Below are 57517 nucleotides of genomic sequence, written 5' to 3'. Positions count from 1 at the left end.
CGGTGGCGCCGACGTGGAACGCCGTGCCCATGAGGCAGGTCTGGCCGAAGGTGTGCGACAGCGGAAGGGCGCAGAGCAGCACGTCGTCGGGCCGCACGTCGAACGGGGCCGCGGCCGTCACCTCGATGTTGGTGACGATGTTGCGGTGGGTGAGCACGGCCCCCTTGGGGCGGCCGGTGGTGCCCGACGTGTACAGGATCGCCGCGACGTCGTCGGGGGAGCCGGCGAAGTGGCTGGGGACGGGCGGGGCCGGATCACGCGGGTCGAGCCGTACGGCGTCGCGGTGACCGGCCCCGACCGTGAACAGCGTGACGCCCGCGGCGGCCGCCGCCGTCGCCCCCTCGTCCGCCGTCGCCTCCGCGCAGACCAGTGCCCGGGCGCCACTGTCGGCGAGCACGAACTCGATCTCGCCGGACCGCAGTTGCGTGTTGAGCGGGACCACGGTGGCGCCCAGGGCGAGCGCGCCGTAGTAGACGACGGGGAACTGCGGCGTGTTGGGGAGCAGTAGCGCGACCCGGTCGCCGGGCCCGATCCCGTGCCGCCGCAGCTCGGCCGCGCAGGTGCGGGCCCGCTCCCACAGCAGCCCGTAGGTGACGGAGGAGGAGTCCCAGATCAGCGCCGGCTCGTCCGGCCGCCGTGCCGCGGTGTCCGCGAGCACGGCGGCCAGTGGCCGTGTCACCGTGTGCCCCCGGCGACCGGGGGCGATCCCTTCCGCTCGGAGGCGCCCGGGATGCCGAGGTCCAGCCAGATCCCCGCGAGCGCCTCCGCGAACTTCCGCACGTCGGCCGTGCTGTGGGTCGCCGACGGCGCGATCCGCAGCAGCTCCTCACCCGCGCGCACGCTGGGGGCGTTGATCGCCTGCACGTAGATGCGGTGCTGGTCGAGCAGCCGCGCCGACGCCTGCTTGCACAGGGCGTCGTCGCCGACGACCGCGGAGACGATGTGCGAGTCGGAGGACCTGAAGGGGATGTCGGCGTCGTCCAGCAGGCTGTGCAGCAGCTGGGCGTTCTCGGCGAGCCGCAGACGTTCCGTCTCGTCCACCCGCAGGTGCCGCACCGCGGCCAGCGCGCCCGCCGCGACGGCCGGCGGCAACGAGGTGGTGAAGACGAACGCGCGGGAGACGGCTCTCACGTGACCGATGAGGTCGCTCGGGCCCGCGATGTAGCCGCCCACCGTGCCGAGCCCCTTGGCGAGGGTGCCCATGACGACGTCGAACCGGTCCGCGATGCCTTCGCGCGCCGCGATGCCGGCGCCCTGCGGCCCGTACATGCCGATCGCGTGCACCTCGTCGAGGAAGGTGGTCGCACCGAAGCGCTCCGCCAGCTCGGCGATCTCGGCGAGCGGCGCGACGTCGCCCGACATCGAGTAGACCGACTCCAGCACGATCAGCTTCGGCAGCTCCGGGTCGGTCTCGGCGAGCAGCCGCGCCAGGTGCTCGACGTCGTTGTGCCGGAAGATCCGCTTGGTGGCGCCGCTGTGCCGCAGCCCGTCGATGATCGAGGCGTGGTTCAGCTCGTCCGAGAACACCACCGTGTCGGCCGGGGTGCCCGCGAGCACCGTCAGCGCGCCGTCGTTGGCGGTGTACCCGGAGGTGAACAGCAGCGCCGCGTCCTTGCCGTGCCAGTCGGCGAGCTCCCGCTCCAGCTCGACGTGCAGGTGGTTCGTGCCGCCGATGTTGCGCGAACCACCGGAACCCGCACCGAACCTGGCCACCGCCTCGTGGACGGCTTCCAGCACCCGCGGATGCTGGCCCATGCCGAGGTAGTCGTTGCTGCACCACACGCTGACCTCGGTGTCACCGGTGGGGATGCGTGCCACGGCGCTGGGGAAGTCCCCGGCGCGCCTGCCGATTTCGAGGAACTCACGGGAAGGTGTCCGGGTGGGCGTCAGGTCGGTCGTGAAGTGCTCCAGATGCGTGGGCATGCTCTCCGCTCCATGGTGGGTTGGGCTTGCTGTCAGACGTGCGACGTGTGCTCCAGCCGCAGGCGTGGCTTGTCGGGCTTCCCCGCCCCGTTCAGGGGGATCTCGTCGAGGACGTGCATCCGCTCGGGGGCGTGCGCCGGCGACAGGATGTTGCCGAGGTGTCCGCGCACCTCGTAGAGGCTCACCGAAGCGCCCCGGCGCAGGGTGAGCGCCGCGTGCAGGTGCTCCAGACCGTCCCGGCCCAGGAAGCCGTAGACGACCGCCTGCGAGATGCCCGGGATCGTGAGCATCGCGCGCTCGACGACCGTGGGGTACACCTTGACCCCGTCGATCTTGACCATGTCGGCGACCCGGTCGAGCAGGTGCAGGTAGCCGTGCTCGTCGAGGTGGCCGATGTCACCGGTGTGGTACCAGCCGTCGCGCAGCACCCTGGCGGTCAGCACCTCGTCGAGGTAGCCGTCCATGAGGTGCGGGGACCGGACCCGCACCTCGCCGACCAGGCCGTCGCCGAGCGGGGCGCCGGTCTCCTGGTCGCTGATCCCGATCTCGACACCGGGGAACGGCCGCCCCACCGTCGTCACCAGCTTCGGGTCGGCGTGGTCCTCGGGCGTCAGACAGCTGATCCTGGCGCTCTCGGAGGTGCCGTACTGCTGGAAGAGGTGCGGACCGATCAGCTTCACGGCCTCGGCGAGGCGGGACGGCGCCGCCGGGCTCCCGGCGTAGTCGACGCGGCGCAGTCCGGCCAGCGCGGCGACCGCCGGATCGTCCGGGCCGAGGTCCGCGAGCCGGTCGAGGACCCGGTACAGGTGACTCGTGGCCATGAAGGTACGGGTCACCGCGTGCTCGCCCACCGCACGGATCCAGGGGTCGGGCGCGAACTCCTCCAGCAGGACCAGCCGGCCTCCGTCGATCAGCGCGGCATCGGCGAGCTGGGCGACCGTCTGGCTCAGCGGGGTGCCGACCAGCGCCGTGATCAGCTCGGCCTCCCGGCCCTGGGCGATGGTCCCGTGGACCACGCTGTCCCAGGACCGCCGGGACTTCCTGATCCCCTTGGGCCGCCCGGTGCTGCCGCTGGTGAACGCGATGGCCGCCAGGTCCTCCGGCGACCAGGGGACGGGCCGGGCCGGGCCCGGGTCGTCGCCGGGCACGACCCGCCCCGGGCCGGGCACACCGGGGCCGATCAGTGGCAGGCCGGCCGCCCGGGCGAGCCCGGCCGCCCGGTCGCCACTGTCCGGATCGGCGTAGAGCACGGCGGCCCCGGTGGTCCGGAGGATCTCCAGCTGGTCGTCGACCGCCAGCATCGCCGCGCTGGATCCCGGGTTGGTGGAGCGCAGGTGCCCGACCGCCGCCCCGAGCAGGTGGGCCGCGTGCCGGACCGCGAGGATGTCCGGGCTGTTCGACGCGGTCAGCACGCCGACGACCGTGCCGCGGGCCACCCCGGACGCGTGCAGCGTCCGGTGGATGCCGGTCACCGAGCGCAGGTGCTCGCCCCCGGTGATCCAGGAACCGCGGTAGTGCAGCACCGGTTTCCCGGGGTCCCGCGCGAGAACGGTCAGCAGTTCGGCGGTGTATCCGCCCGCTGCCGTCCACCACTGTCGACTGTCGGTTGCCATGCTGATCTCTCCCACCGGCCCAAGGGGTTCAGGCGGTCAGGACCCCCGGATGAGGTCGCCGCTCTCAGTTGCCGACGTACTCGGCGCGTACCAGCCAGCTCCGCGAGGGCCCCTTGCGGTCGCGGGGCTGCACCTGGAACGGCCAGTCGTCGTGCGCGGTGCTCGGCTCGCCGGGTTCCTTGACGTCCCGGGCCTTCCAGCCGATCGAGGCCAGGTACTCCTCGGGCTCGTCGGTGCCGAACAGCCAGGGCGTGCCGTCCTCCTCCAGGCTGCGGCGGAACTCCTGGGAGAACGGGCTGCGCAGCAGCGCCTGGCTGACGAAGTCCACGCCCAGCCAGCTGCCCGGTGCCGAAGCCGATCCGAGGACCCGGAGCAGGCCGGTCGCCTGCTCGGGGGTGAGGAAGAACAGCAGGCCCTCGGTGATCCACAGGGTGGGGCGGGTGCGGTCGAAGCCGGCCCGTTCGAGCTCGGGCAGCCACTCCAGGCGCAGGTCGACGGCCACCTCGTGGCGGGTCACCCGCGGCTGTGCGCCGAGCCCGTCCAGCCGGCGGCGCTTCTCCTCCAGCAGCCCCGGGAAGTCGACCTCGTACACCGTCGCGCCGTCCGGCCAGTCGAGCCGGAACGGGCGGGTGTCCATGCCGGCGGCGATGAACACGATCTGCCGGATGCCGTCGTCCGAGAGGATCTCCCTGATGCTCTCGTCGAGGTACCGGGTGCGGATCGCGATGAACGGGGCGAGCCCGCTGCCCCGGTTCTTCTCCAGCAGTTCGAATCCGCGCGGCGCGGCCAGCGCGCGGGCGTAGGGGTCCTGAAAGGTCGAGCTGTCGCCGCGTTCGGTCTCCAACGCCCTTGCCGCGGCTGTCCACTGGGCCGTGTAAGAGACGGCTTCCATGAGTTCCTCCTTGGTCCGGTACGGATCAGGCCGCGACGAAGAACGCCTTCTCGATGGCGGCCAGGGTCTGGAAGTCGCTGATGACGATGTTGTCGAAGTCGATCTCCACGCCGGTGGCGTTCTCGATCACGTAGACCAGCTCGACGAAGGTCAGCGAGTCGACCAGGCGGGTCTCGATGAGGTTTTCCTCGGGGTCGATGGTCTGCCGCTCCGGATGCCGCTTCAGGATCCAGCTGCGGACTTCGTCGATGCTGCCCGTCGTTGCCATGGGTGCTCCTGTTGTCTGGGTTGCGGGCCGTGCACGAAGGGGGGTCGTGGGTGGGGCTCACCGCGAGGCGGCCGGTGCCGGCGGGCCAGGCGGGTTCAGCGGTTCAGGTGGGTCCGGCGTCACGGGATGCGCGGGGCGGCCTCCCGGACCGCCTCCAGCGCCCGCGTCGCGCTGCCGTGCGCGTCGGTCAGCACGGCCAGCCAGCGCTCCAGGCCGAAGGCCACACAGCTGGTGAAGGCGTGGCCGGGTGCGTCGGTGAGCCGGATGCGGCAGCGTTCGCCGAAGAAGTTGCGGTGTGTGTTGACCGACGCGATGGCCAGGTCACCGGCCTGGAACTCGTACTTGACCGGGCTGAGCCTGGACATCAGCGCCCGCGCGCCGTCGTTCTCGAAGAACGGGTCCGCGGCGGCTTCCCGGTCCAGGCCGAGTCCCAGGGCCGCGCCGAACGCGGTGATCCGCCCGGTGAAGTCGGCCAGCACCCGCTGGGTGTGCTCGTAGGACCCCAGGGCCACGATCTCGCGCATCTGGAAGCTGGTCAGCCGGCGCAGCGGGACGTAGTGGTCCTCGTTGCGGAAGCACCGGTTCACCAGGGTCACCAGGGTGTCCTCGCCGAGTTCGGCGCCCTCGAAGAACAGGTAGGCGCCGAAGCAGGTGGCGTGCGGCAGGCCGAGCCGGGGCTCCTGGAGATCGGCCGCGGTGAACCGGCCGTCGGCCGGCTTCGGCGGACCGTCCGTCAGGTCCAGCGGGGCCGCGACCAGGGCGAGGTGCGGGAAGTTCGTGTAGACGTCGAACTTCTCCAGGTCGGACACCGGGTACATCGGCGGCGGCAGGATCTCCCGGGCGCCGGCCGCCCGGCCCCAGCCCGTGAAGACGCGGTCCAGTTCGCGCAGCAGATCGGTCTGGTCGGGGTCGAGGATGGCGAGCGCGCCGGTGTGGGCGGCCCGCGCGGAGCCCGCGGCCATCAGATGATCCCGATCTTCTCGAGGAACCTGGAGGTCTTGCGGAAGACGCTGTGCTCGAACTCCGCCCGGGTGGGCGCGGCCAGCAGCTCCTCGCGCACGGCCAGCGGGTCGGCGAGGCCGGCGTCCCGGTAGACGTGCGGGTTGTACAGCGACTCGAAGCTGTACGTCAGGTACCGGCGCAGGTAGCCGGCGATGTCGGCCAGCTCCTGTTCGGTCGCGTTGCGCTTCACGTCGCCGAACAGCGCGGTGACCAGCTCGCGGCCGAACGCGATGTGCCTGGACTCGTCCTGGTGGTGGATCCGGTTGATGCCCCGGATCGTCTCGTGCAGCCGGTCGTCCAGCGCCATCCGGGAGTTGAAGTGGTCGACCAGCTCCTCGAAGATCAGGATCCGGGCGAAGACCAGCAGGCTCTCCACGTCCGACCTCGGGATCTCGGCGGCCGCCCCGGCCGGCTGCCGGTAGATCTTCCCGCCGTAGCGCAGGCAGAACTCGGCGAAGAACCACATGTGCTCGTTCTCCTCACCGATGAAGTGGTGGAAGAACTTCGACGGCGTCTCGAATCCCCTGGTGTGGATGCGGCGGGTGACCTCGATGAGGAGCTCCCGGATGCCGTGCACGTTCAGGCTGTAGAAGTTGATGCTCTCGGCCTTGGAGAGCGCGTGCAGCTGCTGCTCGGTCAGGCGCCCGGCGAGGGAGGTCCCGTGCGTGGTGGTCAGCTCGGGGCTCATCCACCACATGTCCTCCGGCAGGCTGTCGGGCCACTCGAAGAGCCGGTAGGGGTTGTAGTAGTCGTCGATCGACTTGTTGGTCAGCCGGTCGAGGATGTCCAGGAATCGCTGGTCGGAATTGATCAGGTCGCTGACCATGGTGTGCCGCTCCATTCGGGACGTTTCATGCGGGGACGCCGCCGGCCGCCGATCCGGCGGTGGCCGGTGACCGGTCGGGAACCGGCTTCCCGGCCGCCCGGTCGCGGTCCGCGTCGACCAGGCGCGGGGGGTACAGGATCCGGAGCGCCGGTCCGGTCATCACGGTGGTCAGCACCGCCATGAGCACCATCAGTGAGTACAGCCGCTGGTCCACCAGGCCGAGTTGGAGTCCGGTGGTGAGAATGATCAGTTCGGTGAGCCCCCTGGTGTTGACCAGCGCGGCCAGTACCGCGGAGCGGCGCCAGTCGAGCCCGGACCACCGGGCGCCGGCCGTCGCGCCGAGGTACTTCCCGCCGACCGCGACCAGCATGATCGCGCCGAACTCGGCCAGGCCGGACACCCCGAGCCGGGACAGGTCGACCTGCGCGCCGGCCACCACGAAGTAGACCGGCAGCAACAGGTACTCGGCGAGCAGGCCCAGCCGGTGGCCGGCCGGCTCGTCCAGCCCGCCCGGGCCCGAGGGCATCACCAGGCCGAACAGGAACGCGCCGAAGATGAAGTGCAGGCCCAGCCACTCCGTCGCCGCGCCGCAGCCGAACAGCCCGATCAGGGCCACCACGAACGGCTCGCGGAGCCGCCCCTGCCGCGTCCGCCGGCCGGCCCACCGGGCCAGCAGCGGCCGCAGCACGCCGAACACCAGGGCCAGCATCGGAATCATCAGCAGCAGCCGCCACTGGGTCTGGCCGGAGGCCACCATGACCGTCACGGCCAGCGCGGACCAGGCGATCAGGTCCCCGATCGCGGCGCTGGCCAGGGCGATGCCGGCCACCGGGGTGGCCAGCATCCCGCGGTCCTGGACGATGCGGGCCAGCACCGGGAACGCCGTCACCGACATCGCGGTGCCCATGAACAGCACGTACCCCGGCGATCCTCCGCCGGACGGCACGACCACGAACGCGGCCAGCAGGCAGGCGAGGGCGAACGGCACCACGATCGAGCCGGCCGTGGTGGCGAGGACGACCCCGGTCCGCCGGCGCGGCGGATGCCGGGTGAGCTCCTGGCCGATCAGGAACAGGAAGAGGGCGATCCCGAGGTTGCCGAGCGCGCGCAGCACCAGGTGGATGTCGGCCGGGAAGAGGGCGCGTTCCACCGCGTCGGGCATCAGGGTCGGGCCGAGCAGGATGCCGGCCAGGATCTCCCCGATCACCGAGGGCTGGCCGAGCCTCGTGGCCAGTGAGCCGAGCGTCTTGGCCACCACCAACACCACGGCGAGCACCAGCAGGAGCGTGATGCTCTGGCTGGAGGTCACTCCGCCCCGACGGCGGGTTCGACCAGCCGCCGGATGCGGAGCTTCGGCTTCAGTTCGAGGTACAGCCCGCCCACGGCCTTGTCCGGCGACGAGGGCATCGAGTTCATCGCCTCGTTGTGGCCCGCGAGGATGCCGCCCTCCGTGTCGAGGTCGCCCTGGGAGCGGATGCGGTCGGCCACCTTGTCCAGCGCCGCGGTGCCGTCCTGGCTGTCGTCCAGGTCCTCGACGCCGGTCACGATGTGCAGGAACGACTCGTACAGGTTGAGCATGTGCCGTTCGCGCCGGGTCAGCTTGTCCGCCTCGAAGAACTGCGACTGGCGGTTGTAGCTCTTGTAGAAGAAGGACACCACCACCAGCAGCCGTTCGTACGCCTGCCGGTACGCCTTGGAGAAGAACGCCTCGGCCTCGTCCTCCGACAGCTCGCCCGCCACGACGGCGGAGATGGACGCGGCGGCCAGCAGCGCGCTGAAGGTGGCGAGGTGCACGCCCGTCGACAGCAACGGGTCCAGGAAGCAGGCCGCGTCGCCGATCATCATGTACCCCGGGCCGGTGAAGCGGTCCGAGATGTACGAGTAGTCCTGCTCGACCTTGAACTCCGGCAGCCGCTCGGCGCCCTCCACCATCTCGGCGACGCGCGGACACTGCGAGAGGGCGTCGAAGTAGAGCTCCTCGATGCCGCCCAGCCGCTCCCGTTCGGCGGCGAACGCCGTGCGCTTGGCCACCAGGCCGATCGAGTGGGTGCCGTCGTGCAGCGGGATCGCCCAGAACCAGCCGTAGGGCACCGAGCAGACCGCGATCGCGCCGGCCGGACCCTTGTCCAGCGGCTTGACCCCCCGCCAGTAGGACCACACCGCGACGTTCTTGAAGGCTTCCTGGTAGCGGCGGTTCTTCAGGTACTTGGTGGCCATCACACCGGACCGGCCGGACGCGTCGACCAGGAAGTCGAACGCGATCTCGCCGGTGACCGACCGGTCGTCGGTGGAGGCCCAGTGGGCCTTCACGGGCCGTCCCTGGTCGAATTCTATCTCGGTGACCCGCACGCCCTGCCGAACGTTCACGCCGAGTTCCTCGGCGTTGTTCAGCAGAATGTGGTCGAATTCGGACCGGATCACCTGGTAGCTGTACCGGCCGGCGCCGCTGAGGTGGTCGAAGTTGAGGTCCCAGTTCTCCGGGCCCCATTCGAAGTACGCGCCGTCCTTGCGGACGAAACCGTGGTTGTCGACCTTCTCCCGGACGCCGAGCAGATCGAGCACGGGAAGCACCGAAGGCAAGATCGACTCACCGATGTGGTACCGCGGGAATGTCGAACTCTCCAGCAGGGTCACCTGGATTCCCTGGCGCGCCAGGAGTCCGGCGGCGGTACTCCCGGCCGGCCCGCCGCCGATGACCAGAACCTGAGTTTGCTCCCCCATTATCCGCTTCCTCGTCTCGAATTCGACGTCAAACTTCGGACGTGGCTGACGCTAGGCTTCGGCCCTCGCCGATCGCAACAGCCGGAAGCGGGTGGCCGGAGGTGGCCACCCTCCGCTTTTCCGGGCGATCGGCAAAAGCCCTGACCGGGGGGATATGGTGAGCGGCGGCGACCGGTATAGCGATGGGTTGCCCCGCGCCGGCCGAATGCGGTCGGCCACTTGCGGCCACCGCCGGCGAAGGCCCTCCCCCCGGTGCGCGGAAGACGGCGGACCAGCGCCGGGAAACGAATCCAGAAAGGACCGTCATTGAGCACGCACGAGAATGCGGCGAAACCGGCTCTGGTCACCACGACCTCGGGCGTCGTCGCGGGAAGCGTCCATGCGGGAGTCGTGTCGTTCAAGGGGATCCCGTACGCGGCGGATCCCTACGGTGCCAATCGTTTCGAGCCGCCGCAGCCGCCGCAGCCGTGGGACGGAGTGCGTGAAGCATTCGAATACAGTGCCTGCGCGCCGCAGCCCAACACCTATTCGCTCGTGGACGCCACACCGCTCTACCCGTGGGACACCGACTGCCTGACCCTCAACGTCTACACCCCCGACCCGGGGGCGGCCCGGCTGCCGGTCATGGTCTGGATACACGCGGGCGGTTACGTCTCCGGCAGCGCCGCCACCTCCCGCGCGGACGGTTCGGTCTTCGCCCGCGAAGGTGTCGTCGTGGTCGCCATGAACTACCGGCTCGGCGTGGACGGATTCCTCTCCGTTCCGGGCGGCACCACGAACGCGGGAATGCAGGACGTGGTCGCCTCGTTGCGCTGGGTGCGCGACAACATCGCGGCCTTCGGCGGTGACCCGGACGCCGTGACGGTGTTCGGCAACTCCTCGGGCAGCGCCATCATCGCGGCGATCGCCGGGACGGCGGCCGCCGAGGGGCTCGTCCACCGGGCCATCCTGCAGAGCCCCTGCCCGTCGCTGGTGGTCGGGGCGGAGGAGGGGGCCGCCGTCGCCGAGCGCGTCCTCGCCGACCTGAACGTCGACGGCGACGTGCGCGACATCCCGCTCAAGGAACTGCTGGGCCGGCGCCACCGCGCCCTGGACGTCCGCTTCCGCGACGCGAACCGCTGGCACCCGTACACCTACTGGTTCAGTCCCTTCATCCCGGTCGTGGACGGCACGCTGTTCCCCGACGCCGACCTCGGTGCGCGCATCCCGTCCTCCGTCGACCTGCTGATCGGCACCAATCGGGACGAGTCGCGCTACTTCCTCATGCGCAACGGGCAGTTCACCTCCGCCACCGAGCAGGACCTGCTCGACGCCCAGCGCGCGTACGACGTCCCGGAGGAGTGCCGCGCCGCCGCCCGCTCCCTCTACGGGCACCTGCCGCTGGGAGAACAGCTCGCCGAGACGGTGACCAACTGGATCTGGCGCGGCCCCACCATCGAACTCACCCGGCTGCACGCCGAGTCCGGCGGCAACACCTTCGCCTACGAGTTCGCCTGGCAGGGGTCGCCGGCCTTCGACGGCCACTACGGCGCGGCGCACTTCCTGGAGGTGCCCTTCCTCTTCGACCAGTTCGACGACCCCGCCTTCGCCCCCCAGGTCGGCCCCGACGCCCCCGTCGAGCTCGGGCGCGCCCTGCGCGACAGCTGGATCGAGTTCGCCAGGAGCGGCAGCCCGGGATGGGCCCGCTACGACGCCGCGGAGCGCTCGGTCATGACGTTCGACACCACCTGCCGCGTGGAGACCGATCCGCGCGAACAGCACCGTGCCGCCTGGGACTCCCGACTCGCCGTCCCCGCCTCGTAGATGACCATGCCGACGCCGAGGCCCGGCGTCCCGTCCGGAAGTGTCCTGATGCGCAGCCTGATCATCGACAACTACGACTCGTACACGTTCAACCTCTTCCAGCTGATCGCCGAGGTGAACGGGCACGAGCCCGCCGTCCTGAAGAACGACGACCCCGTGCTGACCACACTCGACCTGGCGGAGTTCGACAACATCGTGATCTCGCCCGGGCCGGGAAGCCCGCGGACCGCCCGCGACCTGGGGCACGTCAGGGAGGTCCTGGAGCGGGCCGAACTGCCGGTGCTCGGAGTGTGTCTGGGCCACCAGGCGATCGCCCACGGAGCCGGGGCGACGGTCGACCGCGCGCCGCAGCCGCGGCACGGGCACCTCACGAAGGTCCGGCACGCGGGAGACGGACTGTTCAGCGGCGTCCCGCAGGACTTCACCGCCGTGCGCTACCACTCGCTGCGGGTCGAGGAGCCGCTGCCCGAAGCGATCGAGGCCACGGCCTGGGCGGAGGACGGCGTCGTGATGGCGATCCGGCACCGCACCCGCCCCCAGTGGGGAGTCCAGTTCCACCCCGAGTCGATCGCCTCGGAGTACGGCCGCGAGATCATGGCCAACTTCAGGGACCTCACGCTCGCCCGGGCCGGGGCGTCCGGCGGCCCGGCCCGCCGGCCGGTGCGGGAGTCGACGGTGTCCGCCGCGCCGGCCTCCCCGGCGGGCCCGGACGAGGACGCCTACCAGCTCCTCGCACTCACGCTGCCGGGCGCCGTGGACACCGAGGCGGCGTACACGGAGCTGTTCGGGCTGTCGGAGTACGCCTTCTGGCTCGACAGCAGCCGGGTCGAGCCGGGGCTGTCCCGGTTCTCCTTCCTCGGTGACGCCTCGGGCCCGCTGAGCGAGGTGCTGACCTACCGGCTCGCCGACCGCGCGGTGCTGGTGCGGAACGCGGCCGGCAGCCACCGGGAGAGCGGCACCGTCTTCGACGTCCTGGAGAGCCGCCTCGCCGAGCGCAGGCTGACCGACCCGGGGCTCCCGTTCGGCCTCACCGGCGGGTACGTCGGCTACTTCGGCTACGAGCTGAAGGGCGACCTCGGCTCCGTCAACCGGCACAGTGCCGAAACCCCCGACGCGGCCTGGATGTTCGCCGACCGCCTGATCGCCGTCGACCACGAGCACGGGGCCACCCACGTGGTCGCGCTGCACCGCGGCGACCCGGAGACCAGGCGGTCCGCGCGGAAGTGGCTCGACAGCACCGCCGCCACCCTGGCCTCGCTGCTCGACGGGCCCGACGCGGCGGCGGAGACCCCCGACGCGGCCGGCGACGGCACCGATCCGGCCCCGTGGCTGTCCCGGGAGCCGGACGGCTACCTCCGCGACATCGAGGCGTGCCGCGACGAGCTGGTCGCCGGTGAGAGCTACGAGATATGCCTGACCAACAAGGTCAGGATCCCGTTCGCCGGCGACAACCTGACGTACTACCGCAGGCTGCGGGCCGCCAACCCGGTGCCCTACGGGGCACTGCTGCGGCTCGGCGAGGTCACCGTCCTCAGCGCCTCGCCCGAGCGCTTCCTCAGGATCGACGCGGATCGCGTGGTGGAGACGAAGCCCATCAAGGGAACGGCGCCCCGCGGCACCGATCCCGCCGATGACGCGCGACTGGCCGCCGAACTCGCGAACAGCGCCAAGACGCGGGCCGAGAACCTCATGATCGTCGACCTGCTGCGCAACGACCTGGGCCGGGTCTGCGAGGTCGGCGGGGTCGAGGTCCCGAGGTTCATGGCCGTGGAGTCCTACGCCACCGTGCACCAACTGGTCTCCACCGTCAGGGGGGTTCTGCGCCCCGGGGTCGGCGCGGTGGAGTGCGTGCGGCACTGCTTCCCGGGCGGCTCGATGACCGGTGCGCCGAAGCTGCGCAGCATGGAGATCATCGACGGTCTCGAAACGGAGGCGCGGGGGATCTACTCCGGTGCGCTCGGGTACCTCGGGCTGACGGGTACGGCCGATCTCAGCATCGTGATCCGCACCGCGGTACGTCACCGCGACGAGCTGAGCATCGGCGCCGGCGGGGCCATCGTCCTGGACTCCAGCCCGGCCGACGAACTCGACGAGATGCTCCTCAAGGCCCGGGCCTCGTTGCGGGTGCTGCCGCCGCAGCCCTCGGACAGCGGACGGCGCCGACCGTGACCGACCCGCTGACCCGGCGCTGGCGGTGGTCCGAGCCGGACGGCGTCCTCCTCGCCGAGCCGGCCGGCGGGGGAGTGGACGTCATCGACTCCTGGCTGGTCACCGACGGCAGGGTGGTGGCGCTGGACGCCCACCTCGACCGGTTCACCTCCGCCTGCGCCGCCCTGTTCTCCGTACCGGAGCGACGCACCGCGGCCTTCCTGCACGCCGCCGTCCGGCGCGTTCCGGCCGTCGGCCGGTGGTTCCCCCGGGTGGAACTCACCCTCCTCGACGGCGAGCCGGGGTTCCACCTGTGGCTGCGGCCCGCACCGGTCCGGGGCGAGGCCGTCCGGCTCTGGGCGTACGACGGCCCCGATCGGCGGCGGCGGCCGGCCGTGAAGGGGCCCGACCTGGACTGGCTCGCGGACGTCCGGGCGGCGGCTCGGCGCCGGGGCGCCGACGAGGCGCTCATCCTCTCCGCGGACGGCAGGCTGGTCGAGGGGACCACGACCAGCCTGCTCTGGTGGGACGGTGACACCCTGTACGCCCCCGACGCGGCCCGTCCGGACCTGCTGCCGAGCGTCACCCGGAGGACCCTGCTGGGGCTCGCGGCCGCCTCCAGGACCCGGGTCGCCCACGCGTGTCCCCGCCCCCGGGAGCTCGCCGGGCTCGAAACGTGGGTGGTCAACGCGCTGCACGGCATCCGGCCGGTGCGGGAGTGGGTCGGATCCACCGCGGTGGCCGGGCCGGCACGACGGGCTCCGCTCTGGCAGGCGCGGCTGGACGCGCTGGCGTCCGCCGTGGGCCAGAGCCCGGCGGTCGACTGAGAACCGTCCGCCGATCGGACCCAGGACCCTTGCTGCGCAAGGCGGAGGAGGCAATTGTTCGAAAGTCCCGAACTATCGAATTATGTGCTACGTTCATCCACATGAGACCGCTGCCCGAGCCGGCATCCGAGAAACTGACCCTCGCGTCGGTGCTGTACGCGCTCGGTGATCCGGTCCGTCTGGAGCTGGTGGCGTGCGTCTCCACCAGCCCCGGGATGGCCTGTTCGGGCGCCGGCCTGGAAGTGCCGAAGTCGACGCTGACCAACCACTGGCGCATCCTGCGCGAGGCGGGCGTGGTCAGGATGGCGGTCGACGGCCGATGCCGTCGCGTCTGGCTGCGCACCGACGTCCTCGGCACCCAGTTCCCCGGCCTGCTCGACATGGTCCTGCGTCTCACCGAGAACGAATCCACACCCACCGCCGTTCACTGACGGCGACGCGCAACGCACTTGCCTACCCACAAGGCTTGACGGGGGTCTTGCCATGGATTTCGCAGTGATCGCAGCCACACCGGAACGAGACCACCAGCCGGACTGGCCCGACGGGGCGGCGGTCCGCCGGGCCCGGGACGCGCTGGCCGGGGCAGCCCCGCTGGTCACCGCCCCGGACATCGACCGCTTACGCTCCCGGCTCGCGCAACCGGCGTTCGTCCTCCAGGCCGGCGACTGTGCCGAGACCTTCCGTGACAACACACCGGCGTCGGTGGCGGACCGGGTCGCGCTGCTGCGCGCCATGGCCGGGGAGATCGCGGGAGGATCCGGCCGGCCGGTGGTGACGGTCGGCCGGATCGCCGGCCAGTACGCGAAGCCCCGTTCGGCGCCGACGGAAGGCCGCTCGGGGATCACCCTGCCGTCCTACCTCGGCGACGCCGTCAACGGCGAGCACTTCTCGGCGGCACGACGGACCCCCGATCCCCGGAACCTGGTCCACGCCCACGAACACTCCAGGAAGACCCTCTCCTACCTGGCGGGCTCGGGGGTCTTCACCTCCCACGAGGCGCTCCTGCTCGACTACGAGCGGCCGCAGACCCGCCCCGCCACGGCCGAGGGCCGCTTCTACGACCACTCGGCCCACCTGCTCTGGATCGGCGAGCGCACCCGGTCGCTGACCGGACCCCACATCGACTTCGCCGCCGGCATCGCCAATCCGATCGCGGTGAAGATCGGGCCGACCGCCACCCCGACGGTCCTGACGGGCCTGCACGCCGTGCTCAATCCGGACAACGTTCCCGGCCGGCTGGCCTTCATCTTCCGGATGGGCCACCGCCGGGCGTACGACCTCCTCTACGCCATGCTGAGCCGGATCACGGCGGAGGGCTGGACGGACCGGGTCATCTGCGACCCGATGCACGGCAACACGGTCGTCAGCCCGGCAGGGGTGAAGACACGTGTGGTCACCACCGTCGAGGCGGAGACCCGCGCCTTCTTCGGTGCCTGCAACGACACGGGAGTCACCCCGGGTGGGATCCACCTGGAGGTGAGCGGCGAGGACGTCAGTGAGTGCGTCGCGACGGACATCGACGACGCCTACCTCGCCACCGACTACCGCAGTGCCTGCGACCCCCGGCTGAACCCGGGGCAGGCTTCCCGTCTGGCCCGGCTGGTGGGCGAACTGCTGTCGCCGCACCGGGAGTCCACTCCGCTCAGGGAAATGGCGATGTCCGGCACGTAGGCGTCCGCGGCGGGCTCAGGAACCGCCTCCCCGATTTCCACGCTCACGGCGAGGCGGACACCGCCTCGGCACGGGTCTCGTCGGGCTGCCCGCTTCCCGCGGGCGTCCGGCGGGAACCGCACGCCTGCCGTGCAGCTGGAACCTCAGCTCCCGCTCACCGCGGGATCCACCGAACTCGGAAGTGCCCGAAGGGGTTTGCTGTGTCCGTAGAAGCTCGATCAAACCGATCGGTCGTGCTCGCCATGGCCTGCGTGGGGCAGTTCATGGTGCTGCTCGACAGTACTATCGTGGGTGCGGCGCTCCCCGACATGCAGAATCGACTGCACACCGACCTGTCCGGACTGCAGTGGATCGTGGACGCGTACGTCCTGCTGGTCGCGATGCTGTTGCTGTCCGGCGGCGTCTTCGCCGACCGTTTCGGCCGCAAGCGGATCTACCTGTCCGGCGTGGTCGTGTTCACCCTCGCGTCCGTGGTGTGCGCCCTCGCCCCCTCGCTCGACTGGCTGATCGCCGGGCGTGTGCTGCAGGGCATCGGAGCCGCGGCCCTGAGCCCGGGTTCGCTGGCCCTGATCGCCGCCGCCTATCCCGTTCCGCAGGAGCGGGTCAAGGCGATCGGCCTGTGGGCCGGCATCAGCGGAATCGGCCTGGCGGCCGGACCGCTGGCCGGCGGCATCCTGGTGAACGCCTTCGACTGGCGTTCCATCTTCCTGGTCAACGTGCCCATCGGCGTGGTGCTGCTGCTGGTGGCCCTGCCCCGCCTGCGCGAGTCCCGCAACGACAACGCCGCGGCCATCGACGTCCCCGGAACGGTCCTCTCCATCCTGGGCGTCGGGGCGCTGACCTACGGGCTGATCGAGGGCGGCTCCCAGGGCTGGACCTCGGGGACCATCCTGGGCAGCTTCGTCGCCGCGGTCGTGCTCATCGTCGCGTTCCTCGTGGTCGAAGGACGCAAGTCGGCGCCGATGATGCCGCTGCGGCTGTTCCGGAACCCGTTGTTCACGGTGTCCAACTCGGCCATGGTCATGGTCGGTTTCGCGCTCATGGGCTCGGTCTTCTTCTTCTCGCAGTTCTTCGTCACCGTGCAGGGCGCCTCCGTCCTGGTGGCCGGCCTGGAGACCCTGCCCACCTCGCTCGGCATGGCGATCGTCAGCCCGTACGCGGGCCGGCTGGCGGCCAAGTACGGCTTCCGGGTCGTGGTCACCAGCGGTCTGGTGCTGGCCGGGCTGGGGCTGCTGACCCTGGGCTTCGTCCACGCGGACACCGGGTATGTCAACGTCTGGTGGCGCCTGGCGATCATCGGCGCGGGCTTCGCCCTGACGATGTCGCCGCTGACCGGTGCGGCCATCCAGTCGGTCAACCCGCAGGAGGGTGGTCTCGCATCGGGCATCAGCAGCACCTCACGGCAGATCGGTGCCGTGCTCGGCGTGGCGGTGCTCGGTGCCATCGTCACCGGCAGGCAGTCCGGCGGCGCGTCCTTCGAGGCGGGCCTGGACAGCGCCTTCCTCACCGCCGGGGCCGTCTGTCTGCTCACCGCCGTCGGCACCGGCCTGTGGCTGGTGAAGTCCAAGCCCGCGGACGTGGTCGCCCCGCAGCCGGAACGGCAGACGCAGAGCGTCGACTGACCCCTGTCCCGACGCCGTCCCCCCGCCCGTGGCCGCCCGCCCGGCGGGGGGACGGCGACCCGCTGTACCGAAGGCCCGGCGGCCGCACCGGCCGGGCCTGCCATCGCACTGATCTCCGGAAGTGCCGTTCGCAGGAGGGCACTGTCCGGGAGCCGGGCCGGCCTCCACCCTCAGGTGGCCGAAGGCACCCGCCGTCGCCCGTCCCTGGGTATCTCCACAGAAAGGCGTCACACCTCTGATGAGCAACGTCGAGGCAAACCCGATCCACCCGCACGGTGTGTGCTCCCCCGGGTGTACCGCGCCGAGCGGTCCCGCCGGCACGTCCCTACGGCGTCGGACATGAGGCAGGAAGCCGCCGCCATCGACGCCTTCGCGGGGGCGGCGTCGGACATGAGACAGGAAACCTCCGCCATCGACGCCTTCGCGGGGGAGGCGCCGGACACCGCCGCACGGCTCCGGCACCGGCTGGAGAGCATCCAGCCGGATGTGGACGACGAACTCATCGTCCACGTCTACGAGTTCACCCTGGCCCAGCAGTCGGCCACGCTCGCCCGGATATCGGCCGCGCTGCACGTCCCGATGGCCGACGTCAGGCGGGCCGTCGACCTGCTGTGCGAGCTGAAACTCCTGTGGTACTCCCCGACGTTCGAGAGCTTCAGGGCGATCTGCCCGGAGGCCGCGCAGAACGAACTGGTCATCCCCCTACAGCAGGCGGTCAACGAGAAGCGCCAGGAGCTCGCCGGCATCCACGAACGCCTGCACACGATCTCGGGCATCTTCAGCACCCTGAAGACCTCGCGCCAGCGCAACGACAAGGTCGTGACGCTGCTCGATCCGCAGCAGGTGCGGATCCACCTGACGGACTCCCTCCAGCACTGCACGTCGGAAGTCCTGGCCATGCAGCTGTTCGACGCCGAACCGCGGCTCGCCTTCCAGCCGTGCGAGCTGGCGAGGATGGCGCACCGGGTGCCGTTCCGGCTGGTCACCCCGCACTCGGCCCGGGCCAAGGCGCTGTCGAGGACCCGGCTCCGCCAGGTGCTCGATTCCGGCGCCCAGGTCCGTACCACCAACCAGATCTTCGACGACCTCGTCCTCGTGGGCGACGACGTGGCCTACGTGACGCACCAGGCGGAGGACGGGGAGATCCCCAGCACCATCGTCGTCTACGAGCCGATGGTCATCGGCCTGCTGCACCGCATGTACGAGTTCGCCTGGCAGTCCGGCATGGACTTCGACGCCGACGTCGTGTCCTACGGGGAGACGCTGCCCGACCTCAGCGCGGGGATCATGAGCCTGCTCGCGCAGGGCCTGAAGGACGACGTCGTGGCCCGCCGGGTCGGCATCGGGTCACGGACCTTCCGCCGCCACGTCGCCGGAATCATGGACAGCCTGGGCGTCTCCAGCCGGTTCCAGGCCGGGGTCGTCGCGGCCCGGGCCGGACTCATCGACGGTGAGGCGGCCGGAGGTCCCGCGCAGCTGACCTGACGGCCGCGGCAGAGAACACGGACAGGGCCCCCGGCCGCGACAGCGTGCCGGGGGCCCGGCGCGGCGTACTCCGCGTCCGCCTTCCCGGGCGCCCCGGAGGCGCCCGGGCCCCGGCGGACGGGCCGGCCCTTCCGCCCCTTCCTCCCCGCTGCCCGGCGCGCGGCCCCGTCAGGCGGGGCGCGCGCCGACGGCGTCGCGGATCTGGTCGCCGAGGCCGCCGTTGACGCGGGCGCAGTTGGCGCAGCAGAAGAACATGCCCGCCACCTCGACGCCGTGGCCGACGATGCGGACGTCGCACTGTTCGCAGCGCGGGGCGAGCTTCTCCATCGCGCACTCGAAGCTGTCGAAGGTGTAGGTGTCGCCGGTGACCGTCCTGATCTCGAAGGCCAGCCAGTAGTCGTTGCCGCAGGTGACGCAGATGGCCATGACGGCCGTCTCCTTCCGGTGGGGGCGGCGGCCGGGAGCGGCCGCGCGGTCACTCCCAGTCTTGGAGCCTGCCGGGGAGACGGCCACTCGGCGGCGTCGTCAGACGGAGCGGGCGGCGAGGTCCTCCAGGGCCCGGACGGCGCGGTCGGCGTCGTCGGCGGCGACGAACAGGTGGTCGTGGTGGAAGCCGGCCACCACGTTGCAGCTGATGCCCTCCTCGGCGAGCCGGCCGGACACGGCGGCGGTCAGTCCGACGGCCTCCAGCGCCGAGTGGATCCGCAGGGTGATCCAGGCCGCCACGTACTCGTAGCGCAGCCCGAGCGCGTCCGCCTCCTCCTGGGCGACCACCACCGTCATCCCCTCGGGCTCGGCGACGGTCACCACCGGCCGCATGCCGGCGGGCACCCGCGTGGGGAGCGTGCAGTAGACGTACCGCCCCGGGTCGAGCCGCGGGCTCATCCCGCGCAGCAGCGTCGCAAGGTCTCGTTCTGCGGCCATGCCCGCCACCGTAGCGGCTGGACGGGGGATGCGGGGTGCTTCGCGGGCGTGTCGGAATCCGTTGACGAGCGACAGTCGCCGATATATCGTCGAACTATCGAGACAGTAACTCGACTGCCTCGTTGAACCTCAGGGATCCGAGGAGGTGGGCGCGATGCGCTCGGAACGTCAGGGAATGCGGTTCCGTTGGGAGGGCCCGGTGGGCGGCGGGTTCCGCCGTGGCCAGGGCCCGGAGTTCCGGGGGATGCCCGGAGAGGGCGCCGAGGGCCGGGAGGCGTTCGGCGGGTTCGGTCCGCCGTTCGGCGGTGGCGGCCCCGGCCGGCCGATGGGCGGCCCGTACGGGCACGGCTTCGGCGGGCACGGCGGGCGGCGCGGCGGTCCGCACGGGCGGCGCGGTGGCCGGGCCAGGCGCGGTGACGTCAGGGCCTCGCTGCTGGCGCTGCTCAAGGAGCGGCCGATGCACGGCTACGAGATGATCGCCGAGATCGCCGAGCGGACCGGCGGGGCCTGGCGGCCCAGCCCGGGGTCGATCTACCCCAACCTCCAGCTGCTGGAGGAGGAGGGCCTGATCACCGCGGAGGAGGTCGGCGGCAAGCGGCTGGTCTCGCTCACCGAGGCCGGCCGGGCCGAGGCCGACGCCGGGCCGGACGAACCGTGGGCCGAGGCCGGCCGGGAGGTCGACTGGGAGGCCGTCCAGGAGGTCGGCCAGGCGCTCGCCGCCGTCGACCAGGCGATCCGCCAGGTCATGGCCACCGGCACCGAGGCGCAGCGCACCAAGGGCCTGACGGTGCTGACCGAGGCCCGCAAGAAGCTGTACCTCATCCTCGCCGAGGACGACTGACCGGCCTCGGGGCGGGGCGGTGCCGCTGCCCGGGCGGCCGGGGAGAAGGCCTCACGGCCGGACCACGAACAGGGCCGCGCACACTAGCAGCAGCACCGCCCAGCCGAACCAGAGCCAGGCGTTCGGCTCGATGATCACGCTGTAGAGGCACACCGCCAGGAGCAGCACCCCGGTGACGCCGGCGACCTGCCGGTTGTGGTGCTCGACCGCGTGGGAGCGGTTCCTCGGGTGCCGTACCGTCCTCGCCATGCCGACCTCCCGGGGGAGCCTGCGGGGAAGGAGACGGCCGTCAGCCGGAGGCCGCCTCGTCGTACTCGTAGCGCCAGAACCAGCTCAGGCCCCGAACCTGCTTGCTCCGGACGTACACCAGTGTGCGCGCGGGGACCTCGCCGTGCGCGGGGACCGGCACCTTGTACTTCTTGGGCACGCCGAGCATCGGCCCCAGCGGGACGGGGAGGATCCGCCCGTCCAGGGGGCCGCCGACGAATGCGGTGTCCGCGCTCTTCATCCCCCCAGGGTCTCACCTCCACGGGGTGACCCGGGATCGGCCCTGGACGCGGGGCCGCGGGGGGAGTCCGGGGGTGACCGGCAACTCCCGGGCGGGAGGGCGGGCGGGGCGTCGCGTGCGGGCGGCGTGCCCGGAGCGTGCCCGGGGTGCGCCCGTCGGCGGCACCGCGAGTGTGACCGGAGAGGCACCGCCCCCGGTCATCCGGAAGGCCTCCGCACCCTTATCCTTCCTGTTACGCCCTCGGGGTCCACCCCGGGTCAGCGGGCCCCGTACGGGCCGGGCGAGGCGCGAATCCGCGCTCCCTCCGGCCGGTTTGGCGCGGACAGCGTGCTGCCGCGACTGCGTACCGTGACCCCGGCGTCGGCCGTCCGGTGACCCCGGGCCGCGGCCGGCAGGGCGCGGACGTCAGGCCCGAACACCCCGGGAAGCAGCCGGGGGCGCCGTGCGTTGCGTCCGAGTGGTACGTCGAACGCTGTGTCGCACCAGGCACGGCAGTTGCGCGGAAGGGGCCCGATGGAAGCCGGCGGCAGGTGGACGACCTGGTGGCAGAAGCGTGATCGTCAGCGGGCGGGGGGCGCGGACGGCCCGGCCGGACTCGATCAGCTGCTCGGCGCGGTGCGCGCCGGATTCCCGCTCGCGCCCGCCGCGCATCCGGCCGGCTACCGGTGTTCCTGTGACCGGGTGGCGTGTCCCGCCCCAGCCCAGCACCCGGTCTCCTTCGCCTGGCAGACCCAGGCCACCACGGACCCGGAGCAGCTCTCCCGCTGGCTCGCCCGCGACCCGCAGGCCAACTTCGTCACCGCCACCGGCCGGGTGCACGACGTGCTGGACGTCCCGGTGGAGGCCGGCCGGCTGGCGCTGGAGCGGCTGACCGCGCTCGGCGTCGAGGGCCCGGTCGCCGCCGTCGGCGAGGACCGCTACCTGTTCTTCACCGCCACCCGCGGCACCCCGCAGGACGAGGACGAGTGGTGGCCGAGCGCGCTCGACTCCACCCCGGACACCATGTCCGAGCACCCGGGCCTGCGCTGGCACTGCCGCGGCTCGTACACCCTGCTGCCGCCGGCCGCGCTGCCGGACGGCTCCCAGGTGCGGTGGCTGCGCGGGCCCGAGCAGCCGCTGCCGGACCCGCTGCGCGTCCTGGACGTACTCACCGACGCCTGCACCGAGGTGGGCGCCGTCGCCGAGGAGCAGTGGCTGATCGGCTAGGGCGCCCGGGCGGGGCGGTGCCGCGGTCGAGCGCCGGCACGCCGTCACGGCAGGGTGAGGATCTCCGCGCCGTCCGCCGTGACCACCAGGGTGTGCTCGAACTGGGCGGTGCGCTTGCGGTCCTTGGTGACGACCGTCCAGCCGTCCGCCCAGACCTCGTAGTCGTAGGTGCCCAGGGTCAGCATCGGCTCGATGGTGAAGGTCATGCCCGGCTTGATCACCTCGGTGGCCCGCTCGCTGTCGTAGTGCGGGATGATCAGGCCGGAGTGGAACGACGTGTTGATGCCGTGCCCGGTGAAGTCCCGTACCACGCCGTAGCCGAAGCGCTTGGCGTAGGACTCGATGACCCGCCCGATGACGTTGATCTGCCGGCCGGGCTTGACCGCCTTGATCGCCCGGGCGAGGGACTCCCTGGTGCGCTCGACCAGCAGCCGGGACTCCTCGTCCACGTCGCCGACCAGGTAGGTGGCGTTGAGGTCGCCGTGCACCCCGTGGATGTACGCGGTGGCGTCGATGTTGACGATGTCGCCGTCCTGGAGCACGGTCGAGTCCGGGATGCCGTGGCAGATCACCTCGTTGATCGAGGTGCAGACGGACTTGGGGAAGCCCCGGTAGCCGAGATCGGACGGGTAGGCGCCGTGGTCGCACATGTACGCGTGGGCGACGGCGTCCAGCGCGTCGGTGGTGACGCCGGGGGCGATCAGCTTCGCCGCCTCCTCCATCGCCCGGGCGGCGATCCCGCCGGCGATCCGCATCTTCTCGACCGTCTCGGCGGTCTGCACCTCGGGCCCGGCGTACGGCGTCGGCGCGGGCTTGCCGACGTACTCGGGGCGCGCGATGTTCGCCGGGACCTTGCGGGTGGGGGACTGGATGCCGGGTACGAGAGCCATGCCGCGAGTCTAGGGCGTGGCCGGACCCGGGCGGTGTGCGGCCGGGCCCGCTGCGGGGAATGATCGGTACCGACCCATCCTTCGAACGGGAGAGTGCCATGCCCCTCGGATTCAACCGCAAGCCGACCGGCAAGCCCGGCGAGTGGTTCTACTGCATCAAGCACCAGAAGGTCGAGGAGGGGCCGGAGTGCCCGGCGAAGGACCGCCTGGGGCCGTACGCCAGCCGGGAAGAGGCCGCCCAGGCGCTGCGGATCGCGGACGAGCGCAACCGGGAGTGGCGCAACGACCCGCACTGGAACGACCGGCCCGAGGACGGCCGGCCGACGGACGGCACCGAGTAGCGGCCGGGGGCGAGAGCCGGTGGTCAGCGCGGCTCGGGGCCGGTGAAGTAGGTCTCCGAGACATCCAGCACGACGAGGCGCCGCCCGCTCGCGAAGGCCTGGGCGGCCGCCTGGTCCTGCGGCCCCGGTGGGCGGGATCCCCGGTCCGCCCAGGCCGTCACGCCGTCGTCGGGGGACCGCGGCCGGGGGACGTTCAGGCCGGGGGTGGCCGGGACCTCGGGGCCCCTGCGCTCGTCGAAGCCCAGACGCACCCCGAGCAGGTCCGCGCTGTCGTTCCGGGGGAAGCCGTACCAGAGCACCTCGCCCGGCCGGGGCGAGGCGTTGGTGTCGGCCGCCCTGGCGCCCTGGGCGGTCAGCGCGGGCTCCCACCGGGACCGGATCTGCTGCGGATCGCCCGCCACCGCCAGGTACCTGACCACCTGTCGGCGGCACTCCGCGGCCGGCCGGCGGGTGCCGAAGCCGTCGGACCAGCTCGGCCCGACGGCGCAGCCGTCCCGGAGGCCCTCGCCGATCACCTCGGCGCCGGAGAGCGCGGGGAGGAGCGAGGCGAGCCGGCGGTCGATCTCAGCGCCGAGCGCCCGGTCGGCGGCGACCACCTCGGGGGAGTCGGCGAGCGCCCGCAGGTCCGGCGGCGGTCCGCCGGCCGTACGGTCCGCCCGGGTGGCCGGCCGCGCCGTCCGGCCCTCCGGCCAGAACAGCCAGCCGACCACGATGCCCGCCAGCACGGTCAGGACGAGCACCAGGCCCGCCCACTTCTGCCAACCCCCCACCGCCATGGGCGGGAGTCTGTCACACCGCGGCGGCGGCCTCCCGGGCGGTGCGTTCGTGCTCGGCGCGGACGGCGGCGGCGTGCGGGTCGGTGCGGTCGTCGTAGGAGAGCAGCTTCGGCAGGGCGGCGGCGACCGCGAGCACCGCGACCACGCAGGCGAGGCCGCCGGCCCACACCGAGGCGCGCACGCCGACCAGTCCGGCCATGGTGCCGGCCCTGACCTGGCCGAGCTGCGGGCCGACGGAGAAGCTGAGCAGTTCGACACCCGCCATCCGGCCGCGCACCGCGTCCGGGATGGACTGGTTCCACATGGTCGAGCGGGCGAGCCCGCTGATCTCGTCCGCGCCGCCGGCCAGCGCCAGGCCGAGCAGCACCAGCCAGATGTGCCCGGACAGTCCGGCGAGCGCCATCGCCGCGCCCCAGCCGACGGCGGCGGCCAGCAGCAGCCGGCCGTGCCGGTGGACGCGGGAGGTCCAGCCGCTGGTCACGCCGACCAGCAGGGCGCCCAGGGCGGACGCCGCGTACATCGGGCCGAGCGCCCAGTCCGCGCCCAACTCCGAGGCCAGGAAGGGGAAGACGGCCACCGGGTAGGCGAACAGCATGGCGCAGATGTCGATCGCGTAGGTGCCGAGCAGGTCCTTGCGGCTCCACGCGTAGCGGACGCCGGTGAGCACCGCCCGGACCGACGGCCGTTCGGCGCCGGTGGGCGGCGGCACCGCCTTGATCCGGACGAGCAGCAGCAGCGAGAGGCCGAAGGTGAGGATGTCCAGCGCGTACGCGGTCTGTACCCCGGCGAAGGCCACCACGACGCCGGCCAGCGCCGGGCCGGCCACCGAAGCGGCGTTGTGGTACAGCGACTTGAGGGCGAACGCGGCGGTCAGGTGCTGGTGCGGGACGAGCCGCGGGGTGAGCGAGTCCAGTGCCGGGCGCTGGAGGCCGTCGGCGGCCGCGACCAGCGCGGCGACCAGGTAGATCGGCCAGAGCAGCGGGTGCGGCAACAGGGCGTTGAGCAGCAGCAGTCCGGCCAGCAGGCCGAGCGCCGCCTCGGCGCGCAGCACCAGCTTCCTGCGGTCCACGGCGTCGGCGAGGGCGCCGCCCCAGAGGCCGAAGACGACCAGCGGGACGAGCTCGACGGCGCCGATCAGGCCGACCGCGAAGGAGGAGCCGGTGAGTTCCTTGATCTGCATCGGCACGGCGACGAGGGTCAGGAAGCTGCCGAAGCTGGTGACGCAGCCGGAGGTCCACAGGTAGCGGAAGTCCCGCGAGGCACGCCAGGGGGAGAGGTCAGGGGTCAGTGAGCGCAGCAGCGTCCGGGTGCGCCCGGGCACGGGGGGATGCGGGGGTTCATCGGTCACGAACCGTTATCCTCGGACGTCGATCGCCGTTCCCGCAAAGGGTTTTCGGGCGGCCGGCGAACCGGCCCGTGGTGAACGGGGGCCGGCCCGGCTACCAGCGGCTGATCGCGGGCATCGAGGCCAGCCGCCCGGCGAGCCCGGCGAGCCGGTCCCGGACGGAGCGGTGGCCTGCCCACTGCCCGGCGGCCGCGCTGACCAGGTGCTGGGCGAGGTCGAAGGGCTCCTCGGCGGCGGTGCCGACGGTCAGCCGTTCGTGCGCGAGGTCGTGCAGGTCGCCGGGACCGCCGGTCCCGTCGGGGGCGCCCCCGTCCAGCGCGAGCACGGTCGCGCCGTGCCGCCGGGCGTCCCGCACCCGCTCCAGCAGCTGCGCGCCGGCCGCCTCCGGCGCCACCACCAGCACGGTGGCGCCGCGTCCGGCCTCGGTGAGCCGCCGCAGGTCGTGGGTCAGGTGGGCCGGGGCGTCGGCCGGCGGCCGGTGCCGCACCAGGGTGGGCGCCAGCCGCGGGACGTCCGACCAGGCGGCCTCGTCGTCCAGGTGGGCGGCCAGGTGCCAGGGTTCGTACCCCTCGGTGCCGACCAGCAGCAGCCCGCTCGCCCCGCGCCGCTCCACCGAACGGCGCAGCGATCCGGCGAAGCCGCCGACCGCCTCCAGCCAGCCCGTGCCCGTCAGCCGTTCCCGGAGTGCCGAAACTCTCACCGCGTCCATGCGGGCCAGGATGTCCCGGGAGGCCGGGGATTTGGCAAGATCGGCCCATGACTTCCCTCGATTCAGCGACAAACCCGGCCCACGAGGCCCCGGACGTCTCGCAGTTGGTGGTCGGTGTCCTCGGCGGCACCGGCGACCAGGGGCGCGGCCTGGCCCTGCGGCTGGCCAAGGCCGGCCAGCAGGTGATCATCGGCTCCCGCGACGCCGCGAGGGCCGAGGCCTCGGCGGCCGAGCTGGGCCTCGGCGTGCGCGGCGCCGACAACGCCACCGTCGCCCGGGAGAGCGACGTGGTGATCATCGCGGTCCCGTGGGACGGCCACGCCGCCACCCTGACCGCGCTGCGCGGGGAACTCGCCGGCAAGATCGTCGTCGACTGCGTCAACCCGCTCGGCTTCGACAAGCAGGGCGCGTACGCGCTGAAGCCGGAGGAGGGCAGCGCCGCCCAGCAGGCCGCCGCCCTGCTGCCGGACTCCCGGGTCACCGCCGCCTTCCACCACCTCTCGGCGGTGCTGCTCCAGGACGAGTCGGTGGAGACCATCGACACCGACGTCATGGTGCTCGGCGACGACCGGGAGGCCACCGACGTCGTCCGGGGCCTGGCCGGCCGCATCCCCGGGATGCGCGGCATCTTCGCGGGCCGGCTGCGCAACGCCCACCAGGTGGAGGCGCTGGTGGCCAACCTGATCTCGGTCAACCGCCGCTACAAGGCCCACGCGGGCCTGCGGATCACCGACGTCTGAGCGGACGTCCCGGCAACGCTCCCGGCAACGCCCGCCGTGTCGACCTCACCCCTGGCCCCGCTCCGGAGGTGAGGTCGGCGACAATGGGGGTCGGCCGCAACCCGGCCGTCCGCACCCGCTCCCAGGAGTCCGCCGCCATGCCTCGCACGTCCCTGCTCGCCCTGATCGTCGTCGCCCTGGCGCTGGTCGCCGCCGTCTTCTCGCTCACCCAGGGCCTCTGGCTGGGCCTGATCTGGCTGCCGCTGGCCGGTGTGGCCAGCAACGTGCTGTGGATGAACCGCCGCCGGGAGAAGATCGCCGCGGCCGCGGCGGCCGCCGAGCAGTCCTAGCCCCGCCAGAAGCTGAACAGCTCGCGGCCGATCTGGGCGTACACCCGGTCGACGCCCAGCAGCTCCATCGCGCCGTACACGGCCTCGAAGAACCACTGGTTCACCGCGGGCTGCCAGAGCAGCGCGAACACCGCGAGCATCCCGTACGGAGCGAAGGGCTCGACCGCCCGCCGGGTCCTGTACGACAGCCAGGGCTCGATGATCCCGTAGCCGTCCAGGCCCGGCACCGGCAGCAGGTTCAGCAGGGTCGCGCTCAGCTGGAGCATGCCGAGGAAGCCCAGGGCCAGGGCGAGCGGCGAGACCTGGAGCTCGTAGCCCTGCCAGACCGTGTTCACCTTGGGATCGTCCAGCCAGCCCGCGCCGACCGGGACCAGGATCAGCACGGCGGCGACCAGGTTCACCAGCGGCCCGGCGGCCGAGATCAGGCTGTGCTTGAGCCGGCCCTGGATCCGGTGCCGTTCGATCCAGACCGAGCCGCCGGGCAGGCCGATGCCGCCGAGGATCATGAAGACGATCGGCAGCACGAAGCTGAGCAGCACGTTGGCGTACTTCATCGGGTTGAGCGTGAGGTAGCCCTTGGCGCCGACGCTGATGTCGCCGCCGTGCAGCGCGGTGCGCGCGTGGGCGTACTCGTGCAGGCAGAGCGAGACCATCCAGCCCGCGATCACGAACAGGAAGATCCCGAACCGCATGTTGCCGTAGCCGGAGTACACCGCCCAGCCGGACGTGCCGAGGACGGCGAGCAGCACCCAGAACACCGGGCTGATCCGGCGGTCCTCGCTGCGGGAGCTCGGCGTGGCGGCGAAGGTCATGGTGTGGGTGCTCCGGGGCGGGGGGAGGGGCGGACGCGGGACGGGACCGATCATGCCGGGCGGGCCGGTGACCGGACAAGCCGCTCCGGGTGAACGTCCGGCCGGGCGGTGGCGTTCCACCCTACGCGCCGGGGCCGGGAGGGCGGCAGCACAATTGTGCGGCCCCCGCTCCGCGGATCGACCAGAATGGTCCGGTGCACTACGGCATCCTCGGGACGACGACGGCCCACCACGACGACGGCACCGCGGTACCGGTCGGCGGTGCCCGGCTGCGGGCCCTGCTCACCGCCCTGGCCCTGAGACAGGGCAGGCCGGTCCCGGCCGACCTGCTGGTGGACGAGGTGTGGGACACCGAGCCGCCGCAGGACTCCTCCGCCGCGCTCCAGACCCTGGTCGGCCGGCTGCGCCGCACCATCGGCCGGGACGAGGTCGGCTCCGGCCCGGCCGGGTACTGGCTGACCGGCCCGGCCACCGACGTCGCCGACTTCCAGCGGCTGACCGGCGAGGGCCGCCGCGCCCTGGACGCCGGGGACCACGCGCTCGCGGCCGAGAGGCTGCGCGCCGCCCTGGCGCTGTGGCGCGGCCCGGCCCTGGCCGACCTGCCGGACCGCACCGGCCCGGCCACCCGGCTGGAGGCCCAGCGCGAGGAGGCCCGCCGCCACCGGATCACCGCCGACCTCGCCCTCGGCCGGGCCGCCGAGCTGGTCGCCGAGCTGGCCGAGCTGTGCGAACGGCACCCGCTGGACGAACCGTTGCAGCTGCTGATGATCCGGGCGCTGCACGAGAGCGGCCGGACGGCCGAGGCGCTGCGCCACTACGAGCGGGCCAGGCGCGCCCTGGCCGAGGAGCTCGGGGTGGACCCGGGCCGCGGACTCCGCTCCCTGTACGCCGAGCTGCTCGCCCCGGCGGACCGGCAGGAACCGGCGTCGCAGCCGGCCCGCTCCGGGCCGCTCGGGCCGGCCGGGCCGCCTCCGCCGCCGTCCTCCCAGCCGGGGCCGCCCCCGCCGCAGCCCGGGCCGCCCCCGCAGCCGCCCGCGCCGCCCGCGCCGCAACCGCCGCGAACCGGCGGCAACCTGCGCGGCCGGCTGACCAGCTTCGTCGGCCGGGAGGACGATCTGGCCGCGCTGCGCGGGATGCTGACGAGCCGTCGGCTGGTGACCTTGACCGGCCCCGGCGGCTCCGGCAAGACCAGCCTGTCGACCGTGGCCGCCCGCGCCGAGCAGTCCGCGGGGAGCTGGCCGGACGGCGTCTGGGTGGCCGAACTCGCCCCGTTGGAGAGCCCGGACGCGGTGCCCGCCGCCGTGGTCTCGGCACTCGGCCTGCGCGAGATCGTGCTGCACGGCACCAATATGGTCGCCGAGGTGATCGAGAAGCGGGCCGAGGACCCGGTGCGCCGGCTGGTCGAGCACTGCGGCCACCGCCGGATGCTGCTCGTCCTGGACAACTGCGAGCACCTGATCCAGGCCGCCGCCGACCTCGCCGACGTCCTGCTCGCCGAGTGCCCGGGGCTGACGGTGCTCGCCACCAGCCGCGAACCGCTGGGCGTGCCCGGCGAGACGGTGCTGCCGGTCGAGCCGCTGCCCGACCCGGTCGCGCTGCGGCTGTTCGCCGACCGCGCCGCCGCCGCCCGTCCCGGTTTCGACCCGGCGGGCGACCCGGAGTCCTGCGCCGAGATCTGCCGCCGTCTCGACGGGCTGCCGCTGGCCATCGAACTGGCCGCCGCCCGGCTGCGGGTGATGACGGCCCGACAGATAGCCGACCGGCTGGACAGCCGGTTCTCGCTGCTCACCGCGGGCAGCCGCACCCTGCTGCCGCGCCAGCAGACCCTGCGCGCGGTGGTCGACTGGAGCTGGGACCTGCTCGGCAAGCGGGAGCGGGCGGTGCTGCGCCGGCTCTCGGTGTTCGCGGGCGGCTGGCAGCTGGAGGACGCCGAGGCGGTCTGCGCCGACGGCGTCGAGGTGCCCCCCGGCGAGGTCGCCGACCTGCTGCTGTCGCTGGCCGACAAGTCCCTGCTGGTCGCCGACCTGGACGGGGCCAGCCTGCCGCGCTACCGGATGCTGGAGACCATCCACGAGTACGCGACCGAGCGCCTCGCCGAGTCCGCCGCCGAGCGGACCGCCACCGAGGGCCGGCACGTGGCGCACTTCCGCACCATGATCGCCGTCGCCGACGGGCAGATCCACGGCCCCCGCCAGCTGCACTGGCTGTCGGTGCTGGAGCGCGAGCAGGACAACGTCCGGGCCGCGCTGCGCCGGGCGATCGACCGGCGGGACGAGGAACAGGCGCTGCTCCTCGCCCTCGGCATGAGCTGGTACTGGTCGCTGCGCAGCTACAGCATGGAGGCCCGCACCTGGTACAACGCGGTCGCCGCGCTCGGCCCCGACCCGTTCGGCCCGGACGCCCCGCGGCCGGTGCCGCTGGAGCGCAACGTGCTCACGTACGAGCCGCCGCTGTCCGCCGGGGTGCTGGAGGAGGCCCGCCGGCTGCTCGCGATGTACCGGCTGATCGGGCTGTTCGAGGGCAACCTGGACGTCTTCGGCGACTCGGAGGCCGTCGGGCTCGCCCAGCGGCTGATGGAGGCCTACACCCCGGAGCTGCCGCAGTCCTACCGCTTCCCGGCGCTGATGCGGGTGTTCGCGGCCTTCCTGGCCGGCCGGCTGGAGGAGATGAGGGACCTGCTGGACGACGCGGTGCGCGGCTGCGAGCGGCACGGCGAGCTGAGCGACCTGGCGTTCGTCCTCCAGGTCAGGGCCAGGATGCTGAACGACTGGCCGAGCGGCGAGGAGCAGAGCATCGCGGACGGCGAGCGCTCGCTGGAGCTGTACGAGCGGGCGGGCGACCTCTGGGGGATCTCCCAGGCCCTGGCCGCGCACGGAGAGTCGCTGGCCAACCGGGGCGAGTCCGCGGCCGCCGCCGAGGCGTACGGGCGGGCGATCGAGCTGGCCGAGGAGCTGGGGGCGCCGCAGGAGGTGCCGATCCTGTTGGTGCACCTGGGCACCGCCCTTCTGGAGCAGGACATGGACCGCGGCGAGCGGGTCATCCGGGAGGCGGTGGCCTCGATCGAGAGTCCGGGCGTCAACCAGGCCACCAACGGCGCGCTGTTGTTCGGCCACCTGACGCTCTGCGGCATCCACGCCCAGCGCGGCGAGTTCGAGCGGGCGCTGGCCGAGCTGGACGATCTGGACAGCGTCCGGGTGGGCGGTTTCGCGCCGAGTCTGGTGGTCGGGCTGCTGATGAGCGCCCGGGGCTGGATCATGGCGAGGTCCGGCGACCCGGACGAGGGACTGCGCCTGCTGCGCGAGGGCCGGCGGCAGCTCCGGGCGCTGGCGGCCGCGAGCGGCTTCGCCGAGCACATGACGGTCATGGTGGTGCCCGCGGTGACGGCGACGCTGTGCGGCTTCGCCCGGCGCGACGGGGACCTGGAGCGGGCCGGCGTGGCGGCCGTGCTGATCGGTGCGCACGGCGGGCTGAACGGCCCGAAGGGCGGCTATCTGGACCGGCTCGAGCGCGAGCGCTCGGAGTCCGCGCTGCGGGAGTTGATGGGCGACGCCGCGTTCGAGGAGGCCAGGGAGCGGGGGGTCGGGATGACCCAGGAGCAGACCCACGAACTGCTGGAGCGGCTGATCGGCTAGTCCCGCGAGCCGCGTCCCCGGCCACCCAGGGGCCCGGCCGGCCGGCGCCCGTCCCCTGGTCACCGGCCGGCCGGGCCCGTACGGTGGCCGGCGCCCGTCCCGGGCGTCCGGCCGTCCTGTCCGCCGGCCCTTCCCCTGACCGGGGCCGACGGTGGCCGGGGGATCAGGTCCGCTTGCGGAAGCGGGCCACCGCCAGCGGGGCGAAGACCGCGGTGACGGCGGCCGACCAGATCAGCACGATCATCACCGGGTGGGCCACCGCGCCCTCGCCGTTGAGCAGGGCGCGGGAGGCGTCGGCCAGCGCCGACAGCGGGTTGACCTTGGTGAAGGACTGAAGCCAGCCCGGCATGGTGTCGGTCCGGGCGAAGATCGAGCTGCCGAACTGCATCGGCATCAGGACCAGCATGGCCACGCCCTGGACGGCCTGGGCGCTGCGCAGGGCCATGCCCAGCAGCATCGAGATCCAGACGATCGACATGCCGAACACCAGGGCCAGGCCGATCGTGGCCAGCACCTCCAGCGGGCCGGTCCTCACCTCGAAGCCGATGCACATCGCGAAGCCGATCAGGATCGCGAAGGAGAGCAGCCCGCGGAGGGTCTCGGCGACGATCTTGGACAGCAGCACCGAGGCCCGGCCGATCGGCAGGGTCCTGAAGCGGTCCATCACGCCGGTCTGGAAGTCGCTGTTGAGGCCGGTGCCGACGGCCATCGCGAGGGTGAGACCGGTCTGCCCGAGCAGGCCGGGGATCAGGTACTGCTTGTAGGTGTCCTGGTCGCCGGCCATCGCGCCGCCGAAGACGTAGACGAACAGCACGGTGAAGATGATCGGCATCAGCACGGCGTCGAACATCGACTCCGGGTCGGCCTTGATCCGCATCAGGTTGCGCCGGGTCAGCGCGCCGACGTGGCGCAGGGTGCCGGCCAGGCCGATCCGGGGGTCCTCCGCCCGGACGGCGGGGGCGAGCGTGGCGGTGGTCATGCGACGGGCTCCTTGGCGAGGCTGGGGGCGGGCGCCGCGGCGGTCGCGGGCTTGCCGGTGATGGCGAGGAAGACCTCGTCCAGGCTGGGCACCTTGGTGTCGATGCCGGCGATGCCGAAGCCGCGGGTGCCGAGCACCCCGATCACCGCGGTCAGCTGCTCCTCGCCGGTGATCGGCACCGCGAGCAGGCCGGTGTCGGTGGAGACGGTGGCGGTGGCGATGCCGCTCTCGTGCAGGCAGCGGGCCATCTCGGGCAGCTCGGCCGGGTGGGTCGGGCGGACCTGGAGGGTCTGGCCGCCGACCCTGGCCCTGAGGGCGGCCACCGGGCCGTTGGCGATCACCTTGCCGCGGTCGATGACGGTCAGCTCGTTCGCGAGCTGCTCCGCCTCCTCCATGTACTGGGTGGTCAGCAGGACGGTGGTGCCCTCGGCGACCATCCGCTGCACCTCGTCCCAGACCTCGTTGCGGGTGCGCGGGTCCAGGCCGGTGGTGGGCTCGTCCAGGTAGAGCACCCGGGGGCGGCCGATCATGCTGGCGGCCAGGTCGAGGCGCCGGCGCATGCCGCCGGAGTAGGTCTTGGCGATCCGCCCGGCGGCCTCGGTGAGCGAGAAGCGCTCCAGCAGCTCGACGGACCTGGCCTTGGCCTCCCGGCGGGGGAGGTCGAGCAGCCGGCCGATGAGGTAGAGGTTCTCGTACCCGGAGAGCAGCTCGTCCACGGAGGCGTACTGGCCGGTGAGGCCGATCGTGCGGCGCAGCTGCCGGGGCTGGCGCAGCACGTCGTAGCCGCCGACGTACGCGGTGCCGGCGTCCGGCCTGACGAGGGTGGAGAGGATCCGGACCAGGGTGGTCTTGCCCGCGCCGTTGGGGCCGAGCACGCCGAGGACGGTGCCCTCCCGCACGGTGAGGTCGACCCCGTCGAGGGCCTTGGTGGCACCGTAGTGCTTGACGATGCCGTGCACCTCCACGGCGTTCCCGGAGGTGGTTCCCCGGTCGTTCGGGGCTGTCTCGATGCGTGTCATGCCCCCAGGCTGTCCGCCCCGGCTGTCAGCTCCCTGTCGCCCGGGGCGGCGCGCTGCCGGCCCGCTGTCACGCCGCTGTCACCGGCTCCGGGGCGGGCCCGGGGTTGTGCCGGAGCGGGCCCGGGTGCGAGGAAGGCCCCGCTCCGGAGGGCGGAGCGGGGCCGGGCGGTCCGGTCAGCGGAAGCTGTGCTCGGCCGCCGGGAAGGCGCCGGTGCGGACGTCCTCGGCGTACGCCCTGGCGGCGTCGCCGAGGACGGTCCGCAGGTCGGCGTACTGCTTGACGAACTTGGGCACCCGGCCGGCCGTCATGCCGGCCATGTCGGTCCAGACCAGCACCTGGGCGTCGGTGCCGGGGCCGCCGCCGATGCCCACGGTCGGGATCGCCAGCTGCTCGGTGACCTGGGCGGCCAGCTCGGCCGGGACGGCCTCCAGCACCACCGAGAAGGCGCCCGCCTGCTGGACGGCCTTGGCGTCGCGCAGCAGCTGGTGCGCCGCCTCGTCGCCGCGGCCCTGGACCGGGTAGCCGCCGAGGGCGTGGACGGACTGGGGGGTGAGGCCGATGTGGGCCATCACCGGGACGCCGGCCTCGACCAGCAGCTCGATCGAGCGGGCGCTGCGCTCCCCGCCCTCCAGCTTGACCGCGCCGACCCCGGCCTCCTTCATCAGCCGGGCCGCGTTGTGCATGGCCTGCGCGGGGGACTCCTGGTACGAGCCGAACGGCAGGTCGGCGACGATCATGGCCCGCTTGGTGCCGCGGACGACGGCGGCGGAGAGCATCACCATCTGATCCATGGTCACCGGGACGGTGGTCTCGTAGCCGAGGTGGCAGTTGCCCGCCGAGTCGCCGACCAGCAGCACCGGGATGCCGGCCTCGTCGAACACGCCCGCGGTGAGGGCGTCGTAGGCGGTCAGCATCGACCACTTCTCGTCGCGCTGCTTGGCGGCGGCGAGGTCGCGGACGGTGACGCGGCGGTTGGTGACCCCACCGTAGAGGGTGGCGGTCGACGCCTGGTTCTGGGCAGGCGAAGGCGTAGAAGCGTTCATCGAACGGACTCCTGAAGGGTTGTCGTCTCGTGGCGCCGTACGGCGTCCCCGGATCCCCTCCATGCTTGCACGCCCCGGCTCCGGCGCAAAGGGGGGTGCCGGCGTCCCGTGGCGGTCCGCGGCCCGCCGGGTGCGCGGCGCGCCCGCGCCGGGGTGCGCGGGAGGCCCCCGAATTTGCCTCCTCTTTACGAAACGGAGTCGTCTCGTATCGTATTGGCCGCTACCCTGATGCCCGGGGGTTACGAGACGCATGCGGCTCGGAATTGCCCGCCAGTGCCACACCACCACGGACGGGAACACCCATGACCACCGCAGCCGCGCCACCTCGCGTGCCGGAAGCCATCCACCGCCGGCGCTGGGCGATCCTCGGCACCCTGGTGCTCGCCCTGCTCGTCGTCGTCCTCGACAACTCGATCCTCAACGTCGCGATGAAGACCATCGCGACCCCCGCTCCGGTGGGCCTCGGGGCCACCCAGAGCGACCTGGAGTGGTCGATCAACTCCTACACCCTGGTCTTCGCCGGGCTGCTGTTCACCTCGGGCCTGCTCGGCGACCGGTTCGGCCGCAAGCGCGCGCTGCTGGCCGGCATGGTGGTCTTCGGCATCGCCTCGCTGCTGTCCGCGATGGCCGCCTCGCCCGGTGAACTCATCGGCTACCGCGCCCTGATGGGCGTCGGCGGCGCGCTCGCGATGCCCGCCACGCTGGCGATCATCATGAACGTCTTCGAACGCGAGGAGCAGCCCAAGGCGATAGGCATCTGGGCCGGCGCGGTCGGCCTGGCCATCGCGATCGGCCCGATCACCGGCGGCCTGCTGATCGAGCACTTCTGGTGGGGCTCGGTCTTCCTGGTCAACGTCCCGATCGTGATCGTCGCGGTGATCGCGATGGTGATCCTGGTCCCCGAGTCCAAGGACCCCAGCCCGGGCCGGCTGGACCCGGTCGGCGTGCTGCTGTCGATCATCGGCCTGGTCGCGCTGATCTTCGGCATCATCAAGGGCGGCGAGCTGGCCGACTTCACCGCGGCCGAGGCCTGGGTGCCGACCCTGGTCGGCGTGGTCGCACTGGTCGCCTTCGTCTGGTTCGAGCGCCGCACCGCGTTCCCCGCGCTGGACGTCACCTGGTTCCGCAACCGGGTGTTCAGCGCCTCCGTGGTGGTGGTCGGCGTGATCTTCTTCGCGCTGATGGGCGTCTCGTTCTTCGGCGTCTTCTACATCCAGAGCGTGCGCGGCTACAGCGCCCTCCAGGCCGGCGTGCTGATGCTCCCGCTGGCCGCCGCCCAGCTGGTGTTCGCGCCGCGGGCCCGGCTGGTGGTCGACCGGCTCGGCGTCGCCGCCACCGCCGCCGGCGGCATGCTGCTGGTCGCGCTCGGCTTCGTCGGCTACGTCGTGCTGACCGCCACCACGCCGATCTGGGTGCTGGTCGTGCTCGGCCTGGTGATGGGCGCCGGCATGGCGCACGTCATGCCGCCGGTCACCGTCGCGATCATGGCCTCGCTGCCCCGTGAGAAGGCCGGCGCCGGCTCGGCCGTCAACAACACCTTCCGCCAGGTCGGCGGCTCGCTCGGGGTCGCCGTGCTCGGCGCGGTGCTCTCCACCGTCTACCGCGACGGGATGTCCGACACCCTCACCCACCTGCCCGAGGGGCTGCGCGACAAGGCCGGCGAGTCGCTGGAGGCCACCCTGGCCATCGCCGACCGGATCCCCGGCGGCCAGGCGCTGATCACCCCGGCGCACGACTCCTTCATCCACGCGATGCACGTGGTGGCCTCGCTGTCGGTGGGCGTCTCGGTGATCGGTGCCGCCGTCGCCTGGTTCCTGCTGCCCGGCCGCTCCGCCGCCCCCGGGGGCCCGGCCGGCCAGGCCCCCGGGCAGCGCGGCCAGGAGCGGGAGACCGCGACCGCGGAGGCCTGACCTGCGGCCGGGCCGGACGACGGCTCGGCGGTGCGGGACGGCTGAGCGACAATGGCCCTGCCGCCCGGGTGCGCCCGGGACGGCGGGGCCTCGGTCCGCAGGACGGGCCCCCGCCCGCGTGCGGACCGCCAACCGAGACGGCACGGCGCCCGCGCGCCCAGGGACAGCGAGGGAGAACAGCGGGGATGAGGACCGACACCCCGGACGCCGGCACCGGGCAGCAGGCCTGTGCCGTCGTACGCCGAGGCCGGCCGCGCAGCGAGGCCGCCGAGCAGGCCATCGTCACCGCGGTGGAGGACCTGCTGGCCGACGGCACCACGCTGTCCGAACTCACCATCGAGGGCATCGCCACCGCCGCCGGCGTCGGCAAGGCCACCATCTACCGGCGCTGGCCCAACAAGGAGGCCCTGCTGGTCGACGTGGTCAGCCGGCTGGAGGAGCCGCTGCCCGAGCCCGCCGGCGAGGGCGCCCGCGAGGGCCTGATCGCGATGGTCGACTACATCCGCCGGCGCGGACTGGCCAAGCGTACCCGCTGGGTCCTCAGGGCCGCGCTCGGTCAGGTGCAGGCGCTGCCCGAGCTGCACGCCGCCTACCAGGAGCGGGTGATCGGACCGCGCCGGGCGATGGGGCTCCAGCTGATCCGCCAGGCCGTGGCCGAGGGCGTGATCAGGGACGACCTCGACGTGGAGCTGCTCGGCGACCTGCTGATGGGCCCGGTCCTCTACCGCAGCCTCCTGACGGAGGACTCCGACCTGGAGGACCCGGACCTGGCCCGCCGGCTGGTCGACACCGTGCTCGAGGGCATCGCGCCCCGGTGACCGTGTCCTGATCTGTCCTGACGTGTCCTGGCTCACCAAACCGGGCCGCGCCGGAACCCGCTCAGCGGGCCCGACGTCTGTCCCGGCATAGGCTGAGCCGGGCAACCGACCGAACCGGCACCGGTCCGGTACGTGCCCGCACCTTCCACGGGCCGCGCGGCGGACCGGCGGCACGAGCGACGGGAGCCACGGCATGGCGCAGGCGGACAGGACCGAGCGGATCGCGGCCCCCGGGGGCGGCTCCGACGGCCCGGCCCCCGCGGCGCCCCGCGGCGGCTTCCTGGGCCTGCGCCACTGGGGCAGGGACGCCCGCGGCAGCAGCACCTGGCGGCGCGGCCTGGTGGTCGCCGTGCTGGCCGTGCTCACCGCCGCGCTGCTCGGCTTCCACGCCGAGGTGCCCAACCGGGCCGGCAACCTCGGCAGCCTGCTGGAGACCTTCCTGCCCTGGCTGGGCATGGCCGTCCCGGTGCTGCTGGTGCCCGCGCTGCTGCGCCGCTCCGCCACCGCGCTGATCGCCCTGCTGCTGCCCGCGGTGCTCTGGGCCAACCTGTTCGGCGGCCTGCTGGCCGACCGGAGCGGCGGCAAGGGCGACTGGACGGTGGTCAGCCACAACGTCGCCGCCGCCAACACCGACGTGCCCGGCACCGTCCGCACCCTGGTGGACTCCGGCGCCCAGATCGTCGCCCTCCAGGAGCTGGCCGGCCGGCAGCTGCGCTCGTACGAGACCGGGCTCGCCGGTGCCTACCCGTACCACACCGTGGAGGGCACGGTCGGGCTCTGGTCGAAGTACCCGATCGGCGACGTCTCCCCGGTGGACCTGAAGATGGGCTGGACCAGGGCCTTCCGGGCCGAGGTCACCACCCCGCAGGGCCCGGTCGCGGTGTACGTGGCGCACCTGCCCTCGGTGCGGCTGAAGGCCGAGGGCGGCTTCACCGTCAACCAGCGGGACCTCAGCGCCCAGGCGCTCGGCGACGCGATCCAGGCCGAGCCGCTGAAGAAGGTCCTGCTGCTCGGCGACCTCAACGGCACCATGAACGACCGCAGCCTGGCGCCGGTCACCTCGCAGATGCGCTCGGCCCAGGGCGCCGCCGGCGACGGCTTCGGCTTCAGCTGGCCGGCGGCCTTCCCGATGGCCAGGATCGACCAGATCATGAGCAAGGGCGGGCTGGACCCGGTCGACTCCCGCACCCTGTCCAGGGACGGCAGCGACCACCTCCCGGTGGCCGCCACCTACCGGTACTGACCGCTGCCGGCGCTACCCGCGCCGCCAGCGGTTGGTGATCGGCAGGCGGCGGTCCCGGCCGAAGTTCTTCGCCGAGACCTTCGGACCCGGCGGGTACTGGCGCCGCTTGTACTCGGCGGTGTCGACCAGCCGGACCACCCGGTCCACCACGGCCGGGTCGAAGCCGGCCGCCACGATCGCGTCCCGGCCCTCGTCGCCCTCGACGTAGCGGGCCAGCACCGCGTCCAGCAGCCCGTAGTCGGGCAGCGAGTCGGTGTCCACCTGGTCCGGCCGCAGCTCGGCGGACGGCGGCTTGGTGAGGGTGCTCTCCGGGATCGGCGGCACCTCGCCGCGCCGTACGGCCTCCTCGTCGCGCCAGCGGGCCAGCCGGAGGACCAGCGACTTGTAGACGTCCTTGATCGGCGCGTACGCGCCCACCGAGTCGCCGTAGAGGGTCGAGTAGCCGACCGCCAGCTCGCTCTTGTTGCCGGGCGCGAGCACCAGGTGCCCCTCCTGGTTGGAGATCGCCATCAGCAGGGTGCCGCGCAGCCGGGACTGGAGGTTCTCCTCGGCCAGGCCGGTCAGCTCGGTGGCACCCAGGTACGCGTCGAACATCGGGGCGATGGAGACGGTCCTGAAGCGCACCCCGGTGCGGCGGGCCAGCTCGGCCGCGTCGTCCCTGGAGTGCTGCGAGGAGTAGCGGCTGGGCATCGAGACGCAGTGCACGTTCTCCGCGCCGACCGCGTCCACCGCGATCGCGGCCACCAGCGCCGAGTCGATGCCGCCGGAGAGGCCGATCAGCACGGACCGGAAGCCGTTCTTGGTCACGTACGCCCGGGTGCCGGAGACCAGCGCGGCCCAGATCTCGGCCTCGTCCGAGAGCCGCGGCGCCACCTCGGCGGTGAGCCTCCCGGCGGGCGCGGCCGGCGGTCCGCCGCCCAGTTCGGTGCGGACCAGGTGCAGCCCGTCGCTCAGCAGCAGGCCGTCGGTGTCGTCGCCCGCGGCGGCCGGCAGGTCGAGGTCCAGCACCAGCAGGTGCTCCTCGAACTGCGGTGAGCGGGCGAGGACTTCACCGTCCACGCCGACCACGACCGAGTCGCCGTCGAAGACCAGCTCGTCCTGGCCGCCGACCATGTTGACGTACGCCAGGGCGCAGCCCGCCTCGGCCGCCCGGCGCCGCACCAGCTCCAGCCGCAGGTCGTCCTTGTTCCGCTCGTACGGGGAGCCGTTGACCACCAGCAGCAGCCCGGCCCCGGCCTCCCGGGCGGCGGTGACCCGGCCGCCGTCCTGCCAGATGTCCTCGCAGACGGCCAGCGCGACGTCCACCCCGCGCACCCGCAGCACCGGCAGCTGGTCGCCGGGGACGAACCAGCGGAACTCGTCGAACACGCCGTAGTTGGGCAGGTGGTGCTTGGCGAAGCGGGTCGCCACCTCGCCCCGGTGGAGCACCGCGGCGCAGTTCTGCGGAGAGCCGGCCGGGCGGTCGAGGCGCGGCGAGGGGTGCTCGGAGCGGCCGAGGTAGCCGACCACCACCGGCACCTCGCCCAGCCCGTCCGCCGCCAGCCGGCCGGCCAGCTCGACCAGCGCGCCGCGGGAGGCCTCGACGAAGGAGCCGCGCAGGGCGAGGTCCTCCACCGGGTAGCCGGTGAGGGCCATCTCGGGGAAGGCGACCAGCTGCGCGCCGGCCGCCGCGGCCTGCCCCGTCCTGCGCACCACCTCGGCGCTGTTGCGGGCGAGGTCACCGACCCAGGGATCGATCTGGCACAGGGCGAGACGAAGAGTGGGCATGCTCCGATTTTAATCGTCCGACTGACGCGATGTGCTGGGCCGGGCCCGGCCGTCGGGGGTCGGCCGCCGGGGGTCGGCACTGCCGGGCGGGGCGGGGATCGGCCAGAATGGGGGGCAGTCGCTTTACGAGGTCTTTCCAAGACCGCCGGGGCGTAACACGAGCGTAAAGAGCAGAGGTGAGACTGTCCCCATGGGCAAGCAGCAGCAGTTCGTGCTTCGGACGCTCGAAGAGCGTGACATCAGGTTCGTCCGGCTGTGGTTCACCGACGTGCTCGGGTTCCTGAAGTCGGTCGCGGTGGCACCGGCCGAGCTGGAACAGGCCTTCGAGGAGGGCATCGGTTTCGACGGCTCGGCGATCGAGGGCTTCGCCCGGGTGTACGAGTCCGACATGATCGCCAAGCCGGATCCGACGACCTTCCAGATCCTGCCGTGGCGCTCGGAGACCCCGGGCACCGCCCGGATGTTCTGCGACATCCTGATGCCGGACGGCTCGCCGTCCTACGCCGACCCCAGGTTCGTGCTCAAGCGCACCCTGGAGAAGGCCTCCGAGCAGGGCTTCACCTTCTACACCCACCCGGAGATCGAGTTCTTCCTGCTGAAGAACCTGCCCGGCGACGGCACCCCGCCGATCCCCGCCGACCAGTCCGGCTACTTCGACCACACCCCGCGCGGGGTCGGCCACGACTTCCGCCGCCAGGCGATCACCATGCTGGAGTCGATGGGCATCTCGGTGGAGTTCTCGCACCACGAGGGCGCCCCCGGCCAGCAGGAGATCGACCTGCGGTACGCCGACGCGCTGTCCACCGCCGACAACATCATGACCTTCCGGCTGGTCATGAAGGAGGTCGCGCTGGAGCAGGGCGTGCACGCGAGCTTCATGCCCAAGCCCTTCTCCGAGCACCCCGGCAGCGGCATGCACACCCACGTCTCGCTGTTCGAGGGCGACCGCAACGCCTTCCACGAGTCCGGCGCCGAGTACCAGCTGTCCAAGGTCGGCCGGTCCTTCATCGCGGGCCTGCTGAAGCACGCGGCCGAGACCGCCGCCGTCACCAACCAGTGGGTGAACTCCTACAAGCGGATCTGGGGCGGCTCCCAGCGCACCGCGGGGGCCGGCGGCGAGGCGCCGTCCTACATCTGCTGGGGCCACAACAACCGCTCGGCGCTGATCCGGGTGCCGATGTACAAGCCGGGCAAGCAGGGCTCCACCCGGATCGAGGTCCGCTCCCTGGACACCGGCTGCAACCCGTACCTCGCCTACGCCGTCACCCTCGCGGCCGGCCTGAAGGGCATCGAGGAGGGCTACGAACTCCCGCCCGGCGCCGACGACGACGTGTGGGCGCTGTCCGACTCCGAGCGCCGCGCCCTCGGCATCCAGCCGATGCCGCAGAACCTGGGCGAGGCCATCGACCTGATGCAGCGCAGCGAACTCGTCGCCGAGACCCTCGGCGAGCACGTCTTCGACTTCTTCCTGAGGAACAAGCACAAGGAGTGGGAGGAGTACCGCTCCGAGGTGACGCCGTTCGAACTGCGGAAGAACCTCCAGGTGCTGTAAGCGGGTGAAACCCGCCCAAACCGGCAGCGGCCCGCCGTCCCCCGCTCGGAGGACAGCGGGCCGTCCTCTGGAGTGGATCTGACGACGCATCGGGTCGACAGTGGCGTTATGTGACGGTCGCGTGACGGAACGTTGTGGTCCGATTGGGCCTGCTCGTCCGTTCCGTCCTGAGAGGATCACATGAACTCCTCCGTCAGCCGTGCCGCAGCCGCCCGCCTGCTCGCCCGCCGGGCCTGCGTCGCGGGCGCCGCCATCGCCGCCGTCGCGGGCCAACTGCTGGCCGCCCCGACCCTCGCCGACGCCCGTGGTTCGGGCACGGCCACCGGTGCGGAAGCGGGTGCGCAGCACCCGCAGCGCGCGCAGCACCGGGCCACCACGATCATCGAGAACCAGCTGCCGTTCACCACCCGCTTCGAGGGCGACTTCCACGGCTCCATCACCAGGATCAGCAACTCGCTGATGACCTGTGACGAGACCAAGGCGCCGCTCGACCCGGAGCAGCCGAACTGCCTGGACGCCCGCAAGGGCCTCGGCACCAGGCCGATCAACAACAAGTACGAGATGAAGTACATCAACATCGACCCGGGCTCGGTCGGCCCGCTCGGTGACGCGATCTACTCCGCCAGCTCCGCCGACCTGGGCCTGATCGACGGCTCCCAGGTCAAGTACGCCCGGCTGTACTGGGGCGGCACCCGCGGCATCGACGACGTCGTGCTGCCGGAGGACCGGATCGACGAGGTGTACCTGAAGGTCCCGGGCGAGGCCCAGTACCGCAACATCGCCAACGACCAGCCCTCCATCGGCTACATCACCACCGATGTGGAGAGCAGCTACCAGGCCTCCGCCGACATCACCGACCTGGTCAAGCAGGCCGGCAACGGCAGCTACACCGTCGCGAACATGGACTCGGTGGTGAAGCCGCACAGCTGGGGCGGCTGGACGATCGTGGTCGCGTACGAGAACGAGTGCAAGCCGTACCGGCACGTCCACCTGTGGGACGGCTTCCGGGTCGAGCTGCCGGACAGCCCGCCGCGCGAGTTCGACCTCACCGGGCTGCGGACCCCCGCCTCCGGTCCGGTGGCCGGCAAGCTCGGCTTCGTGGTCTACGACGGCGACCTCAAGTGGACCGGCGACACCCTCGCCATCAAGTCCACCAACGGCCCGCAGGCACTCTTCTCGGACCTCAACCACGCCTCCAACGACGCGTTCAACTCCACCATCGAGGAGCTGACCCCGGCCGACCAGTTCATCCGCACCCCGTACAACCGCAACAACTTCGGCTACGACTCCAACCGCTGGGACATCTCGCCGTTCCTGCGCAACGGGGACACCGACATCAAGGTGCTCTTCGACACCGACAAGGACGGCTACGACCTGGGCGTCTTCTACGCCTACGTCAACCTGGACGGCTCCACCGAGGGCTGATCCCCCGTCGCACCACGGCGCCGCTGCCGCACCACCCGCACCCCGCGGGGCGGCAGCGGCGCCGCCGTGTCCCGGCCGCGCGGGGCGCCGCGCAGCAGCCGCTCGCAGGGGCGCTCCACCCAGCGGTGGAGGACACCGGCGGCGGCCAGCGAGCCGCCGGCCAGCAGCAGCCAGACGCCGAGCGTCGCGGCCCCCGGCGCCGGGCGCCCCTGGACGGCCAGCCAGCAGCGGATGCCGATCTCGTGCACCAGGTACCAGGCGTACGACCACTCGCCGAGCCGGACGGCCGTCCGGCCCGCCAGCAGCCGGGGCGCGGTCCCGGCGGCGTCGCGCCGGGCGGCGGCCGCCAGCAGGGCGGCGAACAGCGGCGCGGGCACCAGCTGAGAGGCGCTGTACGGGCCGTACCAGAGGGCGTCGGGGACGGCGGCGTGCCAGGGGACCAGCAGCAGGTGCCAGAGCACCACGGCGGCGGCCGCCGGGAGCAGCCCGGGCCGCGGGAACCCGGCCCGGGGGAGGACGCCGTGCCGGACGGCCAGGCCGGTGACCACGCCGAGGACGAACTGCGGGGTCCTGGTCAGCGGCAGGTAGTCCAGCAGCCAGCCGCGCACCGCGGGGTCGGCGGGCAGCAGCGGGCCGGCCGCCCACAGCAGCGGGCCGAGCACGGCGCACAGGGCCGCGAGCGGCAGCCAGCCGCGTCGGCGCGGGGCCAGCAGCCGCAGCAGCGGCGGGAACAGCAGGTAGAACCAGGCCTCGGCGCCCAGCGACCAGGACGCCGCGTTGCCGCCGTACACGGTGGGCAGCGCCCACGGGTGCACCAGCGCCAGCGACCAGAGGGCGGCCGCCACCGGGAGCACCGCGCCGATCGCGGCGTCCGCGCCCAGGGACAGCGCCGTGGTCAGCACGTGCAGCGGCCAGATCCGGGCGAAGCGGCGGCGGCCGAAGACCGCCGCCGGGGCGGGCGAGGCCCCGTACGTCCAGGCCAGGACGAAGCCGGAGAGCACGAAGAAGAACGTCACGCCCGAACGGCCGTACCAGGCCAGGGGGCTGAGCAGCGGCAGCTCGCCGGCCTTGCGGGAGAGGTGGTAGAGCACCACCAGCAGGGCGGCCCAGAAGCGCAGCCCGGTGAGCGAGGGCAGGCGGTGGGGGCCTGTCGTGGACATCGGCGCTCCGGGGGCGGCGGGGACGGCTGACGGCGGGGACGGGGCGGCGTCCGGGTGAACGAGCGCGGCGGGGGAGAGGTCACGCCGGCCGCGTCCGCCGTGACCGGTGCGTCCACCCGGCGGTCGCGTCCGGCGGCGGGCCGTAGGGACGCGTAACCTGCTGGGGCGGACGGATGGAGGGGCCGATGGCGGTGGAGGAGCAGCGGGCCGGGAGCAGGGTCAGCAGGCCGGAGAACCGGCTGGTCCGGCGCGGGTTCGGCGACCCGGCGCGGGCGGTGCGGCTGTTGGAGGGCCCCGGGTTCGAGGGCCTGGGCGACGATCCCCTGCTGCTGGACGCGCTCGGCGCCACCGCCGACCCCGACCTCGCGCTGCTCGGCCTGGCCCGGCTGCTGGAGGCCGCGGACGAGGCCGACCGGCACACCCTGCGCGACACCCTCACCACCTCCAAGCCGCTGCGCGACCGGCTGCTCGGCGTGCTCGGCGTCTCCACCGCGCTCGGCGACCACCTGGCCAGGCACCCGCACGACTGGCACGTGCTGGTCACCTTCGAACTGCGCGACATGCACCCCGGCCCCGAGGACTTCCGTCGGACCCTCGCCGAGGGCGTCCGCACCGGCGACCGCGGCCCGGCGGACGCGCTGCGCGTCGCCTACCGCCGCTGCCTGCTCGCCATCGCCGCCCGCGACCTCACCGGCACCACCGACCTCGCGCAGACCGCCGCCGAACTCGCCGACCTGGCCGGCGCCACCCTCCGGACCGCCCTGGACCTCGCCGCCGAACAGGACCCGGAGGCCGCCGCGGCCTGCCGGCTCGCGGTGATCGGGATGGGCAAGTGCGGCGGCCGCGAGCTCAACTACGTCTCGGACGTGGACGTCGTCTTCGTCGCCGAGCCGCGCGAGGGCGTGGACGAGCAGGAGGCGATCCGGGCCGCCACCCGGCTGGCCGCCGCCCTCACCCGGCTGTGCGCGGACACCACCGGCGAGGGCACCATCTGGCCGGTGGACGCCAACCTGCGCCCCGAGGGCCGCAACGGCCCGCTGGTGCGCACCCTGGCCAGCCACCTCGCCTACTACCAGCGCTGGGCCAAGACCTGGGAGTTCCAGGCGCTGCTCAAGGCCCGCCCGGTCGCCGGGGACGCGGAACTCGGCGCCGCGTACGTCGAGGCGCTCGCCCCGATGGTCTGGCAGGCCGCCACCCGGGAGAACTTCGTCGCCGACGTGCAGCAGATGCGCCGCCGGGTGATCGACTCCATCCCGGTCACCGAGCTGGACCGCCAGCTCAAGCTCGGCCCCGGCGGGCTGCGCGACGTCGAGTTCTCCGTCCAGCTGCTCCAGCTGGTGCACGGCCGCACCGACCCGGCCCTGCGCAGCGGCAACACCCTGGAGGCACTGGCCGCGCTCTCCAGGGGCGGCTACGTGGGCCGGGCCGACGCCGCCTCGCTGGACGCCGCGTACCGCTTCCTGCGCTCGCTGGAGCACCGCATCCAGCTGTACCGGCTGCGCCGCACCCACCTGATGCCCACCGGGGCGGAGGACCAGCGCCGGCTGGCCCGCTCACTGGCCGCCCTGATCAACGACGACACCCGGGCCGACCCGGTGGCCGCGCTGCACCGCGAGTGGAAGCGGCACGCGATGGAGGTCCGGCGGCTGCACGAGAAGCTGTTCTACCGGCCGCTGCTCGACGCCGTCGCCGAACTGCCGCCGGGCGCCACCGGGTTGACCCCGGACGCGGCCAGGGCCCGGCTGGAGGCGCTCGGCTACGCGGACCCGGCCGCCGCGCTGCGGCACATCAGCGCGCTCGCCTCCGGGGTGAGCCGCAAGGCCGCGATCCAGCGCACCCTGCTGCCGGTGCTGCTCGGCTGGTTCGCCGACTCGGCCGACCCGGACGCCGGGCTGCTCAACTTCCGCCAGGTCTCCGACGGGCTCGGCCGCACCCCCTGGTACCTGCGGCTGCTGCGGGACGAGAGCGCCGCCGCCGAGCAGCTGGCCCGGGTGCTGTCGGCCGGCCGGCTCGCCCCCGACCTGCTGCTGCGCGCGCCCGAGGCGGTGGCCATGCTGGGCGACCCGCACGGCCTGGAACCGCGCGGCCGGGCCGCCCTGGAGGGGGAGGTGCTGGCCGCCGTCGGCCGGGCCGGATCCACCTCGGCCGCCGTGGCGGCCGCCCGGTCGGTGCGCCGCCGGGAGCTGTTCCGCACCGCCGCCGCGGACGTGCTCGGCCGGTTCGGCGAGGACCCGGCCGAGGCGCTGGACGCCGCGGGGGAGGCGCTCACCGCGCTCAACGCCGCCACCCTGCGCGGCGCGCTGCGCGCCTGCGTCGCCGGGTGGGAGGCCGGGCACGGGGACCTGCCGACCCGGATCTCGGTGATCGCGATGGGCCGCTTCGGCGGCCACGAACTGGGCTACGGCTCGGACGCGGACGTGCTCTTCGTCCACGAGCCGCTGCTCGGCTCGCTGGCGGAGGAGGCAGCCAGGGCGGCCCAGGCGGTCTGCCACGAACTGCGCACCCAGCTGGGCGCGCCCTCCACCGAGCCGCCGCTGCTGGTCGACGCCGACCTGCGGCCGGAGGGGCGCAGCGGCCCGCTGGTGCGCACCCTCGCCTCGTACGCGGCGTACTACCGGCGCTGGTCGCACACCTGGGAGAGCCAGGCGCTGCTGCGGGCCGAGCCGGTGGCCGGGGACGAGGAGCTGGGCCTGCGGTTCCGGCAGCTGATCGACCCGCTGCGCTACCCGGGCGGCGGGGTGCCGGAGCGGGACCTGGTGGAGATCCGCCGGATCAAGGCCCGGATCGAGGCCGAGCGGCTGCCGCGCGGGGCCGACCCGACCACCCACACCAAGATCGGCCGGGGCGGGCTGGCGGACGTGGAGTGGACGGTGCAGCTGCTCCAGCTCCGGCACGGGCACGAGCTGCCGGCCCTGCGCACCACCAGGACCAGGGCCGCGCTGGTGGCCGCCGTCGGGGCCGGGCTGGTGGAGCCGGAGGACGCCGGGGTGCTGGAGGCGGCCTGGGTGCTGGCCTCCCGGGTGCGGGCGGCGGTGATGCTGGTGCGCGGGCGCCCCGGGGACAGCTTCCCCGGGGAGGCCAGGGAGCTGGCCGGGGTGGCCCGCTACCTCGGGTACGGCTCCGGGCACAGCGGTGAGCTGCTGGACGACTACCGGCGGACCACCCGGCGGGCCAGGGCGGTGGTGGACCGGCTGTTCTACGGCATCGGCTGAACCGCCCCGGACATGCGGAAGGGGCCCCACCGGGGCCCCTCCGAGGTCTCGCGGGTCAGCGGCGCGCGGTGCTGACCGCGGGCTCGCTCCACTGCTCGGGGACGGTGACCGGCTGCTCGGCAGCCGTCTCCCTGGCGGGCACCCTGGGCAGTCGGTAGACCCACTCGTGGTACAGCCAGCGGGCGGCGAGGAAGCCCACGGCCAGGCAGAGTTCGCCGCCGACGGCGTCCATCCAGAAGTGGTTGGCGGTGGAGACGATGACCACCAGGGTGGCGGCCGGGTACAGCAGGCCGAGCGCCCTGACCCATGTCCGGCGGGCCAGGAAGAAGATCGCCAGGCCGCACCACATCGACCAGCCGATGTGCATCGAGGGCATCGCCGCGTACTGGTTGGAGACGTGCGCGGCGGGGCCGGAGGCCATCGAGCCCCAGGTGCCGTGGACCTTCACGGTGTCGATGAAGCCGCCGTCGGTCATCAGCCGGGGCGGGGCCAGCGGGAAGAAGTAGAAGCCGACCAGGGCGATCCCGGTGGTGACGAACAGCACGGTGCGGGCCGCGACGTAGCGTCCGGGGTGGCGGCGGTAGAGCCAGACCAGCACGCCGATCGTGATGACGAAGTGCAGCGTCGCGTAGTAGTAGTTCATCCCCGTGATGAGCCAGCCGACGCCGTCCACGGCGTGGTTGACCGAGCGCTCGACGGCGATGCCGAGGTGCTGCTCCAGCTCCCAGATCCAGCGCGTGTGCTTCTGGGCTATCGCTTCCTGTTCGGGAACCGCGTTGCGCACGATCGAGTAGATCCAGTAGCTGATCCCGATCAGCGCGAGCTCGAACCAGATCCGCGGCCGGGCCGGCGACCGGCGCTGCGCGTGGATGCGGCCGCGCAGGGCGGCGGTACGGGACTGCGCGGCGCGGGTGGCTCCGTCGGGCAGGCGGCCGGGGACGGCCGTCACCGCTTCGGAACCGCCACCGCTGGCCGCGTCGGCGCGCCCGGCGCCGGCTCGCTGGATCTCGGTCGGTTCCCCCATGGGGGCCAAGTCTGCCAGACCACTCGTAGCCGTCTGCTCATCCTCTGGAAGTGGATTCTTCACCGGCTGTCCCCCTTGAGGGCTAGGGGCCGGCGCCCACCGGGGTAGGGGGTGCTCTGAGGTTTGGTGCGTACCGGTGGAGCGGACATACGTTCCATTGTCACGCCCGTCGCTCCGGGGGAGTAATCGGGGTGCCGGGAGACGGTCCACCACCTGGAACGTCCGGGCACGTAACGATTTCTGCATCTTGCTGAAACATATTGCAGGCCGCTAGCTTCCTGGGAAATCGATCGCCCCTTCCCCTAAGGGAGCCCTCAGTGGCCGATGTCCCGCTCCGCCCCCGACGGAGCACGTCCCGACGAACCACCGGCCGGCGCAGACCGCCGGGCCGCACGGCCGTGCTGCTGGCCGCCGCACTGACCGCCGCCACCCTCGGGGGCGCCCCCGCGGCCCTCGCCGCCGCCCCGCCGGCCCCGCCCTCGGACGCCGCCCTCGCGGCCACCGCGGGGCGGCACGACCTCACCCGCGAGCAGTTCTACTTCGTCCTGCCCGACCGCTTCGCCAACGGCGACGGGGCCAACGACACCGGCGGCATCACGGGCGGGCGGCTGGAGAACGGCTTCGACCCCGCCGACCGGGGCTTCTACCACGGCGGCGACCTGGCCGGACTGATCCGGAAGCTCGACTACGTCCAGGACCTCGGCACCACCGCGATCTGGATGGCGCCGATCTTCCGGAACAAGCCGGTGCAGGGCAGCGGGGCCGAGGCCTCGGCCGGCTACCACGGCTACTGGATCACCGACTTCACCCAGGTCGACCCGCACTTCGGCACCAACGAGCAGCTCAAGGAGCTGATCGCCAAGGCGCACGCCCGCGGCATCAAGGTCTTCTTCGACGTCATCACCAACCACACCGCCGACGTCATCGACTACGCCGAGAAGCAGTACGGCTACCGCTCGGCCGGCGCCTACCCGACGCTCGACGCGGACGGGAACCCGGTGGACGAGACCGCCGTCGCCGACGCGGGCACCCCCTGGCCGAGGACCGGCAAGGACTCCTTCCCCTACACCCCGGTGTTCCGCAGCCCGGCCGACGCCGGGGCCAAGACCCCGTCCTGGCTCAACGATCCCGCGCTCTACCACAACCGGGGCGACTCGACCTTCGCCGGCGAGTCCGCCACCGAGGGCGACTTCAGCGGCCTGGACGACCTCGACACCCAGAACCCCAAGGTGGTGAAGGGCTTCGAGAAGGTCTACCAGCAGTGGGTCAGGGACGCCGGCGTGGACGGCTTCCGGATCGACACCGTCAAGCACGTCAACATGGCGTTCTGGCAGCAGTGGGCGCCCGCGCTCAAGGACTTCGCCGCCAAGCAGGGCAACAAGAAGTTCTTCATGTTCGGCGAGGTCTACTCCGGCGACCCGGCGGTCACCTCGCCGTACGTCACCAAGGGCAGGCTCCAGGCCACCCTGGACTTCCCGTTCCAGGGCGCGGCCCGTTCCTACGTCTCGCAGGGCGGCTCGGCGCGCAACCTCGCCGACGTCTACGCCCAGGACTACCGCTACACCGGCGCCGACACCGACGCGTACGAGCTGCCGACCTTCCTCGGCAACCACGACATGGGCCGCTTCGGCTCCTTCCTGCTCGCCGACAACCCGGGCGCCGACGAGGCGACCCTGCTGAGGAAGGACCGGCTCGGCACCGAGCTCCAGTTCCTCACCCGCGGCCAGCCCGTCGTCTACTACGGCGACGAGCAGGGCTTCACCGGCGCGGGCGGCGACAAGGAGGCCAGGCAGGACCTGTTCGCCTCGAAGACCGACTCGTACAACGCCGACCGGGTGCTCGGCGGCCCCTCGGGCCCGGCCGACCGGTACGGGCAGGGCGGCGAGCTCTACCAGGGCATCGCCGGGCTGGCCAGGCTGCGCCGGGACAACCCGGCCCTGGCCGACGGCGCCCAGATCGAGCGGTACGCCGCCGACGGCGCCGGCGTGTACGCCTTCTCCCGGATCGACGCGGGGCAGCAGGTCGAGTACCTGGCGGCGGTCAACAACGCCACCGAGCCGAAGACCGTCACGCTGGACACCTTCTCGGCGGGGATGGGCTTCGACCGGATCTTCCCGGCTGCCGGAGAGCGGCTCACCAGCGGCGCCGACCGCAGGGTGACGGTCACCGTGCCGGCGCTGTCCTCCGTGGTGTTCAAGGCCGGCGGCAGGCTCGCGGCCGCGAACGCCGCACCGCAGCTCTCGGTGCAGCCGCCGGCGGACGGCGCGACCGGCCTGGTCACGGTCGGTGCCAGGACGGACGGCGGCTTCAACCGGGTGAGCTTCGCCGCCCGGATCGGCAACGGGCCCTGGCAGACCCTGGGCACCGCCGACACCGGGAAGTACCTGGTCACCCAGGACCTCGGCGCCGTCGCCCCCGGCACGGTGGTGCGCTACAAGGCCGTCGTGCAGGACTCCGGCGGCCGGCTGCGCTCCGCCACCGCGAGCTTCACCACCGGCACCCCCGCGCCGAAGCCGGCACCCACCGCCGGTTCCCGCCCGTACGCCGTCGTCCACTACAACCGGCCGGACGGCGACTACGACGGCTGGAACCTCTACGCCTGGGGCGACCTCGCCGACGGCGAGACCACCCCGTGGCCGGCCGGGCACGGCTTCACCGGGCGGGACGCGTACGGCGCCTTCGCGTACGTGCGGCTCAGGCCCGGCGCCTCGGACGTCGGCTTCGTCGTGGAGAAGGACGGCGTCAAGGACGTGGACGCCGACCGGCACCTCGACGCCGGCAGCACCGGCGAGGTGTGGCTCGGGCAGGGCGACCCGGCGGTGCGCACCACGAACCCCGGCCCGCCCGACACCCAGCCCGCGGACACCGCCGTCATCCACTACAACCGTGCCGACGGCGACTACGACGGCTGGGGCCTGCACGACTGGACCGGCGCGGCCACCCCGACCGACTGGGGCAAGCCGCTGACGCCGGCGCGCCGCGACGCCTTCGGCGCCGTCTTCGAGGTGCCGCTGGCCCCCGGCGCGACCAGCCTCAGCTACATCCTGCACAAGGGCAACGACAAGGACCTGCCCACCGACCAGTCGCTGGACCTCGCCGTTACCGGCAAGGAGGTCTGGATCCTCGGCGGCCGGGAGGGCTACCTGCTGCCGCAGAGCCCGGCCGCCTCCGCGCAGGTGGACCTCACCGGTGCCAGGGCCCAGTGGATCGACGCGAGGACCGTCGTCGTCCCGGCGAACTACGGCGCGGGCGACGACGCCCTGGCCGGCGGCACCAGCGCCCAGCTGGTGTACGACCCCGAGGGCGGCATCCGGGCAGACAGGGGCGCGCTGACCAAGCCCGGCAAGTGGCTGCGGCTCACCCCGGCCAGGGGCGGGCTGACCGACGCCCAGAAGGCGAAGTACCCGCACCTGGCGGGCTACCGGGCCTTCACCGTGGACGCCAGGGACGCCGCCCGGGTGCCGGCCGCGCTGCGCGGCCAGCTGCTGTTCACCGAACACCTGCCCAGCGGCGCCGTCCTGGCCGCCACCGGGGTGCAGATCCCGGGCGTGCTGGACGACCTGTACGCCGGGCGGACCGCCAAGGTGGACTTCGGGCCGGCCTACTACCACGGCAAGGTGGCGCTCTCGCTGTGGGCGCCGACCGCGCAGGAGGTCTCCGTCCAGGTCTTCGACAGCGCCACCGGGGGCACCCCCAGGACGCTGCCGCTGAAGCGCGACGACGAGACCGGAGTGTGGGAAGTCGTCCGCGACAAGCGCGAGTTGGACGGCAGGTACTACCTGTACCAGGTGAAGGTCTGGGCGCCCTCGACGCAGCAGTCGGTGGTCAACACCGTCACCGACCCGTACTCGGTGGCGCTGTCCACCGACTCCCGGCGGAGCCTGGTCGCGGACCTCGACGCCGGGGAGCTCAAGCCGGAGGGCTGGGACGACCACGCCCGCCCGAAGGCCGTCCCGCCCGCGCAGCAGCAGATCCAGGAACTGCACGTCCGGGACTTCTCGGTCGAGGACCCGACCGTCCCGGCCGCCGAGCGCGGCACCTACCTGGCGTTCACCGAGTCGGACTCGGCGGGCATGCGGCACCTCAGGGAGCTGGCCGAGGCCGGGGTGACCACCGTGCACCTGCTGCCGACCTTCGACATCGCCACCATCCGGGAGAACCCGGCGGACCGGAAGCTGCCCGCCTGCGACCTCAAGTCCCTCCCGAAGGACGGCCCGGCGCAGCAGGAGTGCGTGGCGGCGGTGGCCGCCGACGACGCGTACAACTGGGGCTACGACCCGCTGCACTACAACGTGCCGGAGGGCTCCTACGCCACCGACCCCGCAGGAACGGCGCGGACCGTGCAGTTCCGGCAGATGGTGCAGGCGATGCACGCGGCCGGGCTGCGGGTGGTGCTGGACGTGGTCTACAACCACACCGCGGCCGCCGGCCAGGCCGAGCACTCGGTGCTGGACGAGGTCGTCCCCGGCTACTACCAGCGGCTGGACGCCAACGGCAAGGTGACGACGGACAGTTGCTGCGCCGACACCGCGCCCGAGCACGCCATGATGAACCGGCTGGTGGTCGACTCGGTGACGCTGTGGGCCCGCGAGTACAAGGTGGACGGCTTCCGCTTCGACCTGATGGGCCTGGACCCGAAGTCCACCATGCTGGACGTCCAGGCCGCGCTGCGGAGGATGACGCCGGACTCGGACGGCGTGGACGGGAAGAACGTCCTCCTCTACGGCGAGGGCTGGAACTTCGGCGCGGTCGCCGACAACGCCCGCTTCGAGCAGGCCACCCAGCAGAACATGGCCGGCACCGGCATCGCCACCTTCGACGACCGGATCAGGGACGCCGCCCGCGGCGGCAACTTCATGCTGGACTCCGCCCCGCAGCAGGGCTTCGCCTCGGGCCTGTACACCGACCCGAACGGCTCGGCCGCGAACGGCACCCCGGAGGAGCAGAAGGCCGGGCTGCTGCACCGGATGGACCAGGTGAAGGTCGGGCTGACCGGCAACCTGGCCGGCTACGCCTTCACCGACAGCTCGGGGAAGCCCGTCACCGGCGCCGGGGTCGACTACAACGGCGCCCCGACCGGGTACGCCGCCAAGCCCGGTGAGGCGGTGGAGTACGTGGACGCCCACGACAACACCGACCTCTTCGACGCGCTCGCCTACAAGCTGCCGACCGGCACCGCGCCCGCCGACCGGGCCCGGATGCAGGCGCTCGGGCTCTCGCTGACCGTGCTCACCCAGGGCGCGGGCTTCGCCCAGGCCGGCAGCGACCTGCTGCGCTCCAAGTCGCTGGACTCCAACTCCTACGACTCGGGGGACTGGTTCAACGCGATCCACTGGGACGCCTCGGCCGGCAACGGCTGGGGGCGCGGCCTGCCGACGGCGAAGGACAACCGGTCGCAGTGGCCGGCCGCCGCGGCCCTGCTGGCGGACCCTCGGCTGACCGTCGGCGCGGCCGACATCGGCGCGGCCTCGGCGCAGTACCGGGAGTTCCTGCGGATCAAGCGGTCCTCCCCGCTGTTCTCGCTGCCCACCCTGGACGCCGTCCAGCAGCGGCTCTCCTACCCGCTCTCCGGCACCGCCGGTGAGACGCCGGGGGTGATCACCCTGCACCTGGACGGCACCGGGCTGGCGGGGGCGGAGAAGGGCGTCACGGTGGTGTTCAACGCCACGCCCACGGCGCAGGCGCAGACCGTCCCGGCGCTGAAGGGCACCGGCCAGGCGCTGCACCCCGTCCAGGCGGGCGGGGCGGACCGGGTGGTGCAGCGGTCCGGCTTCGACGCCGGGACCGGGACCTTCACCGTGCCGGGCCGCACCGTGGCGGTGTTCGTCCAGCACTGATTCGTCCGGTACCGACTCGTCCGGCGCCGAATCCTCCGGCGCCGATGCGTCCGGTACTGATTCGTACACCCTGACAACTCCCGGGCTCCGTACCACTGTTCAGTCGGTACGGGGCCCGGTCGCGGTCCGGCCGGGGTCGGTTCCGTTCCGGCCGGACAATGGCCGGAAAGCGTCAGTGGCACGGCCGGAACTGTGATGTGCCGGGCCTGCCGGGCGCTGTCGGCCACCCGCCGGTGCCGACACCGGCCCTGAGTGCTGGTCACCGACCTCCGGTGGTGATCGAACTTCACCCGGGGCATGAAAACCGTGTTCACGAGTTTGCCGTGGGGTAACACAACTGACGAACAGTCCTCCATACGGTTTCGGTAATGAATCGGCCAATCCATGGCATGCATCTGTCATCAACGGCTGGTTTGCTGCCACGATTCCCCCGGCTGTAGACGAGGGGACCCCACCCCCCGGTGCGGCCGGTCCAGTTCAGGTGCAGCGCGTCCCGACCCTGCGAACGAGTTGTGAGCACCGCATCCGCACTCCCGTCGTACCCGGCGGGGGCCCCCACTGCGCCGCAATCCAGCGGCCCAGGTTTCTCTCCACCGTGCGCGACCCAGCGCCGGTCGGAAAAGGAGTCCGCATGTCCCGTTACGCTCACACCCGGAAGGCGGCGGTTGTCATGGCCGCCTCCACCGCGCTGCTGGTGACCGGCATACCGGTCATCGCCCAGGCGGCCACGCCGGACGCGCCGGCCGCCGTCGCGGCCCAGCAGGCGAACCGCGCCCAGCTGATCTCCGCGGCGAACCAGCAGACCGCCTCCCTCGCCCAGAGCCTGGGCCTGAGCGGCGAGGAGAAGCTGGTCACCAAGGACGTCATCCAGGACGCGGACGGCACCCGCCACCTGCGGTACGAGCGCACCCTCAACGGACTGCCCGTCCTGGGCGGGGACCTGGTGGTGCACCAGGCGCCCACCGGCGCGACCAAGAGCGTCGACCGGGCCAGCACCGCCTCGCTGAGCGGCGTCGGCACCACGCCGAAGCTGGCCGCGCCGGCCGCCCAGTCGGCCGCGCTCGCCGCCGAGCAGGGCACCGCGGTCGAGACCGCGCCGCGCCTGGTGGTCTGGGCCTCGGACAACAGCCCCCGGCTCGCCTGGGAGACCGTCGTCGCCTCCACCAAGGCCGACGGCACCCCGAGCAAGATGCACGTCGTCACCGACGCCACCAGCGGCCAGGTCATCCAGCAGTGGGACGGCATCGAGACCGGCTCCGGCAAGGGCGTCTTCGTCGGCAACGTCACCATCGGCACCACCCAGTCCGGGTCGACGTACCAGATGAAGGACGGCGCCCGCGGTGGGATGTACACCACCAACCTGAACCACGGGACCTCGGGCGCCGGGACGCTGTACAGCAAGTCCACCGACACCTGGGGCGACGGCACCGTCAGCAACGGCGAGTCCGCCGCGGTCGACGCCCACTTCGGCGTCGCGGCCACCTGGGACTACTACAAGAACACCTTCGGCCGCAGCGGAATCCGCAACGACGGGGTCGGCGCTTACAGCCGCGTCCACTACGGCAACAACTACGTGAACGCGTTCTGGGACGACTCCTGCTTCTGCATGACGTACGGCGACGGCTCCAACAACACCGCGCCGCTCACCGAACTGGACGTCGCGGGCCACGAGATGAGCCACGGCGTCACCTCGGCCACCGCCAACCTGACCTACTCCGGTGAGTCCGGCGGCCTCAACGAGGCCACCTCGGACATCTTCGGCACCATGGTCGAGTTCTCCGCCAACATCCCGACCGACAACCCCGACTACCTGATCGGCGAGTTGATCGACATCAACGGGAACGGCACCCCGTTGCGCTACATGGACAAGCCGTCCAAGGACGGGGCCTCGGCCGACTACTGGTCCTCCACCGTCGGCAACAAGGACGTCCACTACTCGTCCGGCGTCGCCAACCACTTCTTCTACCTGCTGTCCGAGGGCAGCGGCGCGAAGGTGATCAACGGCGTCAGCTACGACTCGCCGACCCAGGGCAACATCGCGGTCACCGGCATCGGCCGGGACAAGGCGGCGGCGATCTGGTACCGCGCGCTGACCACCTACATGACCTCCAACACCAACTACGCCGCGGCGCGCACCGCGACGGAGAAGGCGGCCACCGACCTGTACGGCGCCGGCAGCGCCGAGCTGGCCGCCGTCGGCACCGCCTGGGCGGGTGTCAACGTCGGCACCGCGCCCAACCCGGGCGGCGTCACCGTCACCAACCCGGGCAACCAGTCCACCGCCGTCGGCGGCGCGGTCAACCTGTCGATCAAGGCCTCCGGTGGCACCGCCCCGCTGTCCTACACGGCCACCGGGCTGCCCACCGGCCTGTCGATCAACGCCTCCACCGGCGTGATCACCGGGACCGCGAGCACCGCGGGCACCTACAACGTGACCGTCACGGCGAAGGACTCGGCCGGCAAGACCGGGACGACCAGCTTCACCTGGACCGTCTCGACCGGTGGCGGCGGCTGCACGCCGGCGCAGCTGCTGGGCAACGCGGGCTTCGAGTCGGGCACGGCCTCGCCGTGGACGGCCTCCAGCGGTGTGGTGGACAACAGCACCTCGCAGGCGGCGCACGGTGGTTCGTGGAAGGCGTGGCTGAACGGCTACGGTTCCACGCACTCGGACTC

45 protein-coding genes (1 of these 45 cut by a window edge) are annotated in these 57517 nt (G+C 72.7%); 21 read left to right on the top strand and 24 right to left on the bottom strand.

Annotation, left to right across the window (positions count from 1 at the left end; translation table 11 throughout):
• The 9 genes from ACZ7C5_RS20130 to ACZ7C5_RS20090 all read right to left on the bottom strand — a co-directional run.
• On the bottom strand, window positions 1-679 hold the start of the coding sequence (locus ACZ7C5_RS20130) for a long-chain-fatty-acid--CoA ligase (RefSeq protein WP_470323133.1). 890 nt of this gene lie to the left of the window's left edge; 679 of the gene's 1569 nt are visible here — the first part of the coding sequence; it begins with the start codon at window positions 677-679; its stop codon lies off the left edge, out of view.
• Entirely contained in the window at window positions 676-1923 is a 1248-nt protein-coding gene (gene hemA, locus ACZ7C5_RS20125; protein ID WP_470323132.1) for a 5-aminolevulinate synthase, read from the bottom strand. Before hemA ends, ACZ7C5_RS20130 begins: the two co-directional genes overlap by 4 nt.
• Window positions 1924-1955: 32 nt before the next feature.
• On the bottom strand, window positions 1956-3536 hold the full coding sequence (locus tag ACZ7C5_RS20120; RefSeq protein ID WP_470323131.1) for a class I adenylate-forming enzyme family protein: 1581 nt from the start codon (window positions 3534-3536) through the stop codon (window positions 1956-1958).
• Window positions 3537-3600: 64 nt separating this feature from the next.
• The gene (locus ACZ7C5_RS20115; protein WP_470323130.1) at window positions 3601-4428 is read right to left on the bottom strand and encodes a class I SAM-dependent methyltransferase; all 828 of its coding nucleotides are present in this window, start codon (window positions 4426-4428) and stop codon (window positions 3601-3603) included.
• A gap of 25 nt (window positions 4429-4453) precedes the next feature.
• Window positions 4454-4696 (bottom strand): phosphopantetheine-binding protein, encoded by a 243-nt coding sequence (locus ACZ7C5_RS20110; RefSeq protein ID WP_401078600.1) that lies wholly within the window; start codon window positions 4694-4696, stop codon window positions 4454-4456.
• Window positions 4697-4815: 119 nt separating this feature from the next.
• Window positions 4816-5658 carry a class-II aminoacyl-tRNA synthetase family protein gene (locus tag ACZ7C5_RS20105; protein ID WP_470323129.1) on the bottom strand — a complete coding sequence of 281 codons (843 nt, stop codon included), beginning with the start codon at window positions 5656-5658 and terminating at the stop codon, window positions 4816-4818.
• On the bottom strand, window positions 5658-6524 hold the full coding sequence (locus tag ACZ7C5_RS20100) for a diiron oxygenase (RefSeq protein WP_401078604.1): 867 nt from the start codon (window positions 6522-6524) through the stop codon (window positions 5658-5660). The genes ACZ7C5_RS20105 and ACZ7C5_RS20100 overlap by 1 nt, the downstream gene beginning before the upstream one ends.
• A gap of 25 nt (window positions 6525-6549) precedes the next feature.
• On the bottom strand, window positions 6550-7833 hold the full coding sequence (locus ACZ7C5_RS20095; RefSeq protein ID WP_401078606.1) for a cation:proton antiporter: 1284 nt from the start codon (window positions 7831-7833) through the stop codon (window positions 6550-6552).
• Complete coding sequence (locus ACZ7C5_RS20090; protein WP_401078609.1) at window positions 7830-9245, bottom strand: NAD(P)/FAD-dependent oxidoreductase; 1416 nt, start codon at window positions 9243-9245, stop codon at window positions 7830-7832. Before ACZ7C5_RS20090 ends, ACZ7C5_RS20095 begins: the two co-directional genes overlap by 4 nt.
• A gap of 252 nt (window positions 9246-9497) precedes the next feature.
• Here ACZ7C5_RS20090 and ACZ7C5_RS20085 point away from each other — a divergent pair, with 252 nt between their 5' ends.
• The 7 genes from ACZ7C5_RS20085 to ACZ7C5_RS20055 all read left to right on the top strand — a co-directional run bounded on the left by ACZ7C5_RS20085 (window position 9498) and on the right by ACZ7C5_RS20055 (window position 18801).
• The gene (locus ACZ7C5_RS20085) at window positions 9498-11048 is read left to right on the top strand and encodes a carboxylesterase/lipase family protein (protein ID WP_401078612.1); all 1551 of its coding nucleotides are present in this window, start codon (window positions 9498-9500) and stop codon (window positions 11046-11048) included.
• 48 nt (window positions 11049-11096) lie between these two features.
• Complete coding sequence (pabB, locus tag ACZ7C5_RS20080) at window positions 11097-13217, top strand: aminodeoxychorismate synthase component I (RefSeq protein ID WP_470323128.1); 2121 nt, start codon at window positions 11097-11099, stop codon at window positions 13215-13217.
• Window positions 13214-14023 carry an aminotransferase class IV gene (locus ACZ7C5_RS20075; protein ID WP_470323127.1) on the top strand — a complete coding sequence of 270 codons (810 nt, stop codon included), beginning with the start codon at window positions 13214-13216 and terminating at the stop codon, window positions 14021-14023. The genes pabB and ACZ7C5_RS20075 overlap by 4 nt, the downstream gene beginning before the upstream one ends.
• A 101-nt stretch (window positions 14024-14124) precedes the next feature.
• A complete protein-coding gene (locus ACZ7C5_RS20070; protein WP_470323126.1) occupies window positions 14125-14454 on the top strand; it encodes an ArsR/SmtB family transcription factor in 330 nt (109 codons plus the stop codon).
• Between the two features lie 64 nt (window positions 14455-14518).
• Window positions 14519-15694, top strand: coding sequence for a 3-deoxy-7-phosphoheptulonate synthase (locus tag ACZ7C5_RS20065; RefSeq protein WP_470323125.1), 1176 nt, complete (start codon window positions 14519-14521; stop codon window positions 15692-15694).
• Window positions 15695-15936: 242 nt separating this feature from the next.
• Window positions 15937-17316 (top strand): MFS transporter, encoded by a 1380-nt coding sequence (locus ACZ7C5_RS20060; RefSeq protein WP_401079769.1) that lies wholly within the window; start codon window positions 15937-15939, stop codon window positions 17314-17316.
• A gap of 339 nt (window positions 17317-17655) precedes the next feature.
• Entirely contained in the window at window positions 17656-18801 is a 1146-nt protein-coding gene (locus ACZ7C5_RS20055) for a LuxR family transcriptional regulator (protein ID WP_401078628.1), read from the top strand.
• A gap of 168 nt (window positions 18802-18969) precedes the next feature.
• Here the strand turns inward: ACZ7C5_RS20055 and ACZ7C5_RS20050 are convergent, their stop codons facing one another.
• Together ACZ7C5_RS20050 and ACZ7C5_RS20045 are read right to left on the bottom strand one after the other, a co-directional pair.
• On the bottom strand, window positions 18970-19227 hold the full coding sequence (locus tag ACZ7C5_RS20050) for a hypothetical protein (RefSeq protein WP_049658025.1): 258 nt from the start codon (window positions 19225-19227) through the stop codon (window positions 18970-18972).
• 99 nt (window positions 19228-19326) lie between these two features.
• Window positions 19327-19725, bottom strand: coding sequence for an ACT domain-containing protein (locus ACZ7C5_RS20045; RefSeq protein WP_188296051.1), 399 nt, complete (start codon window positions 19723-19725; stop codon window positions 19327-19329).
• Window positions 19726-19900: 175 nt separating this feature from the next.
• Between ACZ7C5_RS20045 and ACZ7C5_RS20040 the strand changes: the two genes are divergently transcribed.
• Window positions 19901-20566, top strand: a complete 666-nt coding sequence (locus ACZ7C5_RS20040) for a PadR family transcriptional regulator (RefSeq protein ID WP_401078632.1) — start codon at window positions 19901-19903, stop codon at window positions 20564-20566.
• Window positions 20567-20617: 51 nt separating this feature from the next.
• Here ACZ7C5_RS20040 and ACZ7C5_RS20035 read toward each other — a convergent pair whose 3' ends face one another.
• Entirely contained in the window at window positions 20618-20815 is a 198-nt protein-coding gene (locus ACZ7C5_RS20035; RefSeq protein WP_401078635.1) for a hypothetical protein, read from the bottom strand.
• Window positions 20816-20855: 40 nt separating this feature from the next.
• Window positions 20856-21074: a hypothetical protein gene (locus ACZ7C5_RS20030; RefSeq protein ID WP_401078638.1), complete on the bottom strand. Its 219-nt coding sequence runs from the start codon at window positions 21072-21074 to the stop codon at window positions 20856-20858.
• Between the two features lie 513 nt (window positions 21075-21587).
• Between ACZ7C5_RS20030 and ACZ7C5_RS20025 the strand changes: the two genes are divergently transcribed.
• Window positions 21588-22280, top strand: a complete 693-nt coding sequence (locus ACZ7C5_RS20025; RefSeq protein WP_401078641.1) for a bifunctional DNA primase/polymerase — start codon at window positions 21588-21590, stop codon at window positions 22278-22280.
• Between the two features lie 44 nt (window positions 22281-22324).
• Here the strand turns inward: ACZ7C5_RS20025 and map are convergent, their stop codons facing one another.
• Window positions 22325-23170 (bottom strand): type I methionyl aminopeptidase, encoded by an 846-nt coding sequence (map, locus tag ACZ7C5_RS20020; protein ID WP_401078644.1) that lies wholly within the window; start codon window positions 23168-23170, stop codon window positions 22325-22327.
• Window positions 23171-23268: 98 nt separating this feature from the next.
• Here map and ACZ7C5_RS20015 point away from each other — a divergent pair, with 98 nt between their 5' ends.
• The gene (locus ACZ7C5_RS20015) at window positions 23269-23511 is read left to right on the top strand and encodes a hypothetical protein (protein WP_401078647.1); all 243 of its coding nucleotides are present in this window, start codon (window positions 23269-23271) and stop codon (window positions 23509-23511) included.
• Between the two features lie 23 nt (window positions 23512-23534).
• Here ACZ7C5_RS20015 and ACZ7C5_RS20010 read toward each other — a convergent pair whose 3' ends face one another.
• The 3 genes from ACZ7C5_RS20010 to ACZ7C5_RS20000 all read right to left on the bottom strand — a co-directional run bounded on the left by ACZ7C5_RS20010 (window position 23535) and on the right by ACZ7C5_RS20000 (window position 26341).
• Complete coding sequence (locus ACZ7C5_RS20010; protein WP_401078649.1) at window positions 23535-24287, bottom strand: hypothetical protein; 753 nt, start codon at window positions 24285-24287, stop codon at window positions 23535-23537.
• A 13-nt stretch (window positions 24288-24300) separates the two neighbouring features.
• Entirely contained in the window at window positions 24301-25635 is a 1335-nt protein-coding gene (locus tag ACZ7C5_RS20005) for an MFS transporter (RefSeq protein WP_401078652.1), read from the bottom strand.
• 91 nt (window positions 25636-25726) lie between these two features.
• The gene (locus tag ACZ7C5_RS20000; RefSeq protein WP_401078655.1) at window positions 25727-26341 is read right to left on the bottom strand and encodes a hypothetical protein; all 615 of its coding nucleotides are present in this window, start codon (window positions 26339-26341) and stop codon (window positions 25727-25729) included.
• A gap of 47 nt (window positions 26342-26388) precedes the next feature.
• Between ACZ7C5_RS20000 and npdG the strand changes: the two genes are divergently transcribed.
• On the top strand, window positions 26389-27081 hold the full coding sequence (gene npdG, locus ACZ7C5_RS19995) for an NADPH-dependent F420 reductase (RefSeq protein ID WP_401078658.1): 693 nt from the start codon (window positions 26389-26391) through the stop codon (window positions 27079-27081).
• 137 nt (window positions 27082-27218) lie between these two features.
• Entirely contained in the window at window positions 27219-27410 is a 192-nt protein-coding gene (locus tag ACZ7C5_RS19990) for a hypothetical protein (RefSeq protein WP_401078661.1), read from the top strand.
• On the opposite strand, the gene ACZ7C5_RS19985 is transcribed toward ACZ7C5_RS19990, so the two are convergent.
• Window positions 27407-28222: a site-2 protease family protein gene (locus tag ACZ7C5_RS19985; RefSeq protein ID WP_401078664.1), complete on the bottom strand. Its 816-nt coding sequence runs from the start codon at window positions 28220-28222 to the stop codon at window positions 27407-27409. The two genes, ACZ7C5_RS19990 and ACZ7C5_RS19985, sit on opposite strands and share 4 nt — an antisense overlap.
• A 194-nt stretch (window positions 28223-28416) precedes the next feature.
• Between ACZ7C5_RS19985 and ACZ7C5_RS19980 the strand changes: the two genes are divergently transcribed.
• Entirely contained in the window at window positions 28417-31854 is a 3438-nt protein-coding gene (locus ACZ7C5_RS19980) for an AfsR/SARP family transcriptional regulator (protein ID WP_470323124.1), read from the top strand.
• A 163-nt stretch (window positions 31855-32017) separates the two neighbouring features.
• Here the strand turns inward: ACZ7C5_RS19980 and ACZ7C5_RS19975 are convergent, their stop codons facing one another.
• The 3 genes from ACZ7C5_RS19975 to panB form a co-directional block, all read right to left on the bottom strand.
• On the bottom strand, window positions 32018-32833 hold the full coding sequence (locus ACZ7C5_RS19975) for an ABC transporter permease (RefSeq protein WP_401078669.1): 816 nt from the start codon (window positions 32831-32833) through the stop codon (window positions 32018-32020).
• Complete coding sequence (locus ACZ7C5_RS19970; protein WP_401078672.1) at window positions 32830-33852, bottom strand: ATP-binding cassette domain-containing protein; 1023 nt, start codon at window positions 33850-33852, stop codon at window positions 32830-32832. The genes ACZ7C5_RS19975 and ACZ7C5_RS19970 overlap by 4 nt, the downstream gene beginning before the upstream one ends.
• 174 nt (window positions 33853-34026) lie before the next feature.
• On the bottom strand, window positions 34027-34896 hold the full coding sequence (panB, locus tag ACZ7C5_RS19965; protein ID WP_401078675.1) for a 3-methyl-2-oxobutanoate hydroxymethyltransferase: 870 nt from the start codon (window positions 34894-34896) through the stop codon (window positions 34027-34029).
• Window positions 34897-35198: 302 nt separating this feature from the next.
• On the opposite strand from panB, the gene ACZ7C5_RS19960 reads away from it, so the two are divergent.
• From ACZ7C5_RS19960 to ACZ7C5_RS19950, 3 genes are all read left to right on the top strand, one after another.
• On the top strand, window positions 35199-36806 hold the full coding sequence (locus ACZ7C5_RS19960) for a DHA2 family efflux MFS transporter permease subunit (RefSeq protein ID WP_401078678.1): 1608 nt from the start codon (window positions 35199-35201) through the stop codon (window positions 36804-36806).
• A gap of 185 nt (window positions 36807-36991) precedes the next feature.
• Window positions 36992-37624, top strand: coding sequence for a TetR/AcrR family transcriptional regulator (locus tag ACZ7C5_RS19955; RefSeq protein WP_401078681.1), 633 nt, complete (start codon window positions 36992-36994; stop codon window positions 37622-37624).
• Window positions 37625-37817: 193 nt separating this feature from the next.
• Window positions 37818-38867: an endonuclease/exonuclease/phosphatase family protein gene (locus ACZ7C5_RS19950; RefSeq protein ID WP_401078684.1), complete on the top strand. Its 1050-nt coding sequence runs from the start codon at window positions 37818-37820 to the stop codon at window positions 38865-38867.
• 12 nt (window positions 38868-38879) lie between these two features.
• Here ACZ7C5_RS19950 and ACZ7C5_RS19945 read toward each other — a convergent pair whose 3' ends face one another.
• Window positions 38880-40634 carry an NAD+ synthase gene (locus tag ACZ7C5_RS19945; protein WP_401078686.1) on the bottom strand — a complete coding sequence of 585 codons (1755 nt, stop codon included), beginning with the start codon at window positions 40632-40634 and terminating at the stop codon, window positions 38880-38882.
• Window positions 40635-40824: 190 nt separating this feature from the next.
• On the opposite strand from ACZ7C5_RS19945, the gene glnA reads away from it, so the two are divergent.
• Window positions 40825-42186 (top strand): type I glutamate--ammonia ligase, encoded by a 1362-nt coding sequence (gene glnA, locus ACZ7C5_RS19940; protein ID WP_188296447.1) that lies wholly within the window; start codon window positions 40825-40827, stop codon window positions 42184-42186.
• A 180-nt stretch (window positions 42187-42366) separates the two neighbouring features.
• Window positions 42367-43611, top strand: coding sequence for a hypothetical protein (locus tag ACZ7C5_RS19935; protein ID WP_401078690.1), 1245 nt, complete (start codon window positions 42367-42369; stop codon window positions 43609-43611).
• Here the strand turns inward: ACZ7C5_RS19935 and ACZ7C5_RS19930 are convergent.
• On the bottom strand, window positions 43578-44771 hold the full coding sequence (locus ACZ7C5_RS19930) for an acyltransferase family protein (RefSeq protein ID WP_470323123.1): 1194 nt from the start codon (window positions 44769-44771) through the stop codon (window positions 43578-43580). The genes ACZ7C5_RS19935 and ACZ7C5_RS19930 overlap by 34 nt on opposite strands.
• Before the next feature lie 185 nt (window positions 44772-44956).
• On the opposite strand from ACZ7C5_RS19930, the gene ACZ7C5_RS19925 reads away from it, so the two are divergent.
• Window positions 44957-47983 carry a bifunctional [glutamine synthetase] adenylyltransferase/[glutamine synthetase]-adenylyl-L-tyrosine phosphorylase gene (locus ACZ7C5_RS19925; RefSeq protein WP_401078696.1) on the top strand — a complete coding sequence of 1009 codons (3027 nt, stop codon included), beginning with the start codon at window positions 44957-44959 and terminating at the stop codon, window positions 47981-47983.
• A 55-nt stretch (window positions 47984-48038) separates the two neighbouring features.
• Here ACZ7C5_RS19925 and ACZ7C5_RS19920 read toward each other — a convergent pair whose 3' ends face one another.
• The gene (locus ACZ7C5_RS19920) at window positions 48039-49007 is read right to left on the bottom strand and encodes a phosphatase PAP2 family protein (protein ID WP_401078698.1); all 969 of its coding nucleotides are present in this window, start codon (window positions 49005-49007) and stop codon (window positions 48039-48041) included.
• A 317-nt stretch (window positions 49008-49324) separates the two neighbouring features.
• On the opposite strand from ACZ7C5_RS19920, the gene pulA reads away from it, so the two are divergent.
• Together pulA and ACZ7C5_RS19910 are read left to right on the top strand one after the other, a co-directional pair.
• On the top strand, window positions 49325-54844 hold the full coding sequence (gene pulA, locus ACZ7C5_RS19915) for a pullulanase-type alpha-1,6-glucosidase (RefSeq protein ID WP_470323122.1): 5520 nt from the start codon (window positions 49325-49327) through the stop codon (window positions 54842-54844).
• 631 nt (window positions 54845-55475) lie between these two features.
• On the top strand, window positions 55476-57517 hold a 2042-nt coding region (locus ACZ7C5_RS19910; RefSeq protein ID WP_470323121.1), incomplete at its 3' end, for a M4 family metallopeptidase.

This window comes from Kitasatospora sp. NPDC036993, assembly GCF_055607525.1.
This window is presented reverse-complemented; position numbering and strand designations above follow the sequence as displayed.

Bases quoted from the DNA above. Each gene is read 5' to 3' on its own strand.
- ACZ7C5_RS20090 (WP_401078609.1), bottom strand. From the start codon at position 9,245: ATGGGGGAGCAAACTCAGGTTCTGGTCATCGGCGGCGGGCCGGCCGGG.
- ACZ7C5_RS20050 (WP_049658025.1), bottom strand. From the start codon at position 19,227: ATGGCCATCTGCGTCACCTGCGGCAACGACTACTGGCTGGCCTTCGAG.
- ACZ7C5_RS20030 (WP_401078638.1), bottom strand. From the start codon at position 21,074: ATGAAGAGCGCGGACACCGCATTCGTCGGCGGCCCCCTGGACGGGCGG.
- ACZ7C5_RS20045 (WP_188296051.1), bottom strand. From the start codon at position 19,725: ATGGCCGCAGAACGAGACCTTGCGACGCTGCTGCGCGGGATGAGCCCG.
- ACZ7C5_RS20060 (WP_401079769.1), top strand. From the start codon at position 15,937: ATGGCCTGCGTGGGGCAGTTCATGGTGCTGCTCGACAGTACTATCGTG.
- ACZ7C5_RS20035 (WP_401078635.1), bottom strand. From the start codon at position 20,815: ATGGCGAGGACGGTACGGCACCCGAGGAACCGCTCCCACGCGGTCGAG.
- hemA (WP_470323132.1), bottom strand. From the start codon at position 1,923: ATGCCCACGCATCTGGAGCACTTCACGACCGACCTGACGCCCACCCGG.
- ACZ7C5_RS20120 (WP_470323131.1), bottom strand. From the start codon at position 3,536: ATGGCAACCGACAGTCGACAGTGGTGGACGGCAGCGGGCGGATACACC.
- ACZ7C5_RS19960 (WP_401078678.1), top strand. From the start codon at position 35,199: ATGACCACCGCAGCCGCGCCACCTCGCGTGCCGGAAGCCATCCACCGC.
- map (WP_401078644.1), bottom strand. From the start codon at position 23,170: ATGGCTCTCGTACCCGGCATCCAGTCCCCCACCCGCAAGGTCCCGGCG.
- ACZ7C5_RS20010 (WP_401078649.1), bottom strand. From the start codon at position 24,287: ATGGCGGTGGGGGGTTGGCAGAAGTGGGCGGGCCTGGTGCTCGTCCTG.
- ACZ7C5_RS20100 (WP_401078604.1), bottom strand. From the start codon at position 6,524: ATGGTCAGCGACCTGATCAATTCCGACCAGCGATTCCTGGACATCCTC.
- ACZ7C5_RS20070 (WP_470323126.1), top strand. From the start codon at position 14,125: ATGAGACCGCTGCCCGAGCCGGCATCCGAGAAACTGACCCTCGCGTCG.
- glnA (WP_188296447.1), top strand. From the start codon at position 40,825: ATGGGCAAGCAGCAGCAGTTCGTGCTTCGGACGCTCGAAGAGCGTGAC.
- ACZ7C5_RS19955 (WP_401078681.1), top strand. From the start codon at position 36,992: ATGAGGACCGACACCCCGGACGCCGGCACCGGGCAGCAGGCCTGTGCC.
- ACZ7C5_RS19975 (WP_401078669.1), bottom strand. From the start codon at position 32,833: ATGACCACCGCCACGCTCGCCCCCGCCGTCCGGGCGGAGGACCCCCGG.
- ACZ7C5_RS19970 (WP_401078672.1), bottom strand. From the start codon at position 33,852: ATGACACGCATCGAGACAGCCCCGAACGACCGGGGAACCACCTCCGGG.
- ACZ7C5_RS19950 (WP_401078684.1), top strand. From the start codon at position 37,818: ATGGCGCAGGCGGACAGGACCGAGCGGATCGCGGCCCCCGGGGGCGGC.
- ACZ7C5_RS20025 (WP_401078641.1), top strand. From the start codon at position 21,588: ATGGAAGCCGGCGGCAGGTGGACGACCTGGTGGCAGAAGCGTGATCGT.
- ACZ7C5_RS19925 (WP_401078696.1), top strand. From the start codon at position 44,957: ATGGCGGTGGAGGAGCAGCGGGCCGGGAGCAGGGTCAGCAGGCCGGAG.
- ACZ7C5_RS19935 (WP_401078690.1), top strand. From the start codon at position 42,367: ATGAACTCCTCCGTCAGCCGTGCCGCAGCCGCCCGCCTGCTCGCCCGC.
- ACZ7C5_RS19945 (WP_401078686.1), bottom strand. From the start codon at position 40,634: ATGCCCACTCTTCGTCTCGCCCTGTGCCAGATCGATCCCTGGGTCGGT.
- ACZ7C5_RS19920 (WP_401078698.1), bottom strand. From the start codon at position 49,007: ATGGGGGAACCGACCGAGATCCAGCGAGCCGGCGCCGGGCGCGCCGAC.
- panB (WP_401078675.1), bottom strand. From the start codon at position 34,896: ATGAACGCTTCTACGCCTTCGCCTGCCCAGAACCAGGCGTCGACCGCC.
- pabB (WP_470323128.1), top strand. From the start codon at position 11,097: ATGCGCAGCCTGATCATCGACAACTACGACTCGTACACGTTCAACCTC.
- ACZ7C5_RS19990 (WP_401078661.1), top strand. From the start codon at position 27,219: ATGCCTCGCACGTCCCTGCTCGCCCTGATCGTCGTCGCCCTGGCGCTG.
- npdG (WP_401078658.1), top strand. From the start codon at position 26,389: ATGACTTCCCTCGATTCAGCGACAAACCCGGCCCACGAGGCCCCGGAC.
- ACZ7C5_RS20040 (WP_401078632.1), top strand. From the start codon at position 19,901: ATGCGGTTCCGTTGGGAGGGCCCGGTGGGCGGCGGGTTCCGCCGTGGC.
- ACZ7C5_RS20115 (WP_470323130.1), bottom strand. From the start codon at position 4,428: ATGGAAGCCGTCTCTTACACGGCCCAGTGGACAGCCGCGGCAAGGGCG.
- ACZ7C5_RS20000 (WP_401078655.1), bottom strand. From the start codon at position 26,341: ATGGACGCGGTGAGAGTTTCGGCACTCCGGGAACGGCTGACGGGCACG.
- ACZ7C5_RS19985 (WP_401078664.1), bottom strand. From the start codon at position 28,222: ATGACCTTCGCCGCCACGCCGAGCTCCCGCAGCGAGGACCGCCGGATC.
- ACZ7C5_RS20055 (WP_401078628.1), top strand. From the start codon at position 17,656: ATGAGGCAGGAAGCCGCCGCCATCGACGCCTTCGCGGGGGCGGCGTCG.
- ACZ7C5_RS20110 (WP_401078600.1), bottom strand. From the start codon at position 4,696: ATGGCAACGACGGGCAGCATCGACGAAGTCCGCAGCTGGATCCTGAAG.
- ACZ7C5_RS20105 (WP_470323129.1), bottom strand. From the start codon at position 5,658: ATGGCCGCGGGCTCCGCGCGGGCCGCCCACACCGGCGCGCTCGCCATC.
- ACZ7C5_RS20015 (WP_401078647.1), top strand. From the start codon at position 23,269: ATGCCCCTCGGATTCAACCGCAAGCCGACCGGCAAGCCCGGCGAGTGG.
- ACZ7C5_RS19930 (WP_470323123.1), bottom strand. From the start codon at position 44,771: ATGTCCACGACAGGCCCCCACCGCCTGCCCTCGCTCACCGGGCTGCGC.